Origin of the sequence: Duganella callida (assembly GCF_004614165.1) — a bacterium.
GTDB classification, from domain to species: domain Bacteria; phylum Pseudomonadota; class Gammaproteobacteria; order Burkholderiales; family Burkholderiaceae_D; genus Rugamonas; species Rugamonas callida.
Genome location: NZ_SPVG01000088.1, coordinates 1 through 53,613, shown reverse-complemented (window position 1 = coordinate 53,613; position 53,613 = coordinate 1). Strand labels below are relative to the sequence as shown.

44 protein-coding genes are annotated in these 53,613 nt (G+C 63.6%); 27 read left to right on the top strand and 17 right to left on the bottom strand.

The window, feature by feature from the left end:
* A partial coding sequence (locus E4L98_RS09295) for a tetratricopeptide repeat protein (protein ID WP_135201276.1) occupies positions 1-671 on the top strand: 671 nt, incomplete at its 5' end.
* 154 nt (positions 672-825) lie between these two features.
* The gene (gene trxB / locus E4L98_RS09290; RefSeq protein WP_135201275.1) at positions 826-1,773 is read left to right on the top strand and encodes a thioredoxin-disulfide reductase; all 948 of its coding nucleotides are present in this window, start codon (positions 826-828) and stop codon (positions 1,771-1,773) included.
* A gap of 28 nt (positions 1,774-1,801) precedes the next feature.
* On the opposite strand, the gene E4L98_RS09285 is transcribed toward trxB, so the two are convergent.
* The 3 genes from E4L98_RS09285 to E4L98_RS09275 form a co-directional block, all read right to left on the bottom strand.
* Positions 1,802-2,749: an HD-GYP domain-containing protein gene (locus tag E4L98_RS09285; protein ID WP_135201274.1), complete on the bottom strand. Its 948-nt coding sequence runs from the start codon at positions 2,747-2,749 to the stop codon at positions 1,802-1,804.
* A 15-nt stretch (positions 2,750-2,764) separates the two neighbouring features.
* The gene (locus E4L98_RS09280) at positions 2,765-3,919 is read right to left on the bottom strand and encodes a pyridoxal phosphate-dependent aminotransferase (RefSeq protein ID WP_229257327.1); all 1,155 of its coding nucleotides are present in this window, start codon (positions 3,917-3,919) and stop codon (positions 2,765-2,767) included.
* Positions 3,920-4,001: 82 nt separating this feature from the next.
* Positions 4,002-4,439, bottom strand: a complete 438-nt coding sequence (locus E4L98_RS09275; RefSeq protein WP_135201272.1) for a putative toxin-antitoxin system toxin component, PIN family — start codon at positions 4,437-4,439, stop codon at positions 4,002-4,004.
* A gap of 34 nt (positions 4,440-4,473) precedes the next feature.
* On the opposite strand from E4L98_RS09275, the gene yaaA reads away from it, so the two are divergent.
* Positions 4,474-5,244: a peroxide stress protein YaaA gene (yaaA, locus tag E4L98_RS09270; protein ID WP_135201271.1), complete on the top strand. Its 771-nt coding sequence runs from the start codon at positions 4,474-4,476 to the stop codon at positions 5,242-5,244.
* A gap of 41 nt (positions 5,245-5,285) precedes the next feature.
* Here the strand turns inward: yaaA and E4L98_RS09265 are convergent, their stop codons facing one another.
* Positions 5,286-6,101, bottom strand: a complete 816-nt coding sequence (locus E4L98_RS09265) for an outer membrane protein assembly factor BamD (protein ID WP_135201270.1) — start codon at positions 6,099-6,101, stop codon at positions 5,286-5,288.
* A gap of 63 nt (positions 6,102-6,164) precedes the next feature.
* Here E4L98_RS09265 and E4L98_RS09260 point away from each other — a divergent pair, with 63 nt between their 5' ends.
* Both E4L98_RS09260 and pgeF read left to right on the top strand, forming a co-directional pair.
* Complete coding sequence (locus E4L98_RS09260; RefSeq protein WP_135201269.1) at positions 6,165-7,205, top strand: RluA family pseudouridine synthase; 1,041 nt, start codon at positions 6,165-6,167, stop codon at positions 7,203-7,205.
* Positions 7,205-7,993: a peptidoglycan editing factor PgeF gene (gene pgeF, locus E4L98_RS09255; RefSeq protein ID WP_135201268.1), complete on the top strand. Its 789-nt coding sequence runs from the start codon at positions 7,205-7,207 to the stop codon at positions 7,991-7,993. The genes E4L98_RS09260 and pgeF overlap by 1 nt, the downstream gene beginning before the upstream one ends.
* 17 nt (positions 7,994-8,010) lie before the next feature.
* Here the strand turns inward: pgeF and E4L98_RS09250 are convergent, their stop codons facing one another.
* Positions 8,011-8,223, bottom strand: coding sequence for a hypothetical protein (locus E4L98_RS09250; protein WP_135201280.1), 213 nt, complete (start codon positions 8,221-8,223; stop codon positions 8,011-8,013).
* 32 nt (positions 8,224-8,255) lie between these two features.
* Here E4L98_RS09250 and phaC point away from each other — a divergent pair, with 32 nt between their 5' ends.
* The 8 genes from phaC (at position 8,256) to E4L98_RS09210 (ending at position 19,199) form a co-directional block, all read left to right on the top strand.
* Positions 8,256-9,992 carry a class I poly(R)-hydroxyalkanoic acid synthase gene (phaC, locus tag E4L98_RS09245; RefSeq protein ID WP_135201267.1) on the top strand — a complete coding sequence of 579 codons (1,737 nt, stop codon included), beginning with the start codon at positions 8,256-8,258 and terminating at the stop codon, positions 9,990-9,992.
* Between the two features lie 204 nt (positions 9,993-10,196).
* Complete coding sequence (phaR, locus tag E4L98_RS09240) at positions 10,197-10,751, top strand: polyhydroxyalkanoate synthesis repressor PhaR (RefSeq protein ID WP_135201266.1); 555 nt, start codon at positions 10,197-10,199, stop codon at positions 10,749-10,751.
* Between the two features lie 175 nt (positions 10,752-10,926).
* Entirely contained in the window at positions 10,927-12,297 is a 1,371-nt protein-coding gene (locus tag E4L98_RS09235) for a GH1 family beta-glucosidase (RefSeq protein ID WP_135201265.1), read from the top strand.
* A gap of 44 nt (positions 12,298-12,341) precedes the next feature.
* Positions 12,342-13,586 (top strand): ABC transporter substrate-binding protein, encoded by a 1,245-nt coding sequence (locus E4L98_RS09230; protein ID WP_135201264.1) that lies wholly within the window; start codon positions 12,342-12,344, stop codon positions 13,584-13,586.
* A gap of 3 nt (positions 13,587-13,589) precedes the next feature.
* Positions 13,590-14,474, top strand: a complete 885-nt coding sequence (locus E4L98_RS09225; protein ID WP_135201263.1) for a carbohydrate ABC transporter permease — start codon at positions 13,590-13,592, stop codon at positions 14,472-14,474.
* Between the two features lie 92 nt (positions 14,475-14,566).
* On the top strand, positions 14,567-15,445 hold the full coding sequence (locus E4L98_RS09220; protein WP_135201279.1) for a carbohydrate ABC transporter permease: 879 nt from the start codon (positions 14,567-14,569) through the stop codon (positions 15,443-15,445).
* A gap of 3 nt (positions 15,446-15,448) precedes the next feature.
* Complete coding sequence (locus E4L98_RS09215) at positions 15,449-16,534, top strand: ABC transporter ATP-binding protein (RefSeq protein ID WP_135201262.1); 1,086 nt, start codon at positions 15,449-15,451, stop codon at positions 16,532-16,534.
* 241 nt (positions 16,535-16,775) lie between these two features.
* On the top strand, positions 16,776-19,199 hold the full coding sequence (locus tag E4L98_RS09210; RefSeq protein WP_135201261.1) for a TonB-dependent receptor: 2,424 nt from the start codon (positions 16,776-16,778) through the stop codon (positions 19,197-19,199).
* A 151-nt stretch (positions 19,200-19,350) separates the two neighbouring features.
* On the opposite strand, the gene E4L98_RS09205 is transcribed toward E4L98_RS09210, so the two are convergent.
* Positions 19,351-20,358, bottom strand: a complete 1,008-nt coding sequence (locus E4L98_RS09205; RefSeq protein WP_135201260.1) for a LacI family DNA-binding transcriptional regulator — start codon at positions 20,356-20,358, stop codon at positions 19,351-19,353.
* A 104-nt stretch (positions 20,359-20,462) separates the two neighbouring features.
* Here E4L98_RS09205 and rimO point away from each other — a divergent pair, with 104 nt between their 5' ends.
* The 5 genes from rimO (at position 20,463) to hisC (ending at position 26,214) form a co-directional block, all read left to right on the top strand.
* On the top strand, positions 20,463-21,854 hold the full coding sequence (rimO, locus tag E4L98_RS09200; protein WP_135201259.1) for a 30S ribosomal protein S12 methylthiotransferase RimO: 1,392 nt from the start codon (positions 20,463-20,465) through the stop codon (positions 21,852-21,854).
* Between the two features lie 82 nt (positions 21,855-21,936).
* Positions 21,937-22,767, top strand: a complete 831-nt coding sequence (locus E4L98_RS09195; RefSeq protein ID WP_135201258.1) for a creatininase family protein — start codon at positions 21,937-21,939, stop codon at positions 22,765-22,767.
* A gap of 35 nt (positions 22,768-22,802) precedes the next feature.
* Positions 22,803-23,987: a YncE family protein gene (locus tag E4L98_RS09190; RefSeq protein ID WP_135201257.1), complete on the top strand. Its 1,185-nt coding sequence runs from the start codon at positions 22,803-22,805 to the stop codon at positions 23,985-23,987.
* Between the two features lie 2 nt (positions 23,988-23,989).
* Positions 23,990-25,159: a cystathionine beta-lyase gene (locus E4L98_RS09185; RefSeq protein ID WP_135201256.1), complete on the top strand. Its 1,170-nt coding sequence runs from the start codon at positions 23,990-23,992 to the stop codon at positions 25,157-25,159.
* Positions 25,156-26,214, top strand: a complete 1,059-nt coding sequence (hisC, locus tag E4L98_RS09180) for a histidinol-phosphate transaminase (protein ID WP_135201255.1) — start codon at positions 25,156-25,158, stop codon at positions 26,212-26,214. Before E4L98_RS09185 ends, hisC begins: the two co-directional genes overlap by 4 nt.
* On the opposite strand, the gene E4L98_RS09175 is transcribed toward hisC, so the two are convergent.
* On the bottom strand, positions 26,211-27,206 hold the full coding sequence (locus E4L98_RS09175) for a TauD/TfdA family dioxygenase (RefSeq protein ID WP_135201254.1): 996 nt from the start codon (positions 27,204-27,206) through the stop codon (positions 26,211-26,213). The two genes, hisC and E4L98_RS09175, sit on opposite strands and share 4 nt — an antisense overlap.
* Before the next feature lie 189 nt (positions 27,207-27,395).
* On the opposite strand from E4L98_RS09175, the gene E4L98_RS31160 reads away from it, so the two are divergent.
* The 3 genes from E4L98_RS31160 to E4L98_RS09160 are packed head-to-tail and all read left to right on the top strand — an operon-like array spanning position 27,396 to position 31,782.
* Positions 27,396-29,087, top strand: a complete 1,692-nt coding sequence (locus E4L98_RS31160) for a methyl-accepting chemotaxis protein (protein ID WP_307722100.1) — start codon at positions 27,396-27,398, stop codon at positions 29,085-29,087.
* Positions 29,088-29,146: 59 nt separating this feature from the next.
* On the top strand, positions 29,147-30,376 hold the full coding sequence (locus E4L98_RS09165) for a putative DNA modification/repair radical SAM protein (protein ID WP_135201253.1): 1,230 nt from the start codon (positions 29,147-29,149) through the stop codon (positions 30,374-30,376).
* Positions 30,373-31,782 (top strand): UdgX family uracil-DNA binding protein, encoded by a 1,410-nt coding sequence (locus E4L98_RS09160; RefSeq protein WP_135201252.1) that lies wholly within the window; start codon positions 30,373-30,375, stop codon positions 31,780-31,782. The genes E4L98_RS09165 and E4L98_RS09160 overlap by 4 nt, the downstream gene beginning before the upstream one ends.
* Here the strand turns inward: E4L98_RS09160 and E4L98_RS09155 are convergent.
* Together E4L98_RS09155 and E4L98_RS09150 are read right to left on the bottom strand one after the other, a co-directional pair.
* Complete coding sequence (locus E4L98_RS09155; RefSeq protein WP_135201251.1) at positions 31,779-32,141, bottom strand: DUF4870 family protein; 363 nt, start codon at positions 32,139-32,141, stop codon at positions 31,779-31,781. The genes E4L98_RS09160 and E4L98_RS09155 overlap by 4 nt on opposite strands.
* Positions 32,142-32,197: 56 nt before the next feature.
* Positions 32,198-33,091 carry an alpha/beta hydrolase family protein gene (locus E4L98_RS09150; protein WP_135201250.1) on the bottom strand — a complete coding sequence of 298 codons (894 nt, stop codon included), beginning with the start codon at positions 33,089-33,091 and terminating at the stop codon, positions 32,198-32,200.
* A gap of 57 nt (positions 33,092-33,148) precedes the next feature.
* Here E4L98_RS09150 and E4L98_RS09145 point away from each other — a divergent pair, with 57 nt between their 5' ends.
* A complete protein-coding gene (locus E4L98_RS09145) occupies positions 33,149-33,631 on the top strand; it encodes a low molecular weight protein-tyrosine-phosphatase (protein ID WP_135201249.1) in 483 nt (160 codons plus the stop codon).
* Between the two features lie 221 nt (positions 33,632-33,852).
* A complete protein-coding gene (locus E4L98_RS09140; protein WP_307722101.1) occupies positions 33,853-34,758 on the top strand; it encodes a sensor domain-containing diguanylate cyclase in 906 nt (301 codons plus the stop codon).
* On the opposite strand, the gene serB is transcribed toward E4L98_RS09140, so the two are convergent.
* The 5 genes from serB to E4L98_RS09115 all read right to left on the bottom strand — a co-directional run bounded on the left by serB (position 34,755) and on the right by E4L98_RS09115 (position 42,285).
* Entirely contained in the window at positions 34,755-35,597 is an 843-nt protein-coding gene (gene serB / locus E4L98_RS09135) for a phosphoserine phosphatase SerB (RefSeq protein WP_135201247.1), read from the bottom strand. The two genes, E4L98_RS09140 and serB, sit on opposite strands and share 4 nt — an antisense overlap.
* 40 nt (positions 35,598-35,637) lie before the next feature.
* Positions 35,638-39,081 (bottom strand): transcription-repair coupling factor, encoded by a 3,444-nt coding sequence (mfd, locus tag E4L98_RS09130; RefSeq protein ID WP_135201246.1) that lies wholly within the window; start codon positions 39,079-39,081, stop codon positions 35,638-35,640.
* Positions 39,082-39,187: 106 nt separating this feature from the next.
* Entirely contained in the window at positions 39,188-40,111 is a 924-nt protein-coding gene (locus E4L98_RS09125) for a 5'-nucleotidase (protein ID WP_135201245.1), read from the bottom strand.
* 495 nt (positions 40,112-40,606) lie between these two features.
* The gene (locus E4L98_RS09120; protein WP_135201244.1) at positions 40,607-41,533 is read right to left on the bottom strand and encodes a lipase secretion chaperone; all 927 of its coding nucleotides are present in this window, start codon (positions 41,531-41,533) and stop codon (positions 40,607-40,609) included.
* Entirely contained in the window at positions 41,533-42,285 is a 753-nt protein-coding gene (locus E4L98_RS09115) for a lipase family alpha/beta hydrolase (RefSeq protein ID WP_135201243.1), read from the bottom strand. The genes E4L98_RS09120 and E4L98_RS09115 overlap by 1 nt, the downstream gene beginning before the upstream one ends.
* Positions 42,286-42,360: 75 nt before the next feature.
* On the opposite strand from E4L98_RS09115, the gene E4L98_RS09110 reads away from it, so the two are divergent.
* Positions 42,361-43,050 carry a TetR/AcrR family transcriptional regulator gene (locus E4L98_RS09110; protein WP_229257325.1) on the top strand — a complete coding sequence of 230 codons (690 nt, stop codon included), beginning with the start codon at positions 42,361-42,363 and terminating at the stop codon, positions 43,048-43,050.
* Between the two features lie 20 nt (positions 43,051-43,070).
* Here the strand turns inward: E4L98_RS09110 and E4L98_RS09105 are convergent, their stop codons facing one another.
* Positions 43,071-45,476 (bottom strand): penicillin-binding protein 1A, encoded by a 2,406-nt coding sequence (locus E4L98_RS09105; protein ID WP_135201242.1) that lies wholly within the window; start codon positions 45,474-45,476, stop codon positions 43,071-43,073.
* A 105-nt stretch (positions 45,477-45,581) separates the two neighbouring features.
* Between E4L98_RS09105 and glpD the strand changes: the two genes are divergently transcribed.
* A complete protein-coding gene (gene glpD, locus E4L98_RS09100) occupies positions 45,582-47,114 on the top strand; it encodes a glycerol-3-phosphate dehydrogenase (protein WP_135201241.1) in 1,533 nt (510 codons plus the stop codon).
* Positions 47,115-47,159: 45 nt separating this feature from the next.
* Here glpD and E4L98_RS09095 read toward each other — a convergent pair whose 3' ends face one another.
* Positions 47,160-48,662: a peptide MFS transporter gene (locus tag E4L98_RS09095; protein WP_135201240.1), complete on the bottom strand. Its 1,503-nt coding sequence runs from the start codon at positions 48,660-48,662 to the stop codon at positions 47,160-47,162.
* A 217-nt stretch (positions 48,663-48,879) separates the two neighbouring features.
* On the opposite strand from E4L98_RS09095, the gene ppnN reads away from it, so the two are divergent.
* On the top strand, positions 48,880-50,250 hold the full coding sequence (gene ppnN, locus E4L98_RS09090; protein WP_135201239.1) for a nucleotide 5'-monophosphate nucleosidase PpnN: 1,371 nt from the start codon (positions 48,880-48,882) through the stop codon (positions 50,248-50,250).
* 23 nt (positions 50,251-50,273) lie between these two features.
* On the opposite strand, the gene E4L98_RS09085 is transcribed toward ppnN, so the two are convergent.
* Positions 50,274-50,867 carry an aldehyde dehydrogenase family protein gene (locus tag E4L98_RS09085; RefSeq protein WP_135201238.1) on the bottom strand — a complete coding sequence of 198 codons (594 nt, stop codon included), beginning with the start codon at positions 50,865-50,867 and terminating at the stop codon, positions 50,274-50,276.
* Between the two features lie 175 nt (positions 50,868-51,042).
* Between E4L98_RS09085 and E4L98_RS09080 the strand changes: the two genes are divergently transcribed.
* On the top strand, positions 51,043-53,613 hold a 2,571-nt coding region (locus tag E4L98_RS09080), incomplete at its 3' end, for an ATP-binding protein (RefSeq protein WP_167761305.1).

Genomic DNA, 53,613 nt, shown 5'->3' with positions numbered 1-53,613 from the left:
GCGCCGCGGTGTCGCCAGCCGCGACGCCGGCGCGCAAGGCGACGCGTGCGCCATCGGCGCCGGCCACCCCGGTCGACGGCGTGCTGGTACGCGAAATGACGCCCAAACAGATGGCCGAGAACAGCTATCGCCGCGCGCTGGCAGCCCTGCAGGAAGGGCGCGTCAGCAACGCTTTGGCGGAGCTGGACAAGGCGGTGGATCTCGATCCGCGCAACGATGCCGCGCGTCAGACTTACGTCAGCCTGCTGCTGGAAAACCGCCGCACCGACGATGCCATCCGCCAGCTGCGCCTGGCTCTGGGCGTCGATCCCGGTCAGCCAGGCCTGGCCATGGTGCTGGCCCGTCTGCAACTGGAAAAAGGCGGCCCGGCCGCGCTGGACACTTTACAAAAGACCTTGCCCTATGCCGGTAACAACGCCGAATATCAGGCTTTCCTGGCTGGCGTGCTGCAGCGCGACCAGCGCCACGCGGAAGCCGCCGAGCGCTATCGCGCCGCGCTGCAACTGGCGCCACAAAACGGTGTATGGTGGATGGGCCTGGGCATTTCGCTGCAAGCCGACCAGCATCTGTCCGAAGCCCGCGAAGCGTACAACCGCGCCCGCGGCACTAACAATCTGACGCCGGAACTGCGCGCGTTCGTCGAGCGCAAGATCGAACAGCTGTCGCGTTAAAGAGCCCGCGCTGGCGTATGGCGGCGAACGCGCTGTCGTGGTGAGACGATAAAGCAATTAATTGGCAATCCCGGGCATTCAAAGTCTCCATTGTTCTGACTAGACTTATTGCATACAGGAAGCAATTCGCTTCCCATCGCATGAGGAGAACAATATGAGCACCACCAGACATGCACGGGTTCTGATCCTGGGTTCGGGGCCTGCCGGCTACAGCGCGGCCATCTACGCCGCCCGCGCCAATCTGCAGCCCCTGCTCGTGACGGGTGTGGAGCAGGGTGGTCAGCTGATGACCACCCACGATGTGGAGAACTGGCCGGCCGATCCGATGGGTGTGACCGGTCCCGATCTGATGCAGCGCTTCCTGCAGCACGCCGAGCGCTTCAATACGGAAATCGTGTTCGACCACATCCACACGGTCAAGTTGAACGAAAAGCCACTGCGCCTGATCGGCGACAGCAACGAGTTTACCGCCGACACCCTGATCATCGCCACCGGCGCCTCGGCCCAGTATCTGGGCCTGCCGTCGGAACAGGCGTTCATGGGCCGTGGCGTGTCCGCCTGCGCGACTTGCGACGGTTTCTTCTATCGCGGCCAGGAGGTGGCCGTGGTCGGCGGCGGCAATACCGCCGTGGAAGAAGCCCTGTATCTGTCCAACATCGCCAGCAAGGTGACGCTGATACACCGGCGCGACAAGTTCCGCGCGGAGGCGATACTGATCGAACGATTGATGGCCAAGGTGGCCGAAGGCAAGGTCGAGATCAGGTTGAGTCACACGCTGTCGGAGGTGCTGGGCGGCGAGGGCGGTGTGACCGGCGTGAAGATACGGTCGGAAACGGATGGCGAAGTGGCGGCGTTGCCGGTGCAGGGCCTGTTCGTGGCCATAGGCCACAAGCCGAATACCGGCATCTTCGAAGGGCAGCTGGAAATGCACGACGGCTATATCAAGACCCTGGCCGGCACCGAGGGCATGGCCACCGCCACCAGTGTGCCTGGCGTGTTTGCCGCCGGAGACGTGCAGGACCATGTGTACCGCCAGGCCATCACCAGCGCCGCCAGCGGGGCGATGGCGGCGCTGGACGCCCAGCGCCATCTCGAGCAGTAAGGCGCCACGGCGGTTGGCCGCGCGCCGGTCAGAGACTGGCTTGCGCGCCCCAGATCTGCCTCATGCTGAAGCGGATCGCCGCTTCGTCTTCGCTCAGCACGGCGGCGATATAGCAGCCGTCGTCGGCCGTGCGGCGCACGGCGGCCGGGGACAGCACGCCGCCATCGGCGTCGCGCAGGCTGTGGACGTGGCGGCCATCCGTCAGGCGCTGGCTGACCACGCCGACTTCGCCATTCTCCAGCCGTACCAGGCAGCCCGGCGGATAGTCGCCCAGTTCGCGTTTGAAGTATTGCACCAGCTCGGGATCCACCGGCGCGGCCTTATCGTCGATCAGATTGCACAGGGCCTGGCGCGCCGGCAGCGAGCGGCGGTAGTTGCGCGCCGAGACCTGGGCGCAATAGCGGTCCGCCAGGCTCAGCAACTTGGCGTTGCGCGTCACCTCGGGGCTGGCCAGTCCGGCAGGATAGCCGGAGCCGTCGTCGTTCTCGTGGTGCATCAGGACGCAGGAAATCCAGTCTTCGTCGTCCACGCCGGCGTAGCGCAGCAGGTCCACGCTTTCTTCCGGATGGCGGCGCACGATGGCCATTTCCTCGGCGTTCAGCGGTGCGTTCTTGTTCTGGAAGCCTTCGTGGTGGCGCAGCATGCCGACATTCATGGTCAGCGCGGCGGCCGTCAGGGTCAGCGTGTTGACCGCGCCCAGCTCCATCGCGCGCGCGATCACCACGGTGACGATGGCCGTTTCGATACAGTGCCGCACCGCGTAGCTGCCGTTGATCTGGCTGAGGAAGATGCAGGCCAGCGCAATGTCCGGATTGATGTCCACCGCGACGATCACATCGCGCGCGATGGCGCGTATTTCGCCTTCGGCGTTGTGCTCGTTGCGCAGGTTGTGCAGCAGCCGTTCGAGCCGGCGGTTGCACTGGTTGAGCTGATGCAGCACCGAGGGCGTTGCATCCGATGGATTGGTGTCGGACATTGCTGTATCCCGGTCTTAAACTGTGGCCAGACGCTCCAACGCCAGCGCCAGGGTCTCATCTTTTTTGGCAAAGCAGAAGCGTACGACGCCCGACTCCTTGCCTTGCTGGTAAAACGCCGAGACCGGAATGGCCGCCACCTTGATTTCCGTGGTCAGCCATTCGGCGAACTCGGCCTCGGTCCGGCTGGATACCCGGTCGTAGCGCACGCACTGGAAGTAAGTGCCGTCGGCCGGCAGCAGTTCGAAACGCGTGTTCTTCAGCCCATCGCGGAACAGGTCGCGCTTGCGCTGGTAGAATGCCGGCAGTTCCAGATAAGGCTTGGGGTCGGCCATATAGCTGGCGATGCCATGCTGCATGGGCGTGTTGACGCTGAAGACGTTGTACTGGTGGACCTTGCGGAATTCCGCCATCAGCGCGGCCGGCGCGGCGACATAGCCGATCTTCCAGCCGGTGACGTGATAGGTCTTGCCGAAGCTGGACACGACGAATGCGCGCGCCGCCAGTTCCGGATGGCGGCTCACCGATTCGTGCCGCTGGCCGTCGTAGACCATGTGTTCGTACACTTCGTCCGACAGGATCAGCACGTTCGTGCCGCGCACGATGTCGGCCAGCGCCTGCATGTCCGCCGCGCGCAGCACGCTGCTGGTCGGATTGTGCGGAGTGTTGATGACGATCATGCGGGTCTTGCCGTTGACCGCGGCCGCCACTTTGGTCCACGGCACCGCGTAACCTTTGGCGCCGACTTCCATTTCCACCGCCACTGCGACGCCGCCGGCCAGCGTGATCGCCGGCACGTAGCTGTCGTACACCGGTTCGATGACGATCACTTCGTCGCCCGGATGCACGCTGCACAGGATGGCCGTGGTCAGCGCCTGGGTGGCGCCGGCGGTGACGGTGATCTCGCTGTCGACATCATATTGATGGCCGTACAGGGCGGCGATCTTGGCGCCGATGGCGTGGCGCAGCACGGGCGCGCCGCTCATCATCGGATACTGGTTGAAATCGGCTTCCATGGCCGCGTTGACGGCGCCTATCAGGCTGCGCTCGCAACCGAAGTCGGGAAAGCCCTGGCCCAGGTTGACCGCGCCGGCCTGCGCAGCCAGCGCCGACATGCGGGTGAAGACGGTGGTGCCGACCGCCGGCAGGCGGCTGGTCAGGGACGGGGTCATGGGTAGTTGATTGCGGCTATTCATGGCTCGGCGATTGTTGTCGGATAGCCTATTCTAGCGCAGCGTGCCGGGTTTGGTGCGCTCAGGCGTCGAGCGTCCACCTCTCCGGCAACATCACCTTGAACATGCCTTCGCGCGCCAGGCGGCGGGCCAGTTTCAGCAGCTGCTTGTCCTTGGTGATCAGGGCGTCGGCCTGGCCATCGCGCGCCAGTTCCAGGAATTTCTGGTCGTCCTTGTCGCTGCAGACGGGCAGGCGGACGCCGGAGGCGGGCGGGGCGACCACCTTGATCAACTGGTCGAAGCGGGCCGCGGCCAGCGGACGGCTGTCGTCGTCGAGCGGCAGGTGCTTGTAGTGCAGCACGATGTTGTATTCGTCGCGACAATCGGCGCGGGTGATGGCTTCCACCGCGCCGGTCTCCAGCGCGTCGAGCAAGGCGGACCAGCGCGGGTCCTTGAACACGAACAGGTCGAGGCAGACATTGGTATCGATTACGATGCGTTTCTTTGGAACAGGTATCATGTAGCTTGTTTGTGAATTTGTATTTTGGAATCTTATGCTGATAGTGCTTTCGCCCGCAAAAAGTCTGGACCTCGAAACCCCGCCCACCACCACGCTGCACACCCAACCGTCTTTTCTGGACCACGCCGAACAGCTGATCGCGCGCCTGCGCCAGTTGTCGCCGGCCGAACTCGGCGAGCTGATGGACTTGTCCGACAATCTGTCGGCGCTGAACGTGGCCCGCTACGCTGACTGGACCAGGGACACCAGCGAGGCACGGCAGGCGGTGATGACCTTCAACGGCGACGTCTACGACGGCCTCGATGCGCGCAGCCTGCAGCCCAAACAGCTGGATTACGCGCAATCGCGTATCCGCATCCTGTCCGGCCTGTACGGCATGCTGCGTCCGCTGGACCTGATCCATCCGCACCGGCTGGAAATGGGCACGCGGCTGAGCACGGCGCGCGGCAAGAGCCTGTATGACTTCTGGGGCACCGCCATCACCGAGGCGCTGAACCAGACCGCGCGGGAGCAGGGCGCCGAAACCCTGATCAACCTGGCGTCCGAGGAATACTTCAAGTCGGTCAAGCCCAAGCTGCTCGATGTGCCGGTGATCACCCCGCTGTTTGAAGACTTCAAGAACGGCAAGTACAAGATCATCTCGTTCTACGCCAAGCGTGCGCGCGGCCTGATGGCGCGCTATGCGGCGGTCAAGGGCATCACCGATCCGCAAAAACTCAAGAAGTTCGACGTCGACGGTTATGCCTTCGAACCCGCCGCCTCCGACGACAAGACCTGGATTTTCCGCCGCAAGCTGGCCGCGTAAATAAAAAACCGGGATGCTGATCCCGGTTTTTTTACCCGCTTTTACATGCTGGCGTTGGAACTCCAGAAATTCCACCACTTGCGTTCGGCTTTTTTGCCCTGGTCCAGGAACTTGGAATTCGGGTAGTTCAGCTTGAACACGCGCTCGGTGTCGTTGCGCAGTTCGGTCATGCCCAGCTTGTCGTAGCTGCGGATCATGATGAACAGCGCTTCCTCGATCGACGGCGAATCGCGGAAATCGTTCATGATGCCCATGGCGCGGTTGGCCGCGGCCAGGTAGGCGCCGCGGCGGTAGTAATAGCGCGCCACGTGGATTTCATACGAGGCCATCGCATTCACCAGATAACGCATGCGGTCCAGCGCGTCCGGGGTATACTTGCTGTTTGGGAACTTGGTCACCAGCTCCTTGAAAGCGGCGTAGGCTTCGCGCGTGGCTTTCGGGTCGCGTTCGGTCGGGTCCTGTTCGTAGATGAAGTTCAGGAAGCTGACCTGGTCGTTGAAGTTGATCAGGCCGCGCAGGTAGTACATGTAATCGACGTTGGCGTGATTCGGGTGCAGCTTGATGAAGCGCTCGACCGCCGCCAGCGCCTGGGCCTGGTCCTGCGATTTGTAGTACGCGTAGGCGATATTCATCTGCGCCTGCTGGGCGTAGGTGCCGAACGGATAGCTCGATTCCAGCTTCTCGAACAACTGAATTGCGCGCTCGTAGTGCTGGCCTTCCAGTTCTTCGTTCGCCTCCGAGTATAATTTCGTAGCGCTCCAACCTTTTGTTTCGTCGGCCTTTTCAGAAAACAGGCCACAACCGGACAAACCAAGCAGAACCACCGTTGCTGCGACTACCGATAATTTTTTTTGCATATCTTTTGCAAGAAACTGTTTAACCAAAGTTTTACGAGGCTAATTATAGCCGATAGGATTACCGTGATATTAAACGCAAAGCCGAACCCGGCCGAAACTTCCTCCGAACACGATGCCGACCTGGACCTCCCGGACGGCGACTTTGGCGACGAGGAGGACGGTCTGGCGCCCATCGAACTGCAGCTGAGCCCCGAATCCTGCGGCCAGCGCCTCGATAAAGTCATTTCCGGCCTGGTGCCGCAATTTTCCCGTGGCCGTCTGCAAATGTGGATCACCGACGGTTTTGTCACGGTCGACGGCAAAACGCCGAAAAGCACCAAGGACACTGTCTACGGCGACGAGAAGGTCATCATTCTGCCCCAACCGGAGCCGGAAGACGAGGCTTTTAAGCCCGAACCGATCGAACTTGACATTATTTTTGAAGACGAGCACCTGATCGTCATCAACAAGCCGGCCGGCCTGGTGGTTCATCCGGGCGCCGGCAACTGGTCGGGCACCCTGCTGAACGGCCTGCTGCACCATTGCCCGCAACTGGCCGGCGTGCCGCGCGCCGGCATCGTGCACCGCCTGGACAAGGACACCAGCGGCCTGATGGTGGTGGGCAAGACCCTGGCCGCCCAGACCGACCTGGTACGTCAGCTGGCCGCGCGCACCGTCAAGCGGGAGTATCTGGCTTTGGTGTGGGGCACGCCGCGCATTAGCGGTACTATTGACGCTGCGATGGGCCGCCACCCGCGCGAACGCGTGAAAATGGCGGTGTCGACCGGCATGGGCTCCAAGCCGGCGATCACCCACTACACGCTGATCGGCAGCGGCAAGCTGGGCGAGGGCCGTCCCGTGAGCCTGGTGCAGTGCCGCCTGGAGACTGGCCGCACCCACCAGATCCGCGTGCACATGATGTCGATCGGCTTCCCGCTGGTCGGCGACACGGTGTACGGCAAGCCGCACCTGGCGCACTATTTCCCGCGCCAGGCGCTGCAGGCGCGCCGCCTGGGCCTGGTCCATCCGGCCACCGGCGAGCAGTGCGAATGGATGGTGCCGCTGGCCGAAGATTTTGCCGAGCTGCTGCAACGCGCCGGCATCGAGGAACCGGAACAGATCTGATGTCTCAAACTCAGCAGTGGCTGATCCCGCAATGGCCGGGATTGCCCGACAATGTAGGCGTGCTGTCGACCACCCGGCGCGGCGGCGTCAGCCCCGCGCCGTACGACGACGGCATGGGTGGCGGCGGCCTGAATCTCGGCACCCACGTCGGCGACCAGCCGCACAATGTGGCGGCAAACCGCAGCATCCTGCGTCACATGCTGCCGGACGATCCGGTCTGGCTGTCGCAGGTCCATGGCACGCAGGTGGTGAATGTGGCCGAGGTCGGGCCGCAGCAGGTGCCCGAAGCCGACGCCAGCATCAGCACGCGCGCCGGCAAGGTGTGCGTGATCATGACGGCCGACTGCCTGCCGGTGTTGTTCTGCGACCGCGACGGCAAAACGGTCGGCGCGGCCCACGCCGGCTGGCGCGGGCTGGCGTCCGGGGTGCTGGAGCGCACGGCGGAAGCGCTGCGCGCGGCCGGCGCCGGCGAGCTGATGGCCTGGATGGGACCGGCCATCGGCGGCTACCAGTTCGAGGTCGGGCCCGACGTCATGCAGGCCTTCATGGCCGGCGCCGTCAGCGACTCGGACACGCGCCACGTGGAGGCGGCCTTCAGCACGGTGGCGGGCAAGCCGGGCAAATACCTGTGCGATATCTACGGACTGGCACGCTATCTGCTGCATCGCGCCGGCGTCAGGGAAGTGCACGGCGGCGAGTACTGCACCGTCTCCAATTCCGCCCGTTTCTATTCGTACCGCCGCGACGGCATCACCGGTCGCCAGGCCACGCTGATCTGGCTCAAATAATGCGCGACAAGGCCAGCCTAGTCCCGACGGGCAGCCTGCTGGGCTTCGCGCGCGGCCTGCTCGGCTGCGCGGCGGCGCGCCCTGCGCTTGCCTGTGCCGCCGATGTAAATGATGGTGCTCAGAGGCAGCACGCAATAGAACAAAAACGTTACAATTCCCGCAACGATGGAAGTTTCCGTCAGGGCCATCAGGCCGACCACGTAAATCCAAGCGACAGCAACAATCAGCAGCATTGTGTTTAACTCACTTTAGGGAATCACACATGAATTTGCCCGATCCACAAGCCATTGCCAACGCCTGGATGTCGCAGATGAGCGATCCGGGACAGTGGCAATCCTGGTTCACGCAGGCGCCGGCCACGGAGGCCCATCCGATGGCCGCCATGATGCAGGATGTCGGCGCGCACATCAAGCCGGAGGAGATGGAGCGGCTGAAGAACCAGTATCTGCAGGATTTCGGCGCGCTGTGGCAGGACATGTTGGCGGGCAAGGCGCCCAAGTTGAGCGACCGTCGTTTCAGCTCGCCGGCGTGGCAGGCCAATCCGATGTCGGCATTCAATGCCGCCGCCTACCTGCTGAACGCCCGGTTCCTCAACGCGATGGTGGAGGCGGTGGAGGCCACGCCGCAGCAGAAGCAGAAGATCCGTTTTGCCGTGCAGCAGATCATCGACGCCATGTCGCCCGCCAACTTCCTGGCCACCAACCCGGAAGCACAGCAGAAGATGATCGAAACCAAGGGCGAAAGCCTGACCAAGGGCCTGGCCAATATGCTGGCCGACATGAACAAGGGCCACATTTCGCTGTCCGACGAGTCGGCGTTCGAGGTCGGCCGCAACCTGGCGGTCACCGAGGGCAGCGTGGTGTACGAAAACCCGTTGTTCCAGTTGATCCAGTACACGCCGAAGACCGCCACCGTCAACCAGACGCCGCTGCTGATGGTGCCGCCTTGCATCAACAAGTTCTACATCCTCGACCTGCAGCCTGAAAATTCGCTGGTGCGCTACGCGGTGGCGCAGGGCAATACCGTGTTCATGATTTCCTGGGCCAATCCCGACATGACGCTGGCCCAGACCACCTGGGACGATTACGTCGAAAAAGGGGTGATCGAGGCGATCCGCGCGGTGCAGGACATCAGCGGCCAGGACAAGCTGAACATGTTCGGCTTCTGCGTCGGCGGCACCATCGTCGGCACCGCGCTGGCGGTGCTGGCGGCGCGCGGCGAACAGGTGGCCAACAGCCTGACCTTGCTGACCACCTTCCTCGATTTCCGCGATACCGGCGTGCTGGACGTGTTTGTCGACGAGACCCAGGTGTCGCTGCGCGAGCAGCAGCTCAAGGGCGGCGGCCTGATGCCGGGGCGCGACCTGGCCAGCACCTTCTCCAGCCTGCGGCCGAACGATCTGGTGTGGAACTACGTGCAGTCCAACTACCTGAAGGGCAACGATCCGGCCGCGTTCGACCTGCTGTACTGGAATTCGGACAGCACCAATCTGCCGGGGCCGATGTTCTGCTGGTATCTGCGCAATACCTACCTCGAAAACAAGCTCAAGACGGGCCAGTTGAAGGTGGCGGGCCAGGTCGTCGACCTGAGCAAGATCGCTGCGCCGGCCTTCATCTACGGCTCGCGCGAGGACCACATCGTGCCGTGGCCGTCGGCGTTCGACTCGCTGAACGTGCTAAATCCGGGCAAGCCCAAGGCCAACCGCTTCGTGCTGGGCGCCTCCGGCCACATCGCCGGCGTGATCAATTCGCCGGCGAAGAACAAGCGCAGCTACTGGACCAACGACAAGCCGGCCGGCCGCGGCGCCGCCAAACCGGCCGACGCGGAAGCATGGATGGCCGGCGCCACCGAGCATCCGGGCAGCTGGTGGCCGCAGTGGGCCGCCTTCCTGAACGAGCATGGCGGCAAGAAGGTGAAAGCGCCGGCCAAGCCGGGCAACGCCCGCTACAAGCCGCTGGAAGCGGCGCCGGGACGCTATGTGAAGGTCAAGGCCGACTGAGCGCCAGCGGCGGGAAAAGCCCCATACTTGTCTGTTTGTAAATTTGGTTGCGTTGCAATAAATGCCAAAAGTTATAACGGGTTGTGCAAGACGGGCTTTTTCCCCTCTATAATAGGTGCAGTAGGCACGCGGAGAGGGGACCACCCGTCGCCTTTCTTTCCGATTTTTAGAGACATGCGCTGCGGCGCAATAAACGGACCAGTGATGAGTAGTGCGAAAAAAAATGCAGACCGTCTGATCAAAAAATATCCGAATCGTCGACTGTACGACACGCAGACCAGCTCCTACATCACGTTGACCGACGTGAAACAGCTGGTACTGGACAACGAAGAATTCACCGTTGTCGACGCCAAGACCAACGAAGACCTCAGCCGCAGCATCCTGCTGCAGATCATCCTGGAAGAAGAGGCGAGCGGCGCGCCGATGTTCTCCAGCGACGTGCTGGCCCAGATCATCCGCTTCTACGGCCACGCCATGCAGGGCATGATGGGCTCGTACCTGGAAAAGAACGTACAGGCATTTACCGACATCCAGCGCAAGTTCACCAGCACCGCGGTCGGCGGCCAGCCGTTCAGCCCGGAGATGTGGACCCAGTTCATGAACGTGCAGGGGCCGATGATGCAGGGCATGATGAACAACTACATCGACCAGAGCAAGAATCTGTTCGTGCAGATGCAGGAGCAGATGCAGAACCAGAGCAAGAATCTGTTCGGTACCTTCCCGTTCGCGCCCGTACCGCCGAATCCCGACAAAAAGTAATTTCCCTACGTCGCTCGAAGCGCACAGACGGCACGGCACCGCAAGGGCCGTGCCGTTTTTTGTAGCCTAGTTACAAAATCTTTGAATAATCCGTTGACACCCTAATTTCTTCAGTATTACTATTGACAACATCTTGTGGAAGCGCTTCCACTTATGTTTCAGCGAAGGAGTTCATGTGGTTTCAGCAGCACTGGAAGAGACGTTTTCGCCGCCGGCCGATTCGGTCCTGTGGCGCAAGGATTTCCTGATCGGCGCCGCCACGGCGGCCTATCAGATAGAAGGCGCTATCCACGAGGATGGCCGCATCCCGTCGATCTGGGACACCTTCTCCGCCACCCCGGGCAAGACCCTGGCGGGCGACACCGGCGAATTCGCCTGCGACCATTACCACCGCTGGCAGGAGGATGTGGAACTGCTGGCGTCCCTGAACGTCGGCGCCTACCGGCTGTCGATTTCCTGGCCGCGCGTGATGACCGCCGACGGCCAGAAGAATCAGAAGGGCATCGATTTCTACCGCAAGCTGCTGACCGCGCTGCGCGCCAAGGGCCTGAAGACTTACGTGACGCTGTATCACTGGGATCTGCCGCAGCACCTGGAAGACAAGGGCGGCTGGGTCAACCGCGACACCGCCTACCGCTTCGCCGAATACGCCGACATGATCAGCCGCGAACTGCATGGGTTGGTCGACGCCTGGGCCACGCTCAACGAGCCATGGTGCTCGGCGATGCACGGCTACGGCACCGGCCATCACGCGCCGGGCAAGCAGGACGTGGTGTTCGCCACCCAGGCCATGCACCATCTGCTGCTCGGTCACGGCCTGGCGGTGCGGCACCTGCGTGCCAATGACCCGTCGGCGCAAGTGGGTATCGTCGCCAACGTCGGCCGCGGCACCAGCACCGACGCCAGCGAGGCCGGCCAGCGCGCCGCCTGGCTGTTCGAGCTGCAGCACAATAACTGGATCCTCGATCCGCTCTTGAAGAAATCCTATCCTTCGGCGCTGTGGGAACTGTGGCCGGGTGCGGAACCGACTATCCTGCAGGGCGACATGGACATCATCGGTCAGCCGCTGGACTTCCTGGGCATTAATTACTACTTCCGCACCAATGTGGTCAGCGACGGCAAACATGGCTACACCGAAGTCGATCTGGAAGGCGTGGAGCGCACGCAGATGGGCTGGGAAGTGTATCCCGATGGCCTGCGTCATCTGCTGGTCGGCTTCCACCGCGACTATCCGAATCTGCCGCCTATCTACATCACCGAGAACGGTATGGCCACCGACGACAAGGTGGTCGATGGCGAAGTCGATGATCGCCAGCGCATCTCGTTTTTGAACCGCCACCTGGAAGCGGTGAATCAAGCGGTGAAGGCGGGCGTCGATGTGCGCGGCTACTTTATCTGGTCGCTGATGGACAACTTCGAGTGGGCCTTTGGTTATGAGCGCCGTTTCGGTATCATCCACGTCGACTACAGCACGCAGAAGCGGACGCTGAAACGCAGCGCAAAACTGGTCACGCAATTTCTGGCGGAGCGGAACGCCAAAAGTTAAGCTATACGAATAAAATGGGCGGCCAACGCCCTTTGGGAGACAGAATGAACAAGGCCACACAAATGGGCAGCGCGATCGCGTTAGCCCTGGCAGTCAGCAGCACCGCGGCACAGGCGCAAGCGCCATTAAAAGCAACCGTGATTCACTGGTGGACCTCCGGCGGCGAGTCCGCCGCCGTCAAGCAGTTTGCGGAAGCCTATAACAAGGCAGGCGGCCAGTGGGTCGATCAGGCCATCGCCGGCGCCGACCAATCGCGCGCCACCACCATCAACCGCATCGTCGGCGGCAATGCGCCGGTTGCCGCGCAGTTCAACACGTCCAAGCAGTTCCGCGACTTCGTGGACCAGGGCCTGTTGAATAATGTCGACGATGTCGCCATCGCCGGCAAGTGGGACCAGATCATGCCGCCGTCGATACTGCAGGCGATCAAGATCAATGGCCACTTCTACGCCGCGCCGGTGGACATCCATATGCCAGCCTGGTTCTTCTACTCGAAGGCCGCGTACAAGAAGGCCGGCATCGCCAACGAGCCGCAGACCTGGGAAGAATTCCTGCAGCAGCTGGCCAAGCTGAAAGCGGCCGGCGTGGTGCCGCTGGCCTTCGGCGGCCAGGTGTGGCAGGAGAAGATCACCTTCGACGCCATCTTCGCCATGGTCGGCGGCGCCGATCTGTATCTGAAGGTGTACCGCGACCGCGACCAGAAAGCCGTGATGTCGCCGGCCTTCAGGCAGGTGCTGGTCGAATTCAAAAAGCTGAAGGGATTTACCGACGCCGGTTCGCCGGGCCGCAACTGGAACGACGCCACCGCGCTGGTGGTACAGGGCAAGGCCGGCGTGCAGATCATGGGCGACTGGGCCAAGGGTGAATTCGCCGCCGCCAAACAGGTGGCGGGCAAGGACTTCGGCTGCTTCGCCGGCTTCGGCCCGAAAGCGCCGTACATCGTCGCCGGCGACGCATTCGTGTTCCCGAAAACCACCGATGCCAACGCTGTCAAGGCGCAGAAACTGCTGGCCAACGTGGTGACATCGCCGGCGCCGCAAGTGGCATTCGCGGCTCGCAAGGGCGCGATTCCGATCCGTGGCGACGTGGACGTCAGCCAGCTGGATATCTGCGCGCGCCAGGGCCTGGAGATCATGAAGGACAAGAGCCGTCAGCTGCCCAACACCGAGATGCTGGCGTCGCCCGACACCACCGGGGCGCTGCAGGATGTGCTGACCAGTTACTGGAACAAGAACCAGTCGCCGGAAGACGCGCAAAAAGCGTTTGCCCGCGCCATCAAGGGCGAATAAATCATGACCACGAAACGTCTCAACGTTTCATTCGGCGCCTACATCGCGATTTTGCCGATGGCGCTGACCGTGCTGCTGGCCTACCTCGGCACCATGCTGTGGACGGCGCGCGTCTCGGTCAGCAGCTCGCGCACCTTCCCGGCCAGCGATTTCGTCGGCGCGTCGCAGTACATCCGCCTGTTCAATAACGAGCGTTGGCTGCTGTCGCTGCAGAACGTGGCCGTCTATGGCGTGCTGTTCATCGCCCTGTGCCTGCTGATCGGCTTCCTGCTGGCCGTGTTCATCGACCAGAAAGTGATGGCCGAAGGCGCGCTGCGCACGGTATTCCTGTATCCGTATGCGATGTCGTTCGTCGCCACTGGCCTGATCTGGCAATGGATTTTGAATCCGGAGCTGGGTATCCAGGAAGTGCTGCACCAACTGGGCTGGACCAGCGCGCAATTCGACTGGATTGTCGACCAGGACATGGCAATCTACACCATCGTGATCGCCACCGTGTGGCAGGCGTCCGGGCTGGTGATGGCGCTGATGCTGTCCGGCCTGCGCGGCATCGATGAAGAAATCTGGAAGGCGGCGCGCATCGACGGCATCCCGCGCTGGCGCGTCTACCTGAGCATCGTGCTGCCCATGCTGGGGCCATCGGTATCGACCGCCTTCGTGCTGCTGTTCGTGATGGTGGTGAAGGTGTTCGACGCCGTGGTGGCCATGACCCAGGGCGGCCCGGGCACGGCCAGCGAGGTGCCGGCCAAGTTCATCATGGATTATCTGTTCGGCCGCGCCAATATCGGTCTGGCTTCCGCTGCGTCGATTGTGCTGCTGCTGACCGTGCTGGCCATCGTCGCGCCGTTGTACTTTGTGCGCAATCGCCGCGCCGCCTTGGGGGCATGATGGGACAAGTCGTGAAACTCGATAAAACCGGCGCCGCGCGCGGCGCCGATCCCGCGCCGGCCGCCAGCGCCGGTGCCGCCAACGATGCCAGCATCCCGTTGCCGCGTCCGCGCCGCAGCCTCGCCTGGACCCCGGCGCGCATCGGCGTGTACGGCTTCCTGATCATCGCCGCGCTGTTCTTCCTGCTGCCGCTGTACGTGATGCTGGTAACGTCGGTCAAGCCGATGGAGGAGATCCGCCTCGGCACGCTGTTCGCGCTGCCGCGGCACTTCACGCTGGAGCCGTGGCGGCAGGCCTGGTCCACCGCCTGCACCGGCCTGGAATGCGACGGCATCCGTGGCGGCTTCTGGAACTCGGTGGCCATCGTGGTGCCCAGCACCATCCTGTCGATCGCCATCGGCGCGGTGAACGGCTATGCGCTGTCGTTCTGGCGGCCGCGCGGCTCCGGCTTCCTGTTCGCGGTGCTGATGATGGGCGCCTTCATCCCGGTGCAGGTGATGATCTATCCGCTGGTGCGGGTACTGGCGGCGGTGAATCTGTTCAGCTCTCTGCCGGGCATCATCATCATCCATACCATCTTCGGCATGCCGGTGATGACGCTGCTGTTCCGTAACTACTACGCCGCGCTGCCGCTGGAGCTGTTCAAGGCGGCGCGTATCGACGGCGGCGGTTTCTGGCGCATCTTCCTGCAGCTGATGCTGCCGATGTCGACGCCGGTGATCGTGGTGGCGGTGATCATGCAGGTCACCGGCATCTGGAACGATTTTTTGCTTGGCCTGGTGTTCGCGGGTTCCGAGCACCTGCCGATGACGGTACAGCTGAATAACATCATCAACACCACCACCGGCGAGCGCCTGTACAACGTGAATATGGCGGCGACCATACTGACTTCGGTCGTGCCGCTGGCGCTTTACTTCATCTCCGGCCGCTGGTTCGTGCGCGGTATCGCCTCCGGCGCGGTGAAAGGATAAAACATGTCTAATGTAGCGATTCGTAATTTGCAGATCCAGCTGGGCGGGAACAAGGTGATCGAATCCCTGAACCTGGACGTCAAGGCAGGGGAGTTCGTGGTGCTGCTCGGTCCATCGGGCTGCGGCAAATCGACCCTGTTGCACAGCATCGCGGGCCTGATCGACACCAGCGCCGGCCAGATCGAAATCGGCGGCAAGGACATGACCTGGGCCGATCCGAAGGACCGGGGCATCGCGCTGGTGTTCCAGTCCTACGCGCTGTATCCGACCATGGATGTGGAAGCGAACATGTCGTTCGGCCTGCGCATCAACGGCACGCCGAAAGCGGAGATTGCGCGCCGCGTCTCGCGCGCCTCCGACATGCTGCAACTGGGCCCGCTGCTGAAGCGCAAACCGGCCAACCTCTCGGGCGGCCAGCGGCAGCGGGTGGCGATCGGCCGCGCCATCGTGCGCGAGGCGGACGTGATGCTGTTCGACGAACCGCTGTCCAATCTGGACGCGAAACTGCGCACCGAACTGCGGCGCGAGCTGAAACAGCTGCACCAGAAGCTGGGCGCCACCATGATCTACGTCACCCACGACCAGGTCGAGGCGATGACGCTGGCGCAGCGCATGGCGGTGATGAAGGGCGGGGTGGTGCAGCAGTTCGACACGCCGGACGTGATCTATAACGAGCCGGCCAACCTGTTCGTCGCCACCTTCCTCGGCTCGCCGGGGATGAACCTGTTCAAGGGTACGGTGGAGATGCAGAACGGCCGCGCCATCTTCAGTAGCGAATATATGTCAGTCGACGTGACTGGCTACCCCTTCAAGCAGCCGCGGTCCGGCAAGCACGCCTGCGTGCTGGGCGTGCGGCCGGAAGACATCGACGTCGGCCATGGCGATGGCGTCGGTCAGGCGGTGCGCGCGACGGTGACGCTGGTCGAAGCCATGGGAGCGCACCGCGTGGTCTGGCTGGATTCCCACGGCACCCAGGTTGCGGGCATCGTGCAGGACCAGTCGCAGCTCGACACCGGGAAAGACATCAGCTTCTCGGTCCGCACCACCCGCATTTCCCTGTTTGACGGAGCCACCGAACAGCGGCTCTGAAATCCGGGGTCAGGTCTTCCATTGCGTCACGGCCTGATCGGTAGTGCCTTCTACTGCTGAGAGCGTGAGGCAAAGAAAGACCTGACCCCGGAGTTTTCCAGGTTTGTTTTACCCCCGGGCCTGCCACGGGATGGCCCGACGCGTCTGTGCGTCCTGTGGTGGAAGCGGTTCCACTGCGCGGATCCTGCCGTAGAGCAGGGAGTGCGCTCCACGTTTAACTGATGAAGAAGCGAGGAAGACAATGAAAAAAACGATTTTAGCTATCAGCATCGCGCAAATCGCGCTGGCCGCCGGCGCGGCTTACGCGCAGCAGGGCACGCCGGGCGGCGACGCGCCGGCGGCGTCCGGCGACAATATGGAGAAGATTATCGTCACGGCCACGCGCCGCGATACGTTGGTGCAGGATACGCCACTGGCCATCACCGCCTATACGCAGGACACGCTGGCCAATAACCAGGTCAAAGACCTGGCCAGCATGACGGCGATGGTGCCCAGCCTGGTGGTCGAGCCGCACAGCGATTCTGGCGGCGTGCACGTGTACATGCGCGGCGTCGGCTCGGCCAACCACACGGAATTGGGCGATCCGGCCGTGGCGTTTTATGTGGACGGCATTTACGTGCCGCGTCCGCAGGGGGCGACGGCGCTGATGTATGACCTGAACCACGTCGAGGTGGCGCGCGGCCCGCAGGGGACGCTGAACGGGCGCAACTCCACCGCCGGCGCGGTCAATCTGGTGTCGGGTGCGCCAAGCACCAGCAAGGTGTTCGGCTCCGGCAGCATCACGGTCGGCGATTACCATCACATTCAGACGCAGGGGATGATCAACATTCCGCTCAGCGACGATATCGCGCTGCGCATCGCCGCCATCAAGGATCAGCATGACGGTTACGTTAACTTCCTCAAGGGTTCCAATGTGCTGCCGGGCGCGCAGAAATACGGCGCCGGTAATCAGGAAGGCGCGCGCGCCTCGCTGCTGTGGAAGTTCACGCCGGACCTGAAGGCCACCTTCATCGCCGACTACTACAGCGATACCGGCGCCGGCAATATTTATCTGTCGGCGGAGCCCAAGCCAGGCCAGGAACTGCGCGCGGCGCTGATCGATACCCCGGGCGTGCTCGATCAATCCATCATCACCGGCAAGACCAAGGTGGAGTGGCGTCCGATGGATGGCATCTCGACCCAGTATCTGGGCGCGTGGAGCCGCTTGAAGCGGACCAACGCCAGCGATGCCGACGCCGGCTTCTACCCTGGTTTCAAGGCCGAGAACCGCACCGAATGGTCGCAGTTCGACAGTGTCTCCAACGAGATCCAGGTACGTTCGGATAGCGACTCGCCGCTGCAGTGGGTGGGCGGTCTGTTCTTCTTCCGCGAAAAGAACAAGATTCGCTTCGACATCGACCGCAGCCAGATTTCCGAAGAGATGCTGGCCCAGGACATCGCCAGCGGCAGCGTGATCTTCGTGCAGCCGACCGTGGGCCAGTATGCCTCGGCCATGTCCTTCATCCAGGGGGATCGCGAGCTGCATTCCAAGGCCGTCTTCGCGCAGGGCAGCTACGACATCGACCCGGTGTGGAAGCTGACCGCCGGCGCGCGCTACACCAAGGACCACAAGTTCGACATCGGTGGTCAGAACTGGGCCTGCCCGAACTGGCCGGACAACGCGCCGCGCGGCGCCACGCTGACGCCGAACCAGATCGCGCAACTGGTGACGCCGGGCGTGGGCACCATCAACACCCACAACATCGGGCCGGGCGGCGTGGTGAACCAGGCCACCTGCGGCAATACCTATGGCGACAACACCGCCGATCTGGCATATGGCCAGGCGACCTGGCTGGGCCGCGTCGAGTACAAGGTATCCAAGGACATCCTGACCTTCGCATCGGTGACCACCGGCTTCCATTCGCCGGCCATCGGCGACGGCGGCGCCACCACCAAGCCTGAGAAGCTGACCAGCTACGAATTCGGCTTCAAGTCGGATCTGCTGGACCGCAAGCTGTCGCTGAATATCGACGCCTTCTGGATGAAGTACAAGGACAAGCTGGAGTCGCAGGTGGTCAACAACACGCTGCAAAACTTCAACGCGGCCGGCGCCACGGTCAAGGGCGTGGAAGCGGAATGGGCATGGCGTCCGACCAGCGGCGACCGTTTCAGCGGCAACGCCACCTGGCTGAAGGCACGTTATGACGACTTCCTGTCCTGCGACGTGGACGCGGCGCGCGCCAATGGCCAGACCTGCGGCGTCAACGCGCCGATTGTCAACGTCGGCGGCAGCGTGCTGAAACACGCGCCGACCTTCGCCACCACGCTGATGTACGAGCATGATTTCGAGACCAGCAAAGGCCGCATCACGCCACGCATCTCGGGCCACCATGAGACCAAGTCTTTCATCGGCTCGGGCGCGTTCAGCAACGATGTGCCAGGCCATCCTGGCGTGAAGAACCAGGATGCCTACAGCACCCTGGACCTGAGTGTGCGCTACGAACCGTTCGGCAAAGCCTACACGGCCGAGCTGTTCGTCAATAACGCCACCGACAAGGAAGTAAAGTACGACTCGATCGAAGTCTGCACCCAGGTCGGCGCGCCATGCCAGCCTACCCAGCAGATCTGGGCCGCGTACTACAACAACCCGCGCACCTTCGGCGCGCGCGTGTCGATGAAGTTCTAAAAGTTTTAGGGGGTTAGTGGTCTTTGGGCTGGCGTACCCTTCCGCCAGCCTTTTTTTTATCCGGGGTCAGTTCTGCCAATCGTACACGGACTCTACCGTAGCGCATGCTACGGTAGAGACCGTGTGCGATTGGCAGAACTGACCCCGGATTTTATCGGGGCGCGGCGACCGAACCGCGCATGGTGACGGTGACGGGGAATTCGCGCGCGATGTCGTGCTGGGTGCCGTAGCAGATGTTGAGCAGCCAGCGCACTGCGTTCTGCGTCAGCTGCTGCATCGGGATGTGCACCGAGGTCAGACCCGGCGATGAAAACTCGGCCGAGTAGTCGTCGTCGTAGCCGACGATGGAGACGTCGTCCGGAACCTTGATGCCGGCGCGGTGGAAGCAGGACATGGCGCCCACCGCCATCTCGTCGTTGGCGCAGAACAGGCCGGTGAAGTGGCGGCCTTCGTTGATCAGCTGCTGGGTGGCGCCGAAGCCGCCTTCGCGCGAGAAGTCAGAGGGAATCTGGCGCACCGTCGCGCGCGCGATGCCGCTCTTTTCCAGCGTGTCGAAGAAGCCGTGCAGACGCTCCTCGTTGTCCGAGGTGCCGACCGGGCCGGAGATCACGGCCAGCTTGCGGTGGCCCGCTTCCAGCAGGGTCTGCGCCGCCAGTTGGCCGCCGTGGTAATGGTCCGGGCAGAACGAGGACGTTTCCAGGTCCGGGCTGCGGCGGTTGAGGAAGGCCATTTTCGGATGCATTTTGTGCAGCATCTGCAGGTCTTCATCGTACAGGTCGTGGCCCAGCACCACGATGCCGTCGCAATCGCGGCCGATCAGGAACTTGACCGCCTCGATGGCCTCGTCGCGCGGCGTGCCGTCGCCGCATCCCGTGGCCACCACCACGTGACGCCGCACGGCGCGCAGTTCGATGTCGGTCTGTTTGAGGATGGTGCCGTAGTAGGCGCCGAAGAAGGAGGGCGCGAAAATCCCGATCATGCCCAGCGACTGCGCCGACAGCGAGCGGCCGATGGATGAAGGACGGAAGTTGAGCTGCTCGATCGCCGCCTGCACCTTGCGCATTGCTTCCTGCGATACCGGACCTGCGCCTGAAATGGCGCGCGATGCTGTCGACATGCCTACACCGGCGAGCATTGCCACGTCTTTCAGTGTTGCCACACAATCTCCTGTAACAGTAGGGCGCTTCGCCCTCTCAAGCCGTTATCCTATCATGGTATAATCGCCGATTGCTCGTAATTCTCGTGACGTTTTAAGCAACCATCATGCAATCGCAACCACTTTCCCGTCTTCCCAAGCCAGCCGCCGGCGCGCCAGCACCCAAGGTGGGCTTCGTTTCGCTCGGCTGCCCGAAGGCGCTGGTCGACTCCGAACAGATCCTGACCCAACTGCGCGCCGAAGGCTACGAAACCGCCAAGTCATATGACGGCGCCGATCTGGTGATCGTCAACACCTGCGGCTTCATCGACGCCGCAGTGCAGGAATCGCTGGACGCCATCGGCGAGGCGCTGGCGGAAAACGGCAAGGTGATCGTGACCGGCTGCCTGGGCGCCAAGAAGGATGCCGACGGCTCGGACCTGATCACCAAGGTCCACCCGAAAGTGCTGGCCGTGACCGGCCCGCACGCGCTGGGCGAGGTGATGGACTCGGTGCACCAGCATCTGCCGAAACCGCACGAGCCGTTCATCGATCTGATTCCGGCCCAGGGCATCAAGCTGACGCCCAAGCACTACGCCTACCTGAAGATTTCGGAAGGCTGCAACCACCGCTGCTCGTTCTGCATCATCCCGTCGATGCGCGGCGATCTGGTGTCGCGTCCTATCGGTGAGCTGATGCTGGAGGCGGAAAACCTGTTCAAGTCGGGCGTCAAGGAACTGCTGGTGATTTCGCAGGACACCTCGGCCTACGGCGTGGACGTCAAGTTCCGCACCGGCTTCTGGAACGGCCGTCCGATCAAGACCCACATGACGCAGCTGATGGAAGCGCTGGGAGAGCTGGCCAAGTCCTACGGCGCCTGGGTGCGCATGCATTATGTGTATCCGTACCCGCACGTCGACCAGGTGATCCCGTTCATGGGCGAACACGTGCTGCCTTATCTGGACATCCCGCTGCAGCACGCGCATCCCGATGTGCTGAAGCGCATGAAGCGTCCGGCCAGCGGCGAAAAGAACCTGGACCGCATACTGGCCTGGCGCGCGATGAATCCGGAGCTGACCATCCGCTCCACCTTCATTGCCGGCTTCCCGGGCGAGACCGAGGCGGAATTCCAGTATCTGCTGGACTTCCTGAAGGAAGCACAGATCGATCGCCTGGGCTGCTTCGCCTATTCGCCGGTGGAAGGCGCCACCGCCAACGAACTGGCTAATCCGGTGCCGGAAGAAGTGCGCGAAGAGCGCCGCGGCCGCGTGATGCAGCTGCAGGAAGAGATCTCGAAGAACCGCCTGAAAGCCAAGGTCGGCAAGACCGTGCGCGTGCTGATCGATGAGGTCAACCGCACCGGCGGCGTCGGCCGCTCCGCCGCCGATGCGCCGGAAATCGACGGCGTGGTGTACGTCAAGCCGCCGTTCGAGCCGCACAAGAAACTGGTGGTCGGCCAGTTCGTCGATGTGAAAATCACCGCGTCCGACGCACACGATCTGTGGGGTGCGGCGCTTTAAGGACGGATTTAACCATTCATCCTCTATAATGAAGGCGGACCAGCTTGGAGCGGTCCGCCTTTTTTGTTAAATAAAGCAGCTTATGCCTGATTTGCGCTTGAATTTGCGGGCGGCGCTGGCCGCCTGCCTGATGGTGGCGGCACTGGCCGGTTCCGCGGCCGCCGCCGACACCGCTTCCGTGATGCTGGAAGAACTGACCAGCACCGAACTTCGCGCCCGCATCGACGCCGGCGCCACCACCGTCATCATCCCGATCGGCGGGACCGAACAGAGCGGTCCGTACATCGCCCTCGGCAAACACAATGTGCGCGCCACCGTGCTGGCGCGCATGATCGCGCAAAAGCTGGGCAACGCCATCGTGGCGCCGGTGGTGTCGTACGTCCCCGAGGGCAGCATCACGCCGCCGGCCGCGCACATGCGCTTTGCCGGCACGCTGTCGATACCCGATCAGACGTTTGAGGACTTGCTGGTCTCGGCCGGTCAGAGCCTGCGCCAGCATGGCTTCCGCCACGTCATCCTGATCGGCGACCACGGCGGCTACCAGAAGAATGAAACCCGCGTCGCCCAGCGGCTGAACAAGGCCTGGGCCAAGGACGGCCGCGCGCATGCCCTGGCGCTGCTGGCGTACTACGACGTCACGCAGGAAGCCTATGTGGCGGAGCTGGAAAAACGCGGTTACAGCAAGGCCGAAATCGGCCTGCACGCCGGCCTGGCCGATGCGTCGCTGATGCTGGCCACCGACAAGTCGCTGGTGCGCGCCGACGCGCTGGCGCATGGCCCGGCACCGAGCGCGAAGGAAGGCGTGCATGGCGATGCCCGCCGCGCCACCGTAGAATTGGGCAAACTGGGGGTACAGCATATTATCGATACCTCGGTCGCCGCCATCAATGCCTTTACCGAAGAGTCCCGTTAAAGAGTTCCATTAAAGAGTCCCATTAAAGAGTCCACATGAAACCCATGAACCGCATCGTTTATGCCGCACTGGCCGCGGCCGGCCTGACCGCCGCCGTCCAGGCATCCGCCGCGCCGGCCAACGTGTATGCCGGCATCGCTCCGTCGAATATGAATCCGGTCACCAAGGACCATCTGCAGCGCGTCTACGTGCCCAACCTGCGTTCCAACGACGTCTATGTGATCGATCCGGAGACGCTGAAGGTGGTCGACAAGTTCAAGGTCGGCGTCGGGCCGCAGCACGTGGTGCCTGGCTGGGACCTGCAATCGCTGTGGGTCGCCAACAACGCCGAGCGCACCAACAAGGGCAGCCTGACGCCGATCGATCCGCGCACCGGCAAGCCAGGCACGCAGATTCCGGTGGATGATCCCTACAATATGTATTTCAGCCCGGATGGCAAATCGGCCATCGTGGTGGCCGAGGCGCTGCACCGCCTGGATTTCCGCGACCCGCACACCATGCAGATGCAGTACTCGATCGACGCGCCCGAATGCGGCGGCATCAACCACGCGGACTTTTCGCCGGACGGCCGCTACGCCATCTTTACCTGCGAATTCAATGGCTCGGTGGCGCGCATCGACCTGGCCGCGCGCAAGGTGGATGGTTATCTGAAGCTGTCCATGCCGGCCACGCGCTTCTCGGAAAAATCGCCGCTGGACGACCTCTTGGCCAGCGAGGTATGCACCTCCAAGAAGGGCATGCCGCAGGATATCCGTGTCTCGCCGGACGGTAAGCGCTACTACATCGCCGACATGGAAGCGGACGGCGTGCACGTCATCGACGCCGCCAGCTTCACCAAGGTCGGCTTCATCCCGACCGGCGTCGGCGCGCACGGCATCTACCCGAGCCGCGATGGCACCAAATTATACGTGGCCAACCGCGGTACGCACCGTATTCACGGCAAGCGCAAAGGCAAGGGCAGCGTCACCGTGATCGACTTTGCCACCGAAAAGGTGGTGTCGACCTGGCGTATCCCCGGCGGCGGCAGCCCGGACATGGGCAACGTCAGCGCCGACGGCAAGTACCTTTGGCTGTCGGGCCGCTTCGACGATGTGGTGTATCGCATCGACACCGGCAGCGGTGACGTCAAACAGATCAAGGTCGGACAGGAGCCGCATGGCCTGACCGTCTGGCCGCAACCGGGGCGCTACTCGCTGGGCCATACCGGGAACATGCGCTGATCATGACGACCAAAAAATCCCCGCAGACCGCGTTGATACACACGGACTACCAGGCGCCGGAAGGCTTCGCGGCCTTCCCGAGCGCCATCCATCATGCGTCCACTGTGCTGTTCAAGAATGTCGCGGCCATGCGCTCCGGCGACTGGAAAGAGAAGAACGCCTATACCTACGGCCTGCACGGCACACCCACCACGTTTACGCTGGAAGCGCGGCTGGCCGAGATCGAGGACGGCAAATACTGTCTGCTGGCGCCCAGTGGCCTGGCGGCCATCGCCATGGTGGACTTCGCGCTGCTGAAATCCGGCGACGATGTGCTGTTGCCCGATAATGTCTACAACCCCAATCGCGAGCTGGGGCGCTGGCTGTCGGCCGATTTCGGCGTCACCGCGCGCTACTACGATCCCATGATCGGCGCCGGCATCGCCGGACTGATACTGCCGAACACGAAGCTGATCTGGACCGAGGCGCCCGGCTCGGTGTCGATGGAAGTGCCGGACCTGCCGGCCATCTGCAAGGCGGCGCACGACAAGGGCGTGCTGGTTGCGCTCGATAACACCTGGTCCGCCGGCCTGGCGTTGCGCGGTTTCGATCTGGGCGTGGACATCGTCATGCAGGCGCTGACCAAGTACCAGTCCGGCGGCTCCGATGTGCTGATGGGCGCCGTGATCACGCGCGACCGCGAGCTGCACGATCGTCTCAGCCTGTCGCATATGCGGCTGGGCATGGGCGTGGGCGCGGACGATGCCTATCTGGTGTCGCGTGGCCTGCCGACCATGCGTCTGCGTTTCGATGCGCATGACGCGGCGGCGCGCAAGCTGGCGGCGTGGCTGCAATCCCGGCCCGAGATTGGCCTGGTGCTGCACCCGGCCTTCCCGGAATGTCCCGGCCATGAGCACTGGAAGCGCGACTTCAGCGGCGCGGGCGGCCTGTTCTCGGTGCTGTTCGACGAGCGTTATACCGAAGAACAGACCGACCGTTTCGTCGATGCGCTCAAGCTGTTCAAGATCGGTTACAGCTGGGGCGGCGCCAACAGCCTGGTGATGCCGTACCGGATACAACACATGCGCAAGAACTGGCCGAACAAGGGCATACTGGTGCGCTTCAATGTCGGCCTGGAAGACGTCAGTGACCTGATCGCCGATATCGAACAAGCCTTCGGAGCCATGCGATGAGCAAATTCTGGAGTGAAGTGGTGCATGGCCTGACGCCGTACACGCCGGGCGAGCAGGTGCAGATGCCTGGTCTGATCAAGCTGAATACCAACGAAAATCCGTATGGCCCGTCGCCCAAGGCGCTGGCGGCCATGCAGGCGGCGCTCGGCGATGGCTTGCGCAAGTATTCCGATCCGTCCAACGCGGTGCTGAAGGACGCGGTGGCGCACCGTTTCGGCCTGCGTCGCGAGCAGGTCTTCGTCGGCAACAGCTCGGACGAGGTGCTGGCGCACACCTTCCATGCGCTGCTCAAGCACGACCTGCCGCTGCTCAGCCCGGACATCAGCTACAGTTTCTATCCGACTTACTGCAGCCTGTATGGCATCGAATCGGTGCAGGTGCCGCTCAACGCGCGCTTCGAGATCGATGTGGAAGACTACCGTCAGCCCTGCGGCGCCATCATCCTCGCCAATCCGAACGCGCCGACCGGCATTGCGCTGACGCTGGCGCAGATCGAAACGCTGCTGGCCGACCATCCGGACCAGCCGGTGGTAATCGACGAGGCGTACGTCGACTTCGGCGCGCAGAGCGCGGCATCGCTGCTGGGCCGTTACGACAATCTGCTGGTGATCCAGACCCTGTCGAAATCGCGTTCGCTGGCCGGCCTGCGCGTCGGCTTCGCGCTCGGCCATCCGGACCTGATCGCGGGACTTGAGCGGGTCAAAAACAGCTTCAATTGCTATCCATTGGGGCAGGTGCAGCAGGCTGGCGCGGTGGCGGCATTGGATGATGCGGCCTACATGGAGCAGACCGCCCGCGCCATCATCGCCAGCCGCACGTGGCTGACGACGCAGATGGAGGAGCTGGGCTTCGAAGTGTTGCCGTCGCAGGCCAACTTCATCTTCGCCCGCCACCCGCAGCATGATGGCGCCGGACTGGCGGCGGCTTTGCGTGAGCGCGCCATCCTGGTCCGGCACTTCAAGGCGGCGCGCATCGACCAATTCCTGCGCATCTCCATCGGCACCGATGAGGAATGCGCCAGTCTGGTCGCCGCGCTGAAACACATCCTGATTTAATCGCGGACCACGCCGGACGGTCCGATACGCTGGGCGTTCGGCACATCCGACATGCGGATGCGGATCAGGTGCCGGCGCTCGTCGGTGTAGGTGGTGCGGCCGTGCAGCGTGCGGTGATTGTCCGCCAACATCAGCGTATCGTTCGGCAACTGTTCCATGAAGCGCGCCGCTTCCTGCTCGGCCACGCGGTGCATGGTTTCGACTGCGGCTTCCAGCTCCGTGCTGACCATGTCCGGGCGCGCCGCCATGCCTTTCCTGATCGAGTCATAACGCCAGCGCATGGTGAAGCGCTCGCCCGCGCGCGTCGGCGGCCCGAATACCAGCGCCTCAAAGACTTCCACCTCGTCGTCGCCGGCCGCATACACGGCCGGCACGCGGAACGGCACCTTCGCGCTGCTCAGCAGTGCGAATGCCGCCGCCCCTTCCGGCGTGCGGTGCAGCGCGTCGTACACGGCGTCGCTGTCGATCAGGATGGAGTGGCCGCCGTCGCACTGCGCGGCGTTGACCACGTACAGGATGAATTGCTCCTCCGGCATCGGATAGAACGAAGAATCGGTATGCATGTCGGCGCTGCCCACCCGTTCGGAGAAGGTGACGAAGCGGCCATCGGCGCCCAGTTCCGGCCGCGCTTTCACGTCCCAGGCCACCCGGCCGGTGCGCTGGTCGGTGGAGGTGGGATAGCCCAGCAGCAGCGTCAGCGCATACAGCGCGGCATTGCGGCGCTCTTCCGGCAGGTCGCCCAGGCCCAGGTTGCGCACCACCAGGCCATTGGCCTTGACGTCACGGATATGCTCGCTCAGCTTGCGCAGCGTGGCGACTTCCTTCAACTCCTGCCGCAGGGCGACCTCGTCCGGATGCGGGTAAAATCCATTGTCGTTAAAACCATTAAACCGCTGGCTTAATATCGCAAATATCTTGTCCAGATCGCTATCCCATGAAAAATCGGCAATGGCGTGGGCGATTTTTCCCTGATATTCCAGTGATGAAAACATAATGGCCTCCAAAAGATTAACGCCGTTATTCTAATTGAATAAAATAAAGTCGTTTGTTGTTTTAATGGCTGAGTAAGCTGCTTATATTTGGTTTTATACCATTCGTATTGTCATGAAAGCGTGTGGCTTTGTAGCTTAATGCCGACAAGTCTCCCGGACAGCGATCGTCCTACGTTATGATGTAGGGAAATGCACACCACCAGGGGGTATCAAATGAAGGGTTTGACTGAATTGCCAATTGCTACCAAGCTGGGGCTGGCATTTTTTGTCGTGTTATTAATGTCCGCTATCGTCGGTGTGTTTTCGATATTCGAATTATCACAAGTGAACGAAATATCGACGCGGCTTTCATCGCGCTGGTTACCCAGTGTGCGGGTGATTGAAGATATTAAGTCGCAAGTGGCCCGCGTAAGGACGCGCGAGTTTCAATATATTATTTCCACCGATCAGGCGGAAATGGATAAATATGACAAGGTGATTGCCGCCGACCTTGAAGACTTGCAAAAAATGCAGAAAGAGTTCGAGACGCTGATACAAACTGCCGAGGAAAAGCAACTGTATGGAACGTTTGTCGAACAATGGGCGCGGTATATGGCTGAGGACGCTAAAATACGTGCCGCCGTGCGTGCCGGGGATTTTGAATTAAGTAAAAAGCTGATACGCGGTGAATCGAATAAACTGATTGTCTCGCTGCGCGGTCAGGTCGACAAGCTGGTGACCATGTATAGCGAAGGCGGCAAGGAAGCGGCGCAAGAAGGCAGCCGCCGTTATTCGTCGTCGCGGGTGATGATTATTTCGCTGCTGGCAGGTAGCGTGCTGCTGGGCGCCGCCGGCGCGGTGATCATCACGCGCTCCCTGATGCGCGGGCTGGGCGGCGAACCGTCGTATGCGGAGCAAATCGTGACCCGTATCGCCGCGGGCGATCTGTCGGCGCAGGTAGACGTGCGCGCCGGCGACGATCACAGCCTGCTGTACGCGATGAAGACCATGCGCGACAGCCTGGCCAGGATCGTGACCGACGTGCGCAGTTCCACCCATGTGATTGCGTCGGCGTCGGACCAGATCGCTGCCGGAAATCTGGACTTGTCCTCGCGCACCGAGCAGCAGGCCAGTTCGCTGGAAGAGACGGCGGCGTCGATGGAGGAGTTGACCTCCACCGTGCGCCAGAATTCCGACGTGGCGGCGCAGGCCAATCAGCTGGCCGGTTCCGCCTCGCAGGTGGCGCAGGCCGGCAGCGAGGTGGTGGCGCGCGTGGTCACCACCATGGAATCGATCGACGCTTCGTCGCACAAGATTTCGGACATCATTGCGGTGATCGATGGTATCGCCTTCCAGACCAATATCCTGGCGCTGAACGCCGCGGTGGAGGCGGCGCGTGCCGGCGAACAGGGCCGCGGCTTTGCGGTGGTGGCGTCGGAAGTGCGCAATCTGGCGCAGCGCTCGGCCGGTGCGGCCAAGGAGATCAAGGAATTGATCGACAATTCGGTCACCCAGGTGGAGCAGGGCAGCAAGCTGGTGGCGGAAGCCGGTCACACCATGGAGCAGGTGGTGGACAGCGTGCGCCGCGTGACCGAGCTGATGGCGGAAATCACCCATGCCGGCAAGGAGCAGAGCCACGGCATCGAGCAGGTGAACCAGGCCATCACGCAGATGGACACGGTGACCCAGCAGAACGCGGAACTGGTGCAGCAGGCGGCAACGGCGGCGCAGAGCATGCAGGAACAGGCCACCGCGCTGGCCCAGCTGGTCAGCGTGTTCCAGCTGAACGCGCAGGAGGAAAGCGCGCTGCGCCAACCGCCGCGCGGCGTGGATGGGCCGCCATCGGCGCCGGCCCGTCGTGCGGCGCCGCAGCCACGACGGCTGGCAATGTCGTCACGATAGGGTGGCTTTCCGCGCGTTTGCTGATATACTGTATATAAGAACAGTATATCGGAAGCGTGATGGAGATCAAGGACAAGCTGGAAATCCTGGCCGATGCGGCCAAGTACGACGCCTCTTGCGCCAGCAGCGGGGCGCCCAAACGCAACTCGATCGGCAAGGATGGTTTCGGCGCGACCACCGGCATGGGCATCTGCCACAGCTACACGCCGGATGGGCGCTGCGTCTCGTTGCTCAAGATCCTGCTGACCAATTATTGTTTATACGATTGCCAGTATTGCGTAAACCGCCGCACTTCCAATGTGCCGCGGGCGCGCTTCACGGTGGCGGAGGTGGTCAAGCTCACCACCGATTTTTATCTGCGCAATTACATCGACGGGCTGTTTCTCAGCTCAGGCATCATCCAGTCGGCCGATTACACCATGGAGCAGCTGGTGCAGGTGGCGCGCGAGCTGCGCGAGGTGCACCAGTTCCGCGGCTACATCCATCTGAAGACCATTCCCGACGCCGATCCGGCGCTGATCGCGGCGGCGGGGCGCTATGCCGACCGTTTAAGCGTCAACATCGAACTGCCGACCCAGGACAGCGTGCAGCAGCTGGCGCCGGAAAAAAGCGTCCACACCATCAAGCTGGCCATGGGCTCGATCCGCCGCAAACTCGATGAGAAGGCGGAAGAACCGAAGGCGCCGCGCTTCGCGCCGGCCGGGCAGAGCACGCAGATGATCGTCGGCGCCGACGCCAGCGATGACCAGCAGATCCTGACGACGGCCGAGACGCTGTACGGCAGCTACAAGCTGAAACGCGTGTACTACTCGGCGTTCAGCCCGATCCCGCACAGTCCGAAAAGCGTGCCGCTGGCGCCGCCGCCGATGCAGCGCGAGCACCGGCTGTATCAGGCCGACTTCCTGCTGCGCGGTTATGGCTTCCAGGTGCGGGAGCTGCTGCCGGCCAGCGGCAACCTGGCGCTGGACATCGATCCCAAGCTGGCCTGGGCGCTGTCGCACCGCGAGCATTTTCCATTGGATCTGAACCGTGCGGAGCCGCACATGATCGCGCGCGTGCCCGGGATAGGCTTGCGCAATGCGCAGCGCCTGGTGGAGCTGCGCCGTTTGCGGCAGATACGCTACGCCGATTTATCGCGGCTGAGGTGCAGCATGAAGAAGATTTCGCCTTTCATCATCACGGCGGACTATTTTCCGTCCAACGACAGCAGTCCGTCCGAGCACCTGCGCCGGACCATGGCGGAGGCGCCGCGCCAGATGAATCTGTGGCCGGAGTTGCAGGCCGCATGACGCGCAAGGTGGTGCGCTCGTTCGACGAGTGGCGCGCGGCGGCCAGGGAGCTAATCGCGCGCCGAGTTCCGCCGGAATCCGTAGAATGGGCTGGCAGCGAGGATGACAGCGACCTGTTTTCGGGCGGCGCCGGCGATGACGCTCCGGTTGCCGCCGCGGAGACGGCGCTGCGCTTGCCGCGTCAGCTGATGGAACTGCTGATCGGCGCCGCCTGCTACAGCGCGCCCGATCGCTGGGCCTTTCTTTACAAGGTGCTGTGGCGCTGGCATCTGGGCCAGCGCGACGTCCTCTCCGCCGCAGACCAGGATGGTGCGCGCCTGTATGCCATGGCCAAGGCCGTCCGACGCGAGGAACACGATATGCACGCTTATGTACGTTTCAGGGAGCGCCTGGGCGGCGACGGTCCGCGCTTCGTCGCCTGGTTCGAACCGACCCACGATGTGCTGCCGCAGGTGGCGCTGCACTTTGCGCGCCGCATGGGCAGCGCCACCTGGATGATCGCCACGCCCAAGGCCGCCGTGATCTGGGATGGGGAGCACCTGCACGACGCGCCGCCGCTGATGCGCAGCGCCGCCGAGATCGACGATGCCGGCGAGGCGCTGTGGCTGACCTATTACCGCAGCATCTTCAATCCGGCGCGCGTCAATGCCGATCAGCTGCGCAGCCATATTCCCTCGCGTTTCTGGAAAAACCTGCCGGAAGGGGCCATCGTGCCGCAGATGGTGACCGCCGCCGCCAACGGCGAACGGCGCACCGGGCAGACCAGCACCGTGGGCCGTCGCGGCGGCACGGTGATTCCGGTCTCGGCCGAACGCGCGCAGCCGCAGCGCGAGGAACCGAGTACGCTGGACCAGTGCCGCCGCTGCGACCTGTGGCGCAACGCCACCCAGGCCGTGCCCGGCGTCGGCCCGCAGAACGCGCGCATCATGCTGGTGGGCGAGCAGCCGGGCGACCAGGAGGATCTGCAGGGATTGCCGTTCGTCGGTCCGGCGGGCGCGGTGCTGGAACGCGCGATGGCCGAAGCGGGACTGCAGCGCGACTCGGTTTACCTGACCAACGCCGTCAAGCACTTCAAGTGGGAGCTGCGCGGCAAGCGCCGTCTGCACAAGACGCCGGCACAGAAGGAAGTCGCGGCCTGTCACCTGTGGCTGGAAAAGGAGCTGGAGCGCGTCAAGCCGGAGGTGATCGTTGCACTTGGCAGCACTGCGCTGAAATCGGTGCTGGAAAAAGGCAGCGCGACCATGAAGTCGGTGATGGACGCGCCGTTCCAGCACGACGGACGCTGGGTGATCACCGTGTATCACCCGTCCTATGTGCTGCGTGCGCCGGACGAGGCGAGCCGGCATCAGGCCTACGAGGTGATCGTCGACGGCCTGCGCCAGGCGCTGAAGTTGATCGGCAATTAAACCGGCGCCGGCTCGTTGCGGTTGATGCGCACGATGCCGGTGATCAGCCGGTAAGCCTTCCACAGCCAGGCGCCGATCCAGATCAGCCACGCCACCGGGATGCCGATGAAGGTGGCGAAGAACGCCGCGCCCACCACCACCCACACCACATACCACCAGAACGACCGTATCATCCAGGTGTGATGGCTGTGGACGAAGGTGTTTTCGCTGCTGGGCCGCTGCAGGTAGTTGAGAATCAGCGGGATGATGGAAAACGCGCCCAGCGAGAAGACGAAGCTGACCGCGTGGATCACATACAGCCACCAGGCGGTGGTCTTGATCGATTCGAGGCGATTGTCGAGTACCAGTTGTTGCGACATGGCGTTTTCCTTTCTCTCCCGGGGTTTGATTTTAGTATAACGGCGCGCGACGCGGGCTATGGTGCGGCAGCGAACATAGTGCGCTTCAGGAAGGCGGTCACGTCGGCAAAGAACTCCGGCTGTATCGCCTCGCGGTCGAAGCCTTCCGGGTCTTGCGAGGGTTTGAAATTCGGCCGCGTCATCTCCGGCGGGAACTTGCTCATGAAGGCGAAGTGGCCGGCGCCCGGAATGTCCTTGTGTTCGATCAGCGATGGGTCGCCGACGCCTTCGATGATCTTGTTGGCGTGCTCGATCGGCGTAATCTCATCCTTTTCGCCGGTACGCATCAGGATCGGCAGGTTAACCGGCCGCAACGAGCCGGCGATGAACCAGAAGGTGGCGGGGTTGAGCAGCACCAGCGCGCGGATGCGCGCGTCGGGCGTCACCGGCACTGGTTCCGGCAGCGCGTGCGAGGCCTTGCGTTCGTAGGGACCGCTCCAGGCCTCGCCGCCTGCCGCCGCCAGCGCCGTGTAGCCGCCGATCGAATGGCCGATGATGGCGACGCCGTTGGTGGCGACATGCGCCTTCAGCAGCGGATCGGCCAGCACGGCATCGATGGTCAGGCTCAGATGGCGCGGGCGATTGGCCAGGTTGGCCGCGGTGCCGGCCAGGTTATTGTCGAGCCGCGTATTGCCCGTGTGCGCCGGCAGCGCGACCACGAAGCCGTTCAGCACCAGGTGTTTGGCCAGCTCACGGTAAGCCCACGGCGTGCCGGAGTGGCCGTGCGAAACCACCACCAGCGGATACACGCCGTCGGCCGGTGGCGCGTCCGTGGCCACCGCCAGCGAATACGGTCCGAAATGCGCGAGCTTTTCGGCTCCCTGCGCCGGATACAGCACCGCCAGCGGCACGTCCGCCCCCTGGGTTGCATCGTGAACCGTGCTCGAACGGCATCCGCAGCTGACAGTCATAAACCTTCCTCTTTTCGCATAAAATACAAAGATGTCTATTATATAAGGAGTGGCCACATGACCAGACAGGTATCGGTGCTGTTCGTGTGCATGGGGAATATCTGCCGTTCGCCGACGGCGGAAGGCGTGTTCCGCCATCGCGTGGAAGCGGCGGGCTTGAAAGACCGCTTCGTCATCGACTCGGCCGGCACCCATGGCTACCACGTCGGCGAGCCGCCCGACGCCCGCTCGATGGAATACGCGCTCAAGCGCGGCTACGATCTGTCGGCCCAGCGCTCGCGCAAGGTCAAGGCCAGTGATTTCGCGGCATTCGATCACGTGGTGGCGATGGACCACGACAACCTCAAGCTGCTGCAGGCCATCTGTCCGCCCGAACACCAGCACAAACTGAGCCTGATGATGTCGCACGCCGCGCGCCGCGACTCGGACGTGGTGCCCGATCCCTACTACGGCGGCGGCAAGGGCTTCGACCTGGTGCTGGACTATCTCGAGAGTGCCGCGGAGGGATTGTTGCGGAAATTAACGCAGCAAGCAAAATAAGCTGCTCGCGAGAATCATATGCCGGGCGGGTAGCCGAGTGTTACTTGATGCAACAATTGCCGGCCCGGCCGACGCCGGCCGTGTACGGCAATCTGGCAGCCGCAAGCGAGTTGGGATAGTATTGCCTTTACAACGCATGCATAGCTGAGGAGGCCCACTTGGTAGAGCCAGGCATTCCACTTAACGAGACATCGAGGATTGCGAAACTCCGGTCTTTGAATGTGCTCGACACGCCGCCCGAAGAGCGTTTCGACCGCGTGACGCGCATGGCGCGGCGCCTGTTCGGCGTGCCGGTGGCGTTGGTCAGCCTGGTCGACGAAAACCGCCAATGGTTCAAGTCGCGTTCCGGGCTGGACGATGTCACCGAGACGCCGCGCAACGTGTCTTTCTGCGGCCATGCCATCCTGGGCGACGATATTTTCCTGATCCGCAACGCCCTCGCCGACGAGCGCTTTGCCGATAATCCGCTGGTGACCAGCGCCCCCCATATCCGCTTCTATGCCGGCATGCCGCTGCGCTCGGCCGGTGGCGTCAAGCTGGGTACCTTGTGTCTGCTGGACACCAAGCCGCGCGATTTCGACGCGGACGATGCCGCTGCGCTGCGCGACCTGGCCGCCATGGTGGAGGATGAGTTGGAGGCGTTTCAGACTGCCACCACCGATGAGCTGACCGCCATTTCCAACCGGCGCGGCTTCCTGCAGCTGGCCGAGTATGGTCTCAGCTTTTGCGTGCGCCATCACCAGCCTGCCACGCTGGCGTTCATCGATCTCGATGGCTTCAAGCCGGTCAACGATAAATTCGGCCACGCCGAGGGCGACTTCGCGCTGGCGAAATTCGCCGAGGTGATGCGCAACAGCTTCCGCAGCACCGACCTGTGCGCGCGCATGGGCGGCGATGAATTCGTGGTGCTGCTGACCGGCGCCAACGAGCAGGAGGCGGAGGTGGTGATCCAGAAATTCTGCCTGCAGCTGCATGACTACAATGCGCAGGCGCGGCGCGGCTACGATCTGGCGTTTTCCAGCGGGCTGGTGGAGTTCCAGCCCAGCGATCCGCAGTCGGTCGAGGGTTTGTTGGCCGCCGGCGACGCCAAGATGTATCTGCTCAAGGCGGCCAAGCGCCGGCACTAGGTCAGTAGCGGCAGGATGCCGTCCAGGCCGACGAAGTTGAGGGCGACGTTGGCCTGCTCGCGCACCACCGGCTTGGCGCGGAACGCCACCGACATGCCGGAAATCCCCATCATCTTCAGGTCATTGGCGCCGTCGCCCATGACGATGGCTTGCGACGGCAGAATGCCCAGCTGCGCGCAGACACGCTCCACCGTGCGCTTCTTTTCCTCGGCGTCGACGATATTGCCGATCACCTTGCCGGTCAGCCGGCCGTCAATGATTTCCAGCTGGTTGGCGTTACTGTAGTCGATGCCCAGGCGTTGTTTCAGCCGGTCGGTGAAAAAGGTGAAACCGCCCGACACCAGCAGGGTTTTCAGGCCGGCAGCCTGCACCGCCTGCAGCATCTCTGCGGCGCCCGGCGACAGCTGCAGGCGTTCTTCGTAGACGCGCTCCAGCGCCGACGCGTCCAGCCCCTCCAGCAGCGCCACGCGGCGCTGCAGGCTCTCCGAGAAATCCAGCTCGCCGCGCATCGCTGCCTCCGTGATCTCCGACACCTGCGGCTTCAGGCCCTGCATGTCGGCGATTTCGTCGATGCACTCGATGGTGATCAGGGTCGAATCCATGTCCATGGCGACCAGCTTGAACTCGCTCATCTTGTGATAACCGATGGAGTAGGTGGTGTCCAGCTGCGCCGCCTGCGCCGCCACTTCGATGGTCTGGCGCAGCGCCGGCGAGAAGGCGATGCCCTCGCAGCGCAGCGCGCGTTCGCCGACCCAGGTCAGATTGGTCGGCGCCGTCAGGGCGGCGATACGTTCCAGGCGCGCCTGGCAATCGCCCACACCCTGCAGGACGAGATTCATTGCGGTATTTGCGTTTTTCATGTTGCGGATGAAAAGTTAATTATGCTGTGAGCTGTTTGATCGCGCTCTTGATCTGCGTGACCCGCGCCGACAAGTCCGGCATGCTGGCGGTGATTTTCAGCTTGTCCTGGCCATTCAGCTTGATCTGGCGGTTCTTCTGGATCAGCTGGATGATGCGCATCGGATCGATCGGCGGCTGCGGCATGAACTGCAGATTCACCGCTTCGCCATGGGCGTCGATCTTGACGATGCCGACGGTTTTGGCCAGCAGGCGCAGACGGTGCGTTTCGATCAGCGACTTGACGGCATCCGGCAGCTTGCCGAAGCGGTCGATCAGCTCTTCCTGGATATCGTCGATCCGCTCCTGCGATTCGCAGTTGGCCAGGCGCTTGTAAATCGACAGCCGTTCGTGAACGTCGCCGCAGAAGTCTGCCGGCAGCAGGGCCGGCACGTGCAGGTTGATCTCGGTGGTGGTGGCCAGCGGCGCCGCCAGGTCCGGCTCCTTGCCGGCCTTGAGCGCGCGCACCGCCTCGTTCAGCATCTCCGAATACAGCTGGAAGCCGATCTCGGTCATCTCGCCCGACTGGCTGTCGCCCAGCACCTCGCCGGCGCCGCGGATTTCCAGATCGTGCATGGCCAGGTAGAAGCCGGAGCCCAGTTCTTCCATCTGCTGGATCGCGTCCAGGCGGCGCTGCGCCTGTTTGGTCAGCGACTGCACATCGTGCACCAGCAGGTAAGCGTATGCCTGGTGGTGCGAACGGCCGACGCGGCCGCGCAGCTGGTGCAGCTGCGCCAGGCCGAACTTGTCGGCGCGGTGCATGATGATGGTATTCGCGGTCGGCACGTCGATACCGGTTTCGATGATCGTGGTGCACAGCAGGATGTTGAAGCGCTGGGCGACGAAATCGCGCATCACCTTTTCCAGGTCGCGCTCGTGCATCTGGCCGTGGGCGACGGCGATGCGCGCCTCCGGCAGCAGCGCCGTCAGCATCGCCAGGCGGTTCTGGATGGTCTCCACCTCGTTGTGCAGGAAGTAGACCTGCCCGCCGCGCTTGAGCTCACGCAGGCAGGCTTCGCGGATGATGGACTCGCCCTCGCTGCGCACGAAGGTCTTGATCGCCAGGCGCTTCTGCGGCGCGGTGGCGATCACCGAAAAGTCGCGCAGGCCTTCCAGCGCCATGCCCAGCGTGCGCGGAATCGGCGTGGCGGTCAGCGTCAGCACGTCCACTTCGGCGCGCAGCGATTTCAGGGCTTCCTTCTGGCGCACGCCGAAACGGTGTTCCTCGTCGATGATCACCAGGCCGAGACGGGTGAATTTGACGTCGTCCGACAGCAGCTTGTGGGTGCCGATGACGATGTCCAGCGTCCCGTCCTGCATGCCCTTGATGGCCTGCGAGATCTCCTTGCCGGTGCGGAAGCGCGACATTTCGGCGATCTTCACCGGCCAGTCGGCAAAGCGGTCGGCAAAGGTCTGCGCGTGCTGCTCGGCCAGCAGCGTGGTCGGCGCCAGGATGGCCACCTGCTTGCCGCCCATGACCGCGATGAAGGCGGCGCGCAGCGCCACTTCCGTCTTGCCGAAGCCGACGTCGCCGCAGACCAGGCGGTCCATCGGCTTGCCGGAGGTCATGTCGACGATCACGCTGTTGATCGCGGCCTGCTGGTCCGGCGTTTCGTCGAAGCCGAAGCTGTCGGCGAAGCGCTCGTAATCGTGCGCCGAGTACTCGAATGCGTGCCCCTGGCGCGCGGCGCGGCGGGCGTAGAGGTTGAGCAGTTCGGCGGCGGTGTCGCGCACCTGGTCGGCGGCCTTGCGCTTGGCTTTCTCCCACTGGCCGGAGCCCAGCGTGTGCAGCGGCGCGTCTTCCGGCGAGGCGCCGGAGTAGCGCGAGATCACGTGCAACTGCGAGACCGGCACGTACAGCTTGGTCTCCTTGGCGTATTCGAGGTGCAGGAACTCGGCGTCGCCTTCGCCCAGGTCCATGCTGATCAGGCCCATGTAGCGGCCGATGCCGTGGTTGACGTGCACCACCGGATCGCCGATCTTCAGCTCGGACAGATCGCGCACCATGTGCTCGACCTGGGTCACGGCTTCCTGCTTCTTTTTGCCGACGCGGCGGCCGGAGCCCGCATACAGCTCGGTCTCGGTGATGAAGATCAGATTCGCGTCGGGCGCGGACAGCTCGAAGCCCGCGTGCAGCGGGGCCACCCCCAGCGCCACCTTGGCGTCCGAGGCCAGGAAGCCATCGAAACCTTCCACCAGCGCCGGCGCCAGGTCGTATTCGCTGAAATACTGCTGCAGCGTCTCGCGGCGGCCGTTGGATTCGGCGCACAGCATCACGCGGCTGCCGGCGCGCAGCAGGAAGGCGCGCAGATTGGTCAGCGGATCGTCGAGATGGCGATTCACCGCCACGTCCGGGATCGGCGCCGACAGCTCGGACGCGCCGGCCTCCGGATTCTTGCGGATCGCCAGTTGCGGATAGGGCTTGGCCTGGACGAAGAACTGCTCGTCGCTGAGGAACAGGACTTCCGGCGCCATGATGGGGCGTTCGCGGTCGGCCTTGATGAAGCGGTAGCGCGACGAAGTGTCGGTCCAGAAGCGCTTGATGGCCGCCTCGATATCGCCGACGGTGGCGATCACCGCGCCTTGCGGCAGATAATCGAACAGCGTCGCGGTCTGCTCGAAGAACAGCGGCAGGTAGTATTCGATGCCGGCCGAGGCGATGCCGTTGCCGATGTCCTTGTAAATCGTGGCACGCGAAGGATCGCCTTCGAAATGTTCGCGCCAGCGGCTGCGGAAGGCGGTGCGCGAGGCTTCGTCCATGGGGAACTCGCGGCCCGGCAGCAAGCGCACTTCCTTCACCGGATACAGCGAGCGCTGGGTATCGGCATCGAAGGTGCGGATGGTTTCGATGGTGTCGCCGAACAGGTCGAGGCGGTAGGGCAGGGCGGAGCCCATGGGGAACAGATCGATCAGGCCGCCGCGCACCGAATATTCGCCGGGCGACATCACCTGCGTGACGTGGGTGTAGCCGGCCAGCGTGAGCTGCGATTTCAGTTGCGCCTCGTCGAGCGACTCGCCCTGCTGGAAAAAGAAGGTGTAGGCGGCCAGAAAGGACGGCGGCGCCATGCGCACCAGCGCGGTGGTGGCCGGCACCAGCATCACATCGCACTGGCCGCTGGAGATCTCGTGCAGCGTGGCGAGGCGCTCGGACACCAGATCCTGGTGCGGCGAGAAAGCGTCATAGGGCAGGGTTTCCCAGTCCGGCAACAGATGGCAGCGCAGCTGGTCGCCGCCGAACCAGGGGATCTCGTCGCGCAGGCGTTGGGCGTCGCTGGCGCTGGCGACAAATACGGCCAGCATCTGGCCGCGCGATTTCAGATCCAGCGCCACTTGCGCCAGCGCGTACGCATCCGCAGAGCCATGCAGTGCGGGCAGGGCAAAGCGGTTGCCGGGTTTGGGAATGGATTTAGTTAAGGCTGACGACACAACACTCTTCAACGGTTATCCGGGCATCGCCGGGTGGCAACGCCGCTTGCCCCAGTATTATAGACGAACTAAGTCGGGGTCAGAGCCGACATTCGGACCCCGATTTTTAGCGGTTGGCGATGCCGAACGGGACGTGGACCATGGGGATGTTGCCGGCCGGCGCCTGCAGGTGGCCCAGCTGGTCGTCAAAGAACATGTGCGGCTTGAGGATGCTCAGCACGCGTGCCTTCTCCATGCCGCCGAGGAAGAAGGTCTCGTTGGCCGACACGCCCCAGCTTTTCAGCGTGGTCACCACGCGCTCGTGCGCCGGCGCGCTGCGGGCAGTGACGATGGCGATGCGCAAAATCTTCTTGTAGCCGGGGTCGGCGCGCTCGGCGGCTTGCTCCATCTGTTGCATGGCCGACAGTTTGCGGAACAGGTCGGCCAATGGCCCCGGCTGGTGCGGGATGGTGACGCGCTCGACTTCGTGGGTGTGAAAACGGTCGATGCCCTTGCTTTTATAGACGGCTTCCGATTCGTCGTCGGCAATCACGCCGTCGAAGTCGAAGGCGATGCGCAGTTCGCCGTCCGCCTCGTCGTCCTCGGTGCGCGAGGGCAGCACCAGCCCGGCCGGGTAGTTGGCGTTGACGGCGTTGCGCACGTCGACTTCGTTGGCGCTGAGGAATAGCGAGGTGTTGAACGCCGGCAGATACGTGTACGGCGACTGGCCGGTCAGGAAGCAGGCGCGCGAGATGTCCAGGCCATAATGGGCGATCGAGTTCATCACGCGCAGTCCGGTTTCCGGCGAGTTGCGCGAAAACAGCACCACTTCCACCGGCGATGCCTCCGGATGCAGCTTGTTGATGCTGAGGAAGCGGCGGATGAACGGAAACGCCACGCCCCGCTCGAGGATGGTGTCGAGGTGCTGTTCCTGGTATTTGCGGTATTCCTCCGGCCCGCTTTCCTGGTAGACCTGGTGCGAGGCGGTGAGGTCAAACAGGGCGCTGGAGGCGATGCCGATCACCAGCTTTTGCTCTATCGGGTATGGCATGGGGATAACCGTTGTTCAATCATGCCATTACTGTAACCGATATGCGCCCGCTGCGCATCGCGCGTCGCGCCGCCGGTGATTGTGCGCGCAATGCCACAGCCTGCGCGAATAAGGTTGACGTTTTTCGTGGCGGGGTTGAGTATTGTTGGGCGGGAACAAATCTCGCCAATTCTATCCACGGCAGGGGGTGTGGATGTTCGGGAATTACTCACCCGCCCGGCGGTGACCGTGTGCGCGGCATCCCGCCCCGCGATGAAGGCGGTCCCGGCGGACGACTGGGAAGAGGTCTAACCAACAATAAAGTAAGCCACTATCTGGCGCAGCAGCACAGTGAAGGCAGCCTCCGGGCTGCCTTTTTTTCTTGGATCTTCCTCAATCGAAGCGTTGGCGCGCAGTGATAGCTTGGTACCGCATCGATAGTCGTCTAAAGGAGATAATCATGCTGAGCGCCAATGAAGCCGAATGCGTTGAAAAAGTCGCGCGGACTCCATTAGGCTATTCGTAGGCTGGCAGGCGTTTCTGCTCGTCTGGCGTGAAGTTGGCAGCGCGCAGTTGCTGGAGCGCTGCTTCGTTGTCGGCGTTTTGCTGTAGCTCGCGCCGCTGCGCCTGGTAGGCTGTGATGCGGCGCTGCCAGTCGATCTCTTCGCGGTCGACTTCAGCCAGGCGCGCGGCGGCTGCCGGCGACAGGACGGCGGCGCGCATGCGGTAGATATCGTTGTCGTCGGCGCCCTGCGCGCGGGCCTTGGCCACCGCGTCTTCCAGGCGGATCACCCGCATCGGCGCCGCGCGCTCCTCGCGCGCCTGTTGTGGCAGCGCCGCGTCCAGCGCGGCGATTCGCTGTTGGCGCTGGCCCGGGCTCAGGCCGGCGTCGCTGCCGATTTCCAGCCGGGCGATGGCATCCATGTCGTAGGTGTCGCCGGCCGCGAACAGCCCGGCGATTTCCGTGTCGCTGAAATATTGACGGCGCAGTTGCTGCGCCGCCGTCAGGCGCTGACGCGCGCGCATGGCCGCATCGGTTTGCGACGGCAGCCCGCGCTCCACATCCACCAGGGCGCGCTTGTAGGCCAGATAGGCATCCAGCAGGCGCAGGGCCTCGGCGGCCGCCGCCGGACGCAGGCGACGCTCGAGTTCGCGGATAATCTCGGCGCGCACGGAGGCCAGTGGCCGCTCGCCGAGACCGGCCAGATAGTAGTCGAACAGGTAGGCCAGCTCCGGCGTCACCTCCAGCCTGTCGCCGTGCGCGCGCACGTCGCCATCTGGCCGCGTGCCGGCGGCCGAGCGGACGAAGGCGAAATAATCGGCAGCGGAGTGCCGGGTGGGCGCCATGTCCGTCGTCGCGACTGGCGCTTCGGAACGCGCGGCCCACAGCCACGCGCCGTACGCCAGCGCCGCTACAGCGGCCAGCCGCGCCAGCGCCTTCATCACAACCCCAGACCCTGCAGACGGTTGGCCTGCTGGCGATAAATGGTCACCGGATTGGTCTCGAACAGATTGGTGATGCCGATCAGCTGATTCACCTCGTCGAGATGGTTGAGCGCATAGTCGTCACGGATCACGCGGCCCAGATGGCTGGAGCAGCTGCTGACCAGGCCATCGTTTTTGGCGCCGTCGAAGGCCAGCGCCGTCAGCGCCAGCACCGGATCGCTGGCGTCCAGCGCATTGGTATAAGGCTGCGCGCCGCTCCAGGAGAAGTAGTACACGCCGCGCACCTGGTAATCGCCCTCGCCGCAGGCCGATGTCGGCACGCCTGCCGGGTGGCGGCTGTTGAAGGCGGCCGTGCCGGCGGTGCTCAGCGAGACCGCCGCCGCGCGCGCGTTCTGCGGCAAGGTCGGACTGCCGGACAAGAAGCTGATGAAGCCCGACACCGCATTGGCGACGTTGTACGCCACCCCAGGCGCCGCGCCGATCAGGACGTCGGCCACGCGCGAGCCTTTGTTGACGCCGCCCACGCTGGTCACCGACGCCACCAGGTCCGGCCGCACCGATGCCACATAACGCGCCGTCGGCCCGCCGTGGCTGTGGCCGACGAGATTGACCTTGGCCGCGCCGGTCGCCGCGAGGATCTGCTTCACCTGTAACAATAGCTGCTCGCCGCGCACCTCGGTGCTGTTGGCGGCGGATACCAAGGTCACATGCACGTCGGCACCGCCGCTGCGCACGGCCTGGCGAGCCATTCTGCGGGCGTGGCGAACCTGCGCAAGCTCCTGCGCTATAATCGTCAAAAAAATATGACAGGGACAGCCTTGCAGGTGCCATTCGACTTTCAACAATTTCAGGCGATGACGCCGCTGGATGGCGTCAATATCTGGGCGTATCTGCTGGACCGCTACGCCGACCGCATCACGGTCAAGCGCCGCAAGCCGGCGCTGGAAAACCTGGAAAAAATCTTCAACGCCACCTTCAAGCTGGCCAACGAGGTGGGCTTCCGCGCGATGAACCTGCGCGACCTGTGCGGCGAAACCGGGTTGTCGATGGGCGGGCTGTATGGCTACATCGCCAGCAAGGATCAACTGGCCGAGATGATCGAGGACGTGGTGCGTCACGCCACGCTCGAGGTGCCCAAGATGTTCGCCGAGTTGCGCGAGCCGCTCGACAAGCTGGAGGCGCTGATACGCGCTTCGATTTATGTGTCCGAGATCCTGCAGCCTTGGTTCTATTTCGTGTTCATGGATACGCGCGTGCTGCAGGCGGCCCAGCGCAGCACGGCCAAGGAGGCCGAGCTGCATGTGCAATCGCTGTTCGCGGCGATAATCGAACAGGTGCCGGAGCGGCCGGCGGGCGGCGCCGAGCTGGTGGCGGCGCACATTGTCGCCACCTTCCAGGACTGGTACGTCAAGCGCTGGAAGTACCGCGCTGCCGATATCTCGCCGGACCGCTTCGCCGACAGCGCCGTGCGCATGATGCGCGGCTATCTGACCGCACCTGTCATCGCCGCGTAGGCAGGGATGACAGCATGCTGTTAGCGGCTGGGCGGGACCGGTTTGATATTTTCCGCGTTCGGCTGAACTGCCGGTGCCGCCGGTGAGTTGGGAGCGGCCGGTGCGACCGGCGGCAGCGGGGCACCGGGCGTGACGTTCTCCGCGCCCGGTGGCGTGTCATCCACATCCAGCGTCTGGCGCGCGGCGTCGCCGGTGAATTCATCGTACAGCCACTCGCCGTTCACCTGCGTCAGGCCGACCGGCACCGGGCGTTCCTGCGGTGGACGGCTCTGCATCGCCACGCGCATGTAGTCCATCCAGATCGGCAGCGCCACGGTGGCGCCGAATTCCTTCCCGCCCAGCGACTTGTTGTCGTCATAGCCCATCCACGACACCGCCACGATACCGCCACCGTAGCCGGCGAACCAGCCATCGACCGCATCGTTGGAGGTGCCGGTCTTGCCGGCCAGGTCGGGACGTCCAAGGCGCGCCACCGCCGCGCCGGTGCCGGTGCGCGTCACTTCGCGCAGCAGCGAGTCGGTGACGAAGGCGTTGCGCGGATCGATCACGCGTGCCTCGTCCGGCAACGTCTCGCGCGGCTTGGCTTCCGAGATCACCTTGCCGTCGCCGTCGACGATTTTCGCGATCAGATAGGGTTCGACCGAATAGCCGCCGTTGGCGAACACCGAATAGGCGCCGGCCAGCTGCGCCGGCGTCACCGAGCCGGTGCCCAGCGCCATGGTCAGGTTTTTCGGGTGTTTGGACAGATCGAAGCCGAACTTGCCGAGATAATTATGCGCATACGGCACCGTGATCGCGCGCAGGATGCGCACCGACACCACGTTCTTCGACTCCGCCAGCGCGCGGCGCATGGTGATGGGGCCATCGAACTTGCCGTCGTCGTTCTTCGGCGCCCACGGCTCGTTGCCGGTCTCGGCGCCGGTCAGTTCCAGCGGCGCGTCGTTGATCACCGTCAGCGGCGAGAAGCCGCGCTCCAGCGCCGCCGAATACACGAACGGCTTGATCGAGGAGCCCGGCTGGCGCCAGGCTTGCGTCACGTGGTTGAACTTCTGCAGGTTGTAATCGAAGCCACCGACCATGGCATGATACGCGCCGCTGACGGCGTCGATCGACACGAAGGCGGCCGATACCTGCGGCACCTGGGTGATGGACCAGCCATTCTTCTCGCCCTGCATGATGCGCACCACGGCGCCCGGACGCAGGCGGATGGCATCCTTGGCCTTGTCGCTCAAGGCAGCCGTCACTAAACGCAGGCCGTCGCCGCTGATGGTGATTTCGTCGCCGGAAGGATTCTGCACCTTGACCGCCTTGGCGCCCGCTTCCAGCACCACGGCCGGAATCAGGCCCTCGCTGCTCGGGCGGCGCTGCAGCGCTTCCTCGATGGCGTCGTCGCGTTCTTCCTCGCCGGCCGGCAGTTCGATGAACGCCTCCGGACCGCGGTAGCCGTGGCGCTGGTCGTAGTTCAGCACATTGCGGCGCATCGATTCATAGGCCGCCTTCTGGTCGGCCTTCAGGATGGTGGTATAGACGCTGATGCCCTTGGTGTAGGCATCTTCCTTGAATTGCGCGTACACCTGCTGGCGCGCCAGCTCGGCCACGTACTCCGCGTGCACGTCGAAGTCCTGGCCCTTGCGGTTGATGTGCAGGGTTTCGTGCAGCGCCTTCTGGTACTGCTCCTCGCTGATCACGTTCTGGTCGCGCATGGATTTCAGCACGATGTGCTGGCGCTGTTTCGCGCGCTTGGGATTGGCCACCGGGTTGTGACGCGCGGGGTTCTGCGGCAGGCCGGCCAGCATGGCCATTTCCGCGATATCCAGATCCTTCAACGACTTGCCGAAGTAGGTCTGCGCCGCGCTGCCGAAGCCGAACGAGCGTTGACCCAGGTAGATCTGGTTCATGTACAGCTCCAGGATCTGGTCCTTGTTCAGCGCCGCCTCGATTTTCATGGCCAGCATCACTTCCTGCGCCTTGCGGCCCAGGACCTTCTCGCGCGTCAGATAGAAATTACGCGCCACCTGCATGGTGATGGTGGAGCCGCCCTGGCGGAACGAGCCGCCCAGGTTGGAGCGCACCGCGCCCAGCGCGCGCACCCAGTCGATGCCGCTGTGTTCATAGAAGCGCTTGTCCTCGATCGACAGCAGCGCCTTCTTCATCATCTCCGGCATATCCTTGATGGCGATGAAGTCGCGGTGCTCTTCGCCGAATTCGCCGATCAGGGCATTGTCGGCGGTGTAGATGCGCAGCGGGATCTTGGGACGATAGTCGGTGATGGCTTCCAGCGAAGGCAGGTTGGGCGCCACGTACAGCAGCATGTAGCCCGCCAGCAGGCCGCCGCCGGCCGCCGCGGCGATACCGCCGGCGATGGCGGTGCGGATCAGGTTGCGGCGGGTCAGCCATTTGGCGACGAAAGCATTCGAGGTTGTCAAAACATCATCTCACGGTTGCAGAAGTATGGGCGATTATAGATCATGGCTATTGTTACTTGGCGTCACTTGTCGTAACGTACAGGTATACAGATCCAAAGGGACCATATGGCGGAACCGCAGCACATACTGGATTGCGATGTCCTGGTGATCGGGGGCGGCATCAATGGCGCCGGCATTGCGCGCGACGCGGCCGGGCGCGGGCTGTCGGTCGTGCTGTGCGAGAAGGACGATCTGGCGGCGCACACCTCGTCGGCGTCGACCAAACTGATACACGGCGGGCTGCGTTATCTGGAGTATTACGAGTTCAATCTGGTGCGCAAGGCGCTGATCGAGCGCGAGGTGCTGCTGCGCGCGGCGCCGCACATCATGTGGCCCCTGCGCTTCGTGATGCCGCACGCGCCGGGACAGCGGCCGGCGCTGCTGATACGCGCCGGCCTGTTTTTATATGATCTGCTGGCGCGGCGCGAGCTGTTGCCTGGATCGCGCGGCGTGAATCTGCGCTGCCACGCGGCCGGCAAGCCGCTGAAGCCGGGGTTCACGCGCGGCTTCGTGTATTCCGACGGGTGGGTCGACGACGCCCGGCTGGTGGTGTTGAATGCGCTGGACGCCAGCGAAAAGGGCGCCACCATACTTACGCAGGCGGCGTGCACCCGCCTGGAGCGCAAGGCCGCCGACTGGGAAGCGACCTTGTTCAAGGCCAGTTGCGGGCATATCCGCGTCAATGCGCGTTACGTGGTGAACGCGGCCGGCCCCTGGACCGCCGACCTGCTGCATCAGGCGCTGCCCAAGGAGGGCGGTGGCCAGCTGCGGCTGATCAAGGGCAGCCACATCGTCGTCAAGCGCATCTTCGAGCATGACCACGCCTATATTTTCCAGAACCGCGATGGGCGCATCGTCTTCGCCATCCCGTATGAACACGAGTTTACGCTGATCGGCACCACCGATGTCGATTATCACGGCGACGCCGGCCAGGTGGCCATCAGCGACGAGGAAGTGGCGTATCTGTGCCGTCTGGCCAGCGAATATTTTGCCGCCCCGGTGCTGCCGGCCGATGTGGTGTGGACCTACTCCGGCGTGCGGCCGCTGGTGGAGGACGGCGCCGCCGCCAAGGCCGTCACGCGTGACTATCGTCTGGAGATCGACAGCCATGGGCCGCCGATATTGAGCGTTTTCGGCGGCAAGATCACCACCTACCGCAAGCTGGCGGAGGAAGCGGTCGATCACATCGCCAAGGCGCTGTCCAACCATCACGGTGCGTGGACCCAGAATGCCTGCCTGCCCGGCGGCGATGTCTATGGCGCCGCGCCGAATAACCGCTCGGTGCTGGAATTCGACGCCTGGGCGAGGGCGCAGCAGGCCCGTTACAGCTGGCTGCCGCCGCTGCTGGTGGCGCGCTACTGCCGCGCCTACGGCACGCGCATCCACACGCTGCTGTGCGATCGCGCGCAGATCGCCGACATGGGCGACGAAATCGCTCCCGGCCTGTACGCCGCCGAAGTCGAATATCAGCGCCGCTACGAATGGGCGCGCAGCGCCCAGGACATCCTCTGGCGCCGCACCAAACTGGGCCTGCATCTGCCGGCGGACGCCGCCGACAGGCTGCGCCAGTGGCTCATCGAGCATCCGATGGCCAAATGAAAAACGGCAGCCACTGGCTGCCGTTCTGGTTGAAGCGCCGTGCGCTTATTTCACGCCGTGCATCAGCTTCTGGATCAGCGGGGCGATCAGGAACAGGATCACGCCGCCGGCCATCAGCGAATAGAAGCCGAAAGTGTAGCCCTGCAGCGCCGACGGCACCGACATGCCGCTCTCGCCCGACACCGCCGAAGCGAAAATGCCCGACAGGTTGTTGCCGATGCCGGTCGACAGGAACCAGCCGCCCATGCCCAGACCCACCAGACGGGTCGGCGCCAGCTTGGTCACCATCGACAGGCCGATCGGCGACAGGCACAGTTCACCGATCGATTGCAGCACGTAGACCATGAACAGGGTCCAGAACGGGATCTTGTTGTTGACGTCGACCAGCATCGACAGCGCGTACATCAGCAGCGCGAAGGCCGATGCGTTGAAGATCAGGCCCAGGCCGAACTTGCGCGGAATCGAGGGATTGGCGCGGCCCAGCATCACCCAGATCGCGGCGATGATCGGCGCGAAGGCGATGATCGCCAGCGAATTCACCGTCTGGAACCAGGCCACCGGGAAGGTCCAGTTGAACATCTCGCGGTTGACGATCTTCTCGGCCAGGAAGGTGAACGAACTGCCCGCCTGTTCGAAGAAGCACCAGAACATGATGTTGAAGAAGAAGATCACCAGCATGGCGATCACCTTGTCGCGCGCCACCTTGCCGTTGCGGATGCCTTCCACCAGCAGCATCACCGACAGCAGGATGAACAGCACCGACAGCACCAGCTGCAAATTCTTGGCGCCGGCGGCCAGCAGGAAGTACACCACCGGGATCACGGCGATGGAGCCCAGCACCACGTACAGCAGGCGCTTCGGATCGTTGTTGGTCGCGTCCGGCGCACCGATGCCCTTCAGGCCGCGGCGGCCGATGTAGAACCATACGAGGCTGATCAGCATGCCCACGCCGGCCGACATGAACACCACTTTATAAGCCGGCATGCCGCCGCTGCCGAAGATGGCCGACGCCAGCCACTCGGTCAGCACCGGCGCGATCAACGCGCCGGAGTTGATGCCCATGTAGAAAATGGTGAAGCCGGAATCGCGACGCGTGTCGGCGGTGCTGTACAGCTTACCGACCATGGTCGAGATATTGGGCTTGAACATGCCGTTGCCGACGATGATGGTGGCCAGGCCGAATTTGAATACCGTCTGGTCGGGGAAGGCGATCATGAACAGGCCGGCAGCCATGAAGGACGCGCCGACCAGGATGGAGCGCTGGTAGCCCAGCACGCGGTCCGCCACATAACCGCCGAACAGCGCGGCGGCATATACCAATGCGAGATAGGAGCCGTAGACCAGGTTGGCGGATGATTCGCCGGCCGAGTCGCCGTTGTAGAACTGCGCGACCACGTAGAGCACCAGGGCCCAGCGTATGCCGTAGAACGCGAAGCGTTCCCAGAACTCGGTCATGAACAACATCCACAGCGGAGCCGGATGCCCCATGATCTGCTTAAATTCCGGAATGGTGGCTTCCGTTTGCTTGGTGGTGGCTGCACCGCTCATGCAACTCCTCCTCATCATCTCGTTATGGTCAAAAAAGTACTGGCATCCCTTGTGGGGCGGCCAAATTGCGCGCCATTGTAATCTACAAATCCGCTCCCGACGCACTTTTTGATGCCGACCCTGCAAACTTGTGTCATTTGTGATAACCCCGTGCCGTCGGGATGTCGTGTATATTGGTGGCGCAGGTCTCTTAAGAATATGGAAGGATTTACGCATCATGGAACTAGAGGTTGTCGATACCCAGATCTCTCCCGAAGGTCAACTGGAGATTCTTTCTAAGGCGGAGGTGAACAAACTGCTGGATACCAGCCAGGGCGGCCTATATAACGTCTTCCGCAAGTGCGCACTGGCGGTGCTCAACTGCGGCAGCACCATCGACGATGGCAAGGAACTATTGGAACGGTATAAATCGTTTGACATCAGCATCGTGCAGCGCGAACGCGGCATCAAGCTCGATATCAAGGGCGCGCCGGCGATCGCTTTTGTCGACGGCAAAATGATCAAGGGCATACACGAGCATCTGTTCGCGGTGCTGCGCGATATCGTCTTCGTCAGCAACGAAGTCACCGATAACCCGAAATTCGACCTGACCGAGACCGGCGGCATCACCGACGCCGTGTTCCACATCCTGCGCAACGCCAATGTGCTCAAGCCCATGCTCAACCCCAACCTGGTGGTGTGCTGGGGCGGACACTCGATCAACCGCGCGGAATACAACTACTCCAAGGAAGTCGGCTATCAAATGGGCCTGCGCGACCTGGACATCTGCACCGGCTGCGGCCCTGGCGCGATGAAAGGGCCGATGAAGGGCGCCACCATCGGCCACGCCAAGCAGCGCTTGCACCGCGGCCGCTACCTCGGCATCACCGAGCCGGGCATCATCGCCGCCGAGTCGCCGAATCCGATCGTCAATGAGCTGGTGATCATGCCGGACATCGAAAAGCGCCTGGAAGCGTTCGTGCGCACCGGTCACGGCATCGTGGTGTTCCCGGGCGGCGCCGGTACGGCGGAAGAGATTCTGTACATCCTCGGCATCCTGCTGCATCCGGATAACGCGGAGATTCCTTTCCCGCTGATCTTCACCGGTCCCGAGACCGCGCGCGAATACTTCGTGCAGATCAACCAGTTCATCCACGCTACGCTGGGGCCCGAGGCGCAGAGCCGCTACAAGATCATCATCGACGATCCGGAACTGGTGGCGCGCGAGATGCAGGCCGGGATCAAGCAGGTGCGCGAATTCCGCAAGGCGCGCAGCGACGCCTATTACTACAACTGGGGCCTGAAGATCGACGCCGAGTTCCAGCGTCCGTTCCCGCCGACCCACGAGAACATGCGCAATCTGAGCCTGCACAAGAACCAGCCGGTACACCTGCTGGCGGCCCAGCTGCGCCGCGCCTTCTCGGGCGTGGTGGCAGGCAATGTGAAGGAGGAGGGCATGCGCGCCATCGAGAAGTACGGCCACTTCGAAATCCATGGCGACAAGGAGATCATGGGGCCGATGGATGCGCTGCTGGCGTCCTTCGTTGCCCAGAGCCGCATGAAACTGGCCGGCAAGCCGTACACACCCTGCTATCGCGTGATCCAGTAAAACCGCCGGCCCGCGCGCGGCTGCTAGATTGCCGGCCAGCCGGCCGGCAGCGCGCGCGAAGAAATGGTCAGCAGTCCCGGCGCGGCGGGGAAGATGGAGGCCAGCAGCCTGGCCAGCAGCGCATCCTCGGCGGCCGCGTGCAGGTAGACGGCTCCGGTGCCGACACACATCGCCGCCAGGTTCGCCATGCACTGGAAATCCCCACAGCGCACCAGCAGGCCGGTGCCGTGGCTCGCCACGGACAGCAGGGCAGCCATGTCGCTCAGGGCCGCGCCATCGATTTCCAGATATAAGGCGGCGGGCTGCGCACCGTCGCGCCGCCTGATCTCACCGATGATGCTGGTGGCCGGCTGCGTCAGCAACGCCGCCAGCTGCGGCGCGGCGGACGTCGCCGCGCCTCGGTCCTCCTGCCCATCCATGGCATCGGTGATCGTCTCGACCAGATCGACCAGACCGTCGCCATCGATGACGAACGCCGGACCCACGGCGCCAACGCCGCCCGGGCGCAGCAAGGCCGCGACCAGCGCGCGGCCCGCATCCTCGGCGCACGCGTTCAGCGCCGCCGGCAGAATGAACACCGGGTGCGCCTGGGGCTGCGATGCGATCAGCGGTTTCATGGTTTGTCGTGGCTTCGCCTGGGCTGGTTTGACTTTATTGTAAGAACAGAGCGGCGTCGGCGTGAATAAAGCGCTATAAATTGTTGTTAAAGTACGCTGCTTCCAGGCCGCTAGTGATTGCCAGTTGTCCAACAGGCGTGACACAATGATCACAATTTCAGCAGGAGGGAGCGCAATGGCACGCACCGATACCGTCGTCGAGCAGGAATTGGCCTTCGGTCCGTATCGGCTGGCCCCCGCCAACCGCTTGCTGCTGAACGACGGCCGTCCCGTGCACCTGAACGGCCGCGCCTTCGACCTGCTGCTGGCGCTGGTGGAGCGCGCCGGGGAGGTGGTGAGCAAGGAAGAATTGATCGCCCGGGTCTGGCCCAGCACCATCGTCGAGGAAAACAACCTGCGGGTGCACATCGGCACCTTGCGCAAGGCACTGTGCGCGGACGACAGCGGCATGCGCTACGTGGAGAACGTGGTGGGCCGCGGCTACAGCTTTGTGGCGCCGGTGACGCGCGTGGCGCATGACATCCGTACCACAGTACTGCACAAGGATATCGTGCGTCTGCCGCTGCTGCAGACCCGCCTGATCGGCCGCGAGCAGGCGCGCGAGCTGCTGACGGCCATGGTGGCGCAGCATCGCTGCGTGACCATCGTCGGCCCGGGCGGCATCGGCAAGACCACCATTGCGCTGGCTGTGGCGGAGGCGCTGGCGCCAGTCTTCGGCGAGCATACCTATTTTCTCGACCTGGCGCCGGTGACGGACGGCCGGCTGCTGGCCAGCACGGTGGCGGTCGCGCTGGGATTGCCGGTGCTGGGCGACGATCCCCTGCCGTCGCTGCGGGCGTTCCTGCGGGATAAGCAGGCCATGCTGATCTTCGACAGCTGTGAACACGTGATCGACCAGGTAGCCGCGCTGGCGGAGCAACTGCTCGCGGACAATCCGCCGCTGCACATCCTGGCCACCAGCCGCGAGCCGCTGCGCGCCGAGGGCGAGCGCCTGCACCGGCTGGAGCCGCTGACCGTGCCGGCACAGGGCGTATCGCGCGAGCAGGTTTTGTCGTATTCGGCGGTACAACTGTTCACCGAACGCGCCATGGCCAGCATGAACGGTCTCGATCTGTCGCCGGAAAACCTGCGCCACATCGTCGATATCTGCCGGCGGCTGGACGGCATTCCACTGGCGATCGAACTGGCCGCCGGCCGCGCCGACTTCTTCGGCATCGCCGGCCTGTCGGCGCAGCTGGAAAACTGCTTCAACACGCTGGTGCGCGGGCGCCGCACGGCGCTGCCGCGCCACCAGACGCTGCGCGCCACGCTGGACTGGAGTTTCGACAAGCTGCCAGTCGTCGAGCAGACGCTGTTGCAACGCTTCGCGATCTTCCGCGGCAGCTTCACGCTGGAGGCGGCGGTGGTGGTGGTCTCTGGCGACGGTATCGGCACCGACCAGGCGCTGGAAGGGCTGGCCAATCTGCACGCCAAGTCGCTGCTCAGCACCGAGGCCGACCAGGACGTGATGCTGTACCGGCTGCTCGACACCACGCGCGCCTACGCCGGCGAAAAGCTGGCCGCCGCCGGCGCCATGGCCAGCATGGCGCGCCGCTATGCCGACTATTGCTGCCACCTGTTGACCGATGCGCAAACGGACTGGGAGCGCCAGTCGACCGGCGCCTGGCTGGCGCGCTACGGGCGCAGCATCGACCACGTGCGCGCCGGCCTGGATTGGGCGTTCGGCGCCGGCGGCGACGTCGTGACCGGCGTCACGCTGACGGTGATCTCGGCGCCGCTGTGGTATCAGCTGTCGCTGATGAGCGAATACCGGCAGCGGCTGGAAGTGGCGCTGGCATGCGTGGCTGCGGGGCCGGAGGCGGACGAGCGCGCGGCAATGCAGCTCAACCTGGCGCTGGGCCACGCCTTGTTGCATACGCACGCCGGCGACGCCCGCTGCACCAGCGTGTTTGCCGCCACGCTGCGGCTGGCCGAACGGCTGGGCGACATGGCGTGCTACATGCGCGGCCTGTGGGGCGCCTTCACCGACGCCATCTTCCATGGCGACTACGCCAGCGCGCTCGGTTTCGCCGAGCAGTTCGGCGACTGCGCGCGGCGCTATGCCGGCGAGGCGGAAAAAGTCATCCATGCGCGCCTGACATCGCTGGCGCTGCATTACCTTGGCCGCCAGGACGAGGCGCGGGTGTACGCCGACGCGGTGGCCGCGCATCCGCTAACCCACGCGGCGCGCGCGCAGAATAACGGTTTCCAGTTCGATCAGCGCATCTCTTCGCTGGCGATCCAGTCGCTGGTATTGTGGATGCAGGGATACCCGGAGCAGGCGCTGCGCGTCACCGGCGCCGCGGTGCAGGAGGGGCGCGAGATCGGCCACAGCATCTCGCTGTGCTTCGCCTTGACGGTGGGCTGCTCGGTCGCCACCTGGAGTGGCGCGCGCGCGCTGGCGCAGGGTTGGACCACGGAGTTGCTGGATGTCGCCAGCCGCGCCATGCTGCCCAACTGGCATTACTGGGGAAGGGTGTTCCAGACGGCCTGGCTGCTCGAGTACGCACCGGGCGATACCGCCCGCGAGTCGCTGGCCGCGCTGGAACAAAGCCCGTTCTGCGGACCGCTGCAGACCGAAGTCATGGCCAGTGCCCACCCGGCCCTGCTGACCGCGCGGGCGCTGCAGCGCGCCGAAGATGGCCGCGCCGGCTGGTGCCGGGCCGAGATCATGCGGCACCGCGCCGCCAGAGCGCTGGCGCAGACC

Coding starts and splice junctions, on each gene's coding strand:
- trxB (WP_135201275.1), top strand. CDS start 826: ATGAGCACCACCAGACATGCACGGGTTCTGATCCTGGGTTCGGGGCCT.
- E4L98_RS09285 (WP_135201274.1), bottom strand. CDS start 2,749: ATGTCCGACACCAATCCATCGGATGCAACGCCCTCGGTGCTGCATCAG.
- E4L98_RS09280 (WP_229257327.1), bottom strand. CDS start 3,919: ATGACCCCGTCCCTGACCAGCCGCCTGCCGGCGGTCGGCACCACCGTC.
- E4L98_RS09275 (WP_135201272.1), bottom strand. CDS start 4,439: ATGATACCTGTTCCAAAGAAACGCATCGTAATCGATACCAATGTCTGC.
- yaaA (WP_135201271.1), top strand. CDS start 4,474: ATGCTGATAGTGCTTTCGCCCGCAAAAAGTCTGGACCTCGAAACCCCG.
- E4L98_RS09265 (WP_135201270.1), bottom strand. CDS start 6,101: ATGCAAAAAAAATTATCGGTAGTCGCAGCAACGGTGGTTCTGCTTGGT.
- pgeF (WP_135201268.1), top strand. CDS start 7,205: ATGTCTCAAACTCAGCAGTGGCTGATCCCGCAATGGCCGGGATTGCCC.
- phaC (WP_135201267.1), top strand. CDS start 8,256: ATGAATTTGCCCGATCCACAAGCCATTGCCAACGCCTGGATGTCGCAG.
- phaR (WP_135201266.1), top strand. CDS start 10,197: ATGAGTAGTGCGAAAAAAAATGCAGACCGTCTGATCAAAAAATATCCG.
- E4L98_RS09230 (WP_135201264.1), top strand. CDS start 12,342: ATGAACAAGGCCACACAAATGGGCAGCGCGATCGCGTTAGCCCTGGCA.
- E4L98_RS09225 (WP_135201263.1), top strand. CDS start 13,590: ATGACCACGAAACGTCTCAACGTTTCATTCGGCGCCTACATCGCGATT.
- E4L98_RS09215 (WP_135201262.1), top strand. CDS start 15,449: ATGTCTAATGTAGCGATTCGTAATTTGCAGATCCAGCTGGGCGGGAAC.
- E4L98_RS09210 (WP_135201261.1), top strand. CDS start 16,776: ATGAAAAAAACGATTTTAGCTATCAGCATCGCGCAAATCGCGCTGGCC.
- rimO (WP_135201259.1), top strand. CDS start 20,463: ATGCAATCGCAACCACTTTCCCGTCTTCCCAAGCCAGCCGCCGGCGCG.
- E4L98_RS09195 (WP_135201258.1), top strand. CDS start 21,937: ATGCCTGATTTGCGCTTGAATTTGCGGGCGGCGCTGGCCGCCTGCCTG.
- E4L98_RS09190 (WP_135201257.1), top strand. CDS start 22,803: ATGAAACCCATGAACCGCATCGTTTATGCCGCACTGGCCGCGGCCGGC.
- E4L98_RS09185 (WP_135201256.1), top strand. CDS start 23,990: ATGACGACCAAAAAATCCCCGCAGACCGCGTTGATACACACGGACTAC.
- hisC (WP_135201255.1), top strand. CDS start 25,156: ATGAGCAAATTCTGGAGTGAAGTGGTGCATGGCCTGACGCCGTACACG.
- E4L98_RS09175 (WP_135201254.1), bottom strand. CDS start 27,206: ATGTTTTCATCACTGGAATATCAGGGAAAAATCGCCCACGCCATTGCC.
- E4L98_RS31160 (WP_307722100.1), top strand. CDS start 27,396: ATGCACACCACCAGGGGGTATCAAATGAAGGGTTTGACTGAATTGCCA.
- E4L98_RS09165 (WP_135201253.1), top strand. CDS start 29,147: ATGGAGATCAAGGACAAGCTGGAAATCCTGGCCGATGCGGCCAAGTAC.
- E4L98_RS09160 (WP_135201252.1), top strand. CDS start 30,373: ATGACGCGCAAGGTGGTGCGCTCGTTCGACGAGTGGCGCGCGGCGGCC.
- E4L98_RS09155 (WP_135201251.1), bottom strand. CDS start 32,141: ATGTCGCAACAACTGGTACTCGACAATCGCCTCGAATCGATCAAGACC.
- E4L98_RS09150 (WP_135201250.1), bottom strand. CDS start 33,091: ATGACTGTCAGCTGCGGATGCCGTTCGAGCACGGTTCACGATGCAACC.
- E4L98_RS09145 (WP_135201249.1), top strand. CDS start 33,149: ATGACCAGACAGGTATCGGTGCTGTTCGTGTGCATGGGGAATATCTGC.
- serB (WP_135201247.1), bottom strand. CDS start 35,597: ATGAATCTCGTCCTGCAGGGTGTGGGCGATTGCCAGGCGCGCCTGGAA.
- E4L98_RS09125 (WP_135201245.1), bottom strand. CDS start 40,111: ATGCCATACCCGATAGAGCAAAAGCTGGTGATCGGCATCGCCTCCAGC.
- E4L98_RS09120 (WP_135201244.1), bottom strand. CDS start 41,533: ATGAAGGCGCTGGCGCGGCTGGCCGCTGTAGCGGCGCTGGCGTACGGC.
- E4L98_RS09115 (WP_135201243.1), bottom strand. CDS start 42,285: ATGGCTCGCCAGGCCGTGCGCAGCGGCGGTGCCGACGTGCATGTGACC.
- glpD (WP_135201241.1), top strand. CDS start 45,582: ATGGCGGAACCGCAGCACATACTGGATTGCGATGTCCTGGTGATCGGG.
- E4L98_RS09095 (WP_135201240.1), bottom strand. CDS start 48,662: ATGAGCGGTGCAGCCACCACCAAGCAAACGGAAGCCACCATTCCGGAA.
- ppnN (WP_135201239.1), top strand. CDS start 48,880: ATGGAACTAGAGGTTGTCGATACCCAGATCTCTCCCGAAGGTCAACTG.
- E4L98_RS09085 (WP_135201238.1), bottom strand. CDS start 50,867: ATGAAACCGCTGATCGCATCGCAGCCCCAGGCGCACCCGGTGTTCATT.